Genomic DNA, 52,398 nt, shown 5'->3' with positions numbered 1-52,398 from the left:
CGCCGCCGGCGGCGCTTGCGGCGGCCGCCGTCGTCTTCACCCCCCGGGGCATTTTCGCCGGCTTCGTCTTCGGTCTCGCCGGCCTCGGCCGCGTCCAAATCCTCTTCGTCTTCGGGGGCTTCAACCGCCGGAGCAGGCGTAGGCTGCGGCAATTCAGGCACCCCGACCGCCGGCTCGCCGCGTTCCATCGCATGATAGGCGGTGCCGGTCAGCGAATCGTCGGCCGCGATCGTGATGGCGACGCCGAAACGCCGCTCGAGATCGCGCAGATTGGCGCGCTTCTGGTTGAGGATATAAAGCGCGACCTCGGTCCGCGTCCGCACCGTAATGTTGTGTGAAGCGCTCTTGATGAGCGCATCTTCGAGCAAGCGCAGGACATGCAGCGCGATCGACGAGGTCGAGCGCACCGTGCCGACGCCGGCGCAATGCGGGCAGATGATGGTCGAGCCTTCGAGCACGCCGGTTCTGATCCGCTGGCGCGACATTTCGAGCAGACCGAAATGCGAGATCCGGCCGATTTGGATGCGGGCGCGGTCGTTCTTCAGCGCTTCCTTCATCCGGCGCTCGACAGCGCGATTGTTGCGGCTCTCCTCCATGTCGATGAAATCGACAACGATGAGGCCGGCGAGGTCGCGCAAACGCAGCTGCCGGGCGATTTCGTCGGCGGCTTCGAGATTGGTGCGCAGCGCCGTGTCCTCGATGTCGTGCTCGCGCGTCGCGCGGCCGGAGTTCACATCGATGGCGACAAGCGCCTCCGTCTGATTGATGACGAGATAGCCGCCCGACTTCAGCGTGACGTGATTGGTGAACATCGCATCAAGCTGCGCCTCGACGCCCGACTTGGCGAAGACCGGCTGCGCGTCGCGATACGGCTGGACGTTCTTGGCATGGCTCGGCATGAGCATGCGCATGAATTCCTTGGCCTCGCGATAGCCGTTGTCGCCGGCGACGATGACCTCGTCGATATCCTTGTTGTAGAGGTCGCGGATAGCGCGCTTGATGAGCGAGCCTTCCTCATAGACGAGGGTCGGCGCGGTCGATTTCAGCGTCATCTCGCGCACCTGTTCCCACATGCGCAGCAGATATTCGAAATCGCGCTTCACTTCCGCCTTGGTGCGTGAGGCGCCGGCGGTGCGCAGGATCACGCCCATGCCTTCCGGCACTTCGAGGTCCTGGGCGATTGATTTCAGCCGCTGCCGGTCACCGGCATCGGTGATCTTGCGGGAAATGCCGCCGCCGCGCGCGGTGTTGGGCATCAGTACCGAATAGCGGCCGGCAAGCGAGAGATAGGTCGTCAGCGCCGCGCCCTTGTTGCCGCGTTCCTCCTTGACGACTTGGACGAGGAGGACCTGGCGACGTTTGATGACTTCTTGAATTTTGTACTGACGGCGCGGCCGGTGCATCCGCACCGGGACTTCTTCCATCGCATCGCCGCCGAGTTGCTCGACCTGCTCTTCTTCGTCGTCTTCGTCTTCGTCCTCGTCTTCACGCTCTTCGGGTGCGGAACGCTTGCGCTCGCGCGCCTCGATCTCATCCGCGACAGTTTTCTCTGCCACGGGCGCCGCGTCGTCGACGATGGCAAAGCCGGCGGGATCGGCGGCGAGCACATGCGGTTCGGCATCTTCGGCCGACGGATGTTCGTCGGCCGAAGCCGTTTCCTCGCCGGAAACCGGCGCCGTTTCAGCGAACGGCGCAGCTTCAGGAGCCGGCGCCGCCTCCGCTTCAAAATCCTCGGCGCTGGTTTCGATGACGATTTGCTCGGCGAAGCCCTCGGTCGCGGTCTCACCCGCAGCCGATTCGATTTCGCTCGCCCGAGATTCTTCGGCGGCATGCGCCTCGAGCTCGGCCGGTGCCTTGTCGGCTAGCCGCTCGTCCTCGCTGCGGCGCTTCTCGGCGCGCTGATGCCGTCGGCTGCGGCGCGGCCGGTGATTTTCCTCTTCCTCGCGATGGGCATGGGCGTCTTCCTCGAGAAGCTCCTGCCGGTCGGAGACGGGGATCTGATAATAGTCCGGGTGAATTTCCGAAAAAGCCAGAAAGCCGTGCCGGTTGCCGCCGTAATCAACGAAGGCGGCCTGCAGCGAGGGCTCTACGCGGGTGACCTTGGCGAGGTAGATATTGCCGCGAAGCTGCCTTTTATCGGCGGATTCGAAATCAAACTCTTCGACACGATTGCCGCGTGTGACGACAACCCGGGTCTCCTCGGGATGCGAGGCATCGATAAGCATTTTGTTGGGCATGTGGAACTCGTAAGGGCGTGACGCGCAAGGCGCCGCTGCCGCGAGGCTTCGCAAGCAAAGCCTGAGCGTGGCAGGGCGGCGCAAAGGGCGCCGGACGCCAAAGGTGAGAGAGACGATACGCGGCTCGATCCGTGAGCCAGAGCTTGTCGACGCGCCGGGCGTGGGCCTTCGGCCGATCCTGGCGCGGTGCCGGAACGCGAACATCAGCGTGCGTCCGAATGCCGGGGCACACGCTGCCAATTGTCAGTTTGGTGGTCCGAATTGCTCCCTCAGAAGGGCAGACCATGTTCTTCGCTACCTGCGCATTGGCCACGCTGACGCGGGCCATCGAAAACATTTTGTTCGCGCTGCGGGAGACATTGAAAATCGGCGCCATCCGGCGCGCTTACTTTCGGCGCCGCGCCCGAAGGGCGGCTGCCGAACCCGCAGTGTCCGATTCAGATGCACCGGACACGAACGCCTTCTTGTATCGGGTCGTATCGGCCTTTGGCAAGTTTTCTAAATTCTGTTGCCTGTGCGCAACTGTAGCCAAGCCGCAGTTCTGGCATGGTCAGGCAACGTTAACCGCGGCGTTTCATTCTGAGTCTCACAAGGGGAGCGGCGGGGGCGCCGTCCGGGGTTAACTTCTGCCATGAGAGCGACTTTAGCCGGATTGTTGGGGCGCAGGCCGGGATCGGCGGCCAGGCTGCTGCTTGCCGCTGCGGTATCGCTCGCCCCTATCCAAACAGCTCTAGCACAGCAGCACGGCCTCGTCGGCCTGCGCGAGGCTGATTCAGCGGCCCAGGCAGCCCCAGGCGCGCGTCCCTTTGGGCCCATCTATGCCCGACCGCCGCAGCTCGATAACGGCTCAGAGCGGGCGGAATTGAGTTTTGCGCTCTCGGCCCCGGTCAAGGCCACGTCTTTCGTCTTGGCGGCGCCGGACCGGATTGTTGTCGAATTGCCACAGGTTGAGTTTGCGGCCGAATCGGCCGACGCCGGTCAGGCCAAACGCCGTCACGCCGCGGCGGCCTCCGGCGGCCTCGTCGCCTCCTACCGTTTCGGTCTTTTCGCCCCGGGCAAATCGCGCATCGTGATCGATTTGACAGCGCCGGCCCGGGTTTTGCGCGCCGCTTCCGTCGCGGATCGAAGCGGGACCCATCTTATTGTTGCCCTCGCCAAGAGCGACCGCGCCGCATTTCTTGCCGCTGCCCGGCGCGATCAGCAGGTGGCCGAGGCGGATAGACCGGCCTCAGCACCGCTCCAAGCCGCCGCGGCGAACGGTCTGCCGATCGTCGTCGTCGATCCGGGCCATGGCGGCATCGACAGCGGCGCCATGGTGCATGGCTTGGTGGAAAAGAACATCGTCTTCGCCTTCGCCAGAGAACTGGCCGACAAGCTGCGCGCCAGCGGCCATTATAAAGTGATCATGACGCGCGACAGCGATGTTTTCGTCGCCCTCGGCGAACGGGTGAAGATCGCCCGCGATGCCGGCGCCTCGCTCTTCGTCTCGATCCATGCCGACACGATCTCCGACGCCGCGAGCGTTTCCGGCGCCACCGTCTATACCTGTTCCGAACATGCCTCCGACGCCGAGGCGGCGCGGACGGCGGAAAAAGAGAACCAGGCCGATGCCGCCGCCGGCGTCGAGAGCAAGGACGACGACAGCGGCGTCTCGGACATTCTGTTCGACCTGACGCGCCAGGAGACGCGCACCTATAGCCATGTCTTTGCCCGTACCCTGGTCAATTATTGGCAGGTGGCGGCGCGGCTGAACAAGAATCCGGAGCGTTCCGCTGGATTCAGGGTCCTGAAAGCGCCCGATGTCCCCTCGGTGCTGATCGAACTCGGCTATTTGTCGAACGCGAGCGACGGCGCCGCGCTCACCTCGAGCAAATGGCGCGGTGCCACGACGGACAAGGTCGCCCGGGCGATCGATGCTTTTTTTACCGCTAAGGGCGTGCTGCCGGAGAAGGCGGCGGCCGCCGCGCCGCCGGCCGGCCCGCTCGATCCGACGCCCACGGCGGCGATAAAATAACGGACTGCGGCCGGTCGCCGCCCGTCTCCGCCAGGATCAGCCTCTTGGCGCAGCGGCCGCGCCCAACTATCAACACAAAAGCACCGCACCACATCCCGGACTGATGCTCCGGCCCGCATCCGCCGGTCGGCTGACCCTGTCGCAGGAATTTCGTCCCGACAGGGCAAGAGCAGGCCGCCGCCGCGGATCGAGAGGGCTGAACCCTATATGCGCTATATCGCCCGACTTCTCGGTTTCATCTTCACGAGCTTGACGATCGTCTTCATCGTCGGGGCGAGCGCGGCCGGCATCGTGATCTGGAAATTCGAGCAGGATTTGCCGGATTACACCCAGCTCAAGAACTACGAGCCGCCGGTGATGACCCGCATTCACGCGGGCGATGGCTCCGTGCTCGCCGAGTTCGCCAAACAGCGGCGCCTCTATCTGCCGAGTTCGGCCATCCCGCCGCTCGTCAAAGAGGCTTTCATCTCCGCCGAAGACAAGAACTTCTACCATCATGGCGGCGTCGATTTCGAAGGCATGGCGCGCGCCGCGCTCGTGTTCGCGCAGGGCACCCGCCACATGCAGGGCGCCTCGACGATCACCCAGCAAGTCGCCAAGAACTTCTTTCTGTCGCCCAAGCGCGACATCACCCGCAAGATCCGCGAGGCGCTGCTGTCGTTCCGGATCGAGGCGGCTTATTCGAAGGAAAAGATCCTCGAACTCTATTTGAACGAAATTTATCTCGGCCTCGGCAATTACGGCGTCGCCGCCGCCGCGCTGAACTATTTCAATAAATCGGTCAACGAACTGACAGTGGCGGAAGTCGCCTATCTCGCGGCGCTGCCCAAGGGTCCCAACAATTACAATCCCTATACCGAGCGCGAGCGCGCGATCGAGCGTCGCAATTGGGTCATCGACCGCATGGTCGAGAACGGCTATGTCGCGCCCGCCGACGGGGCCAAGGCCAAAGCCGAGCCGCTCGGCGTGACGCAGCGCGTGCTGTCACCCAACACGTATGCCGCCGGCTTCTTTGCCGAGGAAGTGCGCCGCGAGCTGCTCGAGCGCTATGGCGAGAAGAAGCTCTACGAGGGCGGCCTGTCGGTGCGCGCGACGCTCGATCCGCAGACGCAGATGATCGCCCGCCATGCGCTCGCCGATGGCCTCGTGCGCTATGACGAGGCGCGCGGCTTCCGCGGCCCGCTGAAACATATTGAGATCGGCCAGGATTGGGGCCCACCGCTCGCCGCGATTCCGGCGTTCGGCGACGTCGCGCCCTGGCGGCTTGCCGTCGTCCTCGACGGCGACGACAAAGCCTTGCGGATCGGCCTGCAGCCGAAAAAACTCCCTGCGGGCCAAATCGAGGCGAAGCGCGACACGGGCCTGCTTTTGCCTGTGGGGTTGAAGTGGGCACATCGGCGCGGCCGTTCGCTTCTTTCGACCGGCGACGTCGTCTATGTCGAGCCGATCCCAGACCAGCCGGGCCAATATCGGTTGCGTCAGATCCCGGAAGTCGAAGGCGCCATCGTCGTGATGGATCCGGTCACCGGCCGCGTGCTCGCTATGGTCGGCGGATTTTCCTTCGACCAGTCGGAATTCAATCGCGCGACGCAGGCGCTGCGCCAGCCCGGTTCGTCGTTCAAGCCGTTCGTCTATGCGGCGGCGATCGACAATGGCTACACGCCCTCGTCGATCGAGCTCGACGAACCGATTTCGATCGATCAAGGCCCCGGTCTCGGCGTCTGGACGCCGGAGAATTTCGAGGGCAAGTCGAGCGGCCCGCATACCTTGCGCTATGCCATCGAACATTCGATCAACCAGATGACGGTGCGGCTCGCCCGCGACATCGGCATGCCCTTGATCGCCGATTATGCGCGCCGCTTCGGCATCTATGACAACCTGCCGCTTTATCTCTCGATGTCACTCGGCTCCGGCGAGACGACGCTGATGCGGATGACCACCGGCTATGCGATGCTCTGCAACGGCGGCAAAAGGATCAAGGCGACGTTGATCGACCGTATCCAGGATCGCTGGGGCCATACGATCTATCGCCACGACCAGCGCATCTGCCAGAATTGCAATGCCGCCGAATGGCACAATCAGGACGAGCCGACGATCATCGATAAGCGCGAGCAGGTGATCGATCCGATGACCGCCTATCAGATCACCTCGATCATGGAAGGCGTGATCGAGCGCGGCACCGGCCAGGCGATTCGCGCCGTCGGCAAGCATCTCGCCGGCAAGACCGGCACGACCAACGATGCGAAGGACTTGTGGTTCGTCGGCTATTCGCCGGACCTCACCGTCGGCGTCTTCATGGGTTACGACCATCCGCGCTCGCTCGGCGATTCCGCCCAGGCAGCGCTCTATACCGCGCCGATCTTCCGCGACTTCATGAAGGTCGCGCTGAAGGACAAGCCGGACGTGCCGTTCCGCGTTCCGCCCGGCATCAAACTCATCTCGGTCGATGTGAAGACCGGCCTGCGCTCGACCGGACCTGGCACGATCCTCGAAGCCTTCAAGCCCGGCACGGCGCCGCCGACCACTTTCAGCTACGGCTCGCAGGCACCGACCGTGATGACGGTCGATCCGAATGCGGATCAGAATCTCGGGCAGGGGACGGGCGGTCTCTATTAATTTGTCGCGGCCGCGCCCATTTACATCATAAGGCCGCGCCCGTATTTTCCGCCGCCTTGCTCCCCCGGAGATTTCCCGCCTCATGCGTGCCGAAGCCGAAACGCTCACTCAATCGATCAAGCAATCCATGGGATTGCTGAGGAGGCATCTTTGACGTCGATGCCGCGACGCGCCGGCTTGCGGAACTGAACGCAAAGGCCGAACATCCCGATTTCTGGAACGATGCCGAAGCCGCGCAGAAGATCATGCGCGAGCGGACCGAACTCGAGGATCGGCTCGGCGCCATGGCGCGCTTCGAGTCCGAACTTGAAGATGGGGTGACGCTGATCGAATTGGCGGAGGCCGAGAACGATGCCGCCGCCGAGAACGAGGGCCTTGCTCAGCTCAAGAGCCTTAAGCAAGAGGTCGAGCGCAAGCAGATCGAGGCTTTGCTGTCCGGCGAAGTCGACCAGAATGATACTTACATCGAAATTCACTCGGGCGCCGGCGGAACCGAAAGCTGCGATTGGGCGCGGATGCTGTTTCGCATGTATGCGCGCTGGGCGGAGCGCAACAAGTTCAAGGTCGAGATCATCGAGGAAACGGCCGGCGACGAGGCCGGCATCAAATCCGGCACCTTGCTGATCAAGGGCCATAATGCCCACGGCTGGGCCAAGACGGAATCGGGCGTCCACCGGCTGGTGCGCATCTCGCCCTTCGATTCCAACGCCCGCCGGCATACGAGCTTTGCCTCGGTCTGGGTCTATCCCGTCATCGACGACCGTATCGAGATCGATGTGAAGGAATCCGATTGCCGGATCGACACCTATCGCTCGTCCGGCGCCGGCGGACAGCACGTCAACACGACCGATTCCGCCGTGCGCATCACCCATATGCCGACCGGCATCGTTGTCGCCTGCCAGAGCGAGCGTTCGCAGCACAAGAACCGCGCCACCGCCTGGAACATGCTGCGCGCCCGGCTCTACGAACGCGAGATGGAGAAGCGCGAGGCAGCCGCCAATGCCACCGAAGCCGCCAAGACCGATATCGGCTGGGGCCATCAGATCCGCTCTTACGTCCTGCAGCCCTATCAGCTCGTGAAGGATCTGCGCACCGGCGTCACCTCGGGCACGCCGTCGGATGTGCTCGACGGCGATCTCGAGCCGTTTATGGAGGCAGCGCTGGCGCAAAAGGTTTATGGCGGCGCCCCGGACGAAGTCGAGGACGTGGAATAGCCGGCGAGTCGGCGGGCGGAGCGAGGCTCCCCGGCAACGGCGGAAGGAACCCAAGTGCAGCCAGACCGCCAGAGAATTTTCAACGTCCCTTTCGTGCTCGTCGCGCTGATCGGGCTGATGCTCGGCATTCACCTACTGCGCCAGCTTCTGCCGCTCGACCAGGATATCTGGGCGCTCATCCATTTCGGCTTCGTCCCGGGACGCTTTACTTATTTGGTCGATCCGGGCCGCATCGCGAAGGTCATCGCCGCGGCGCAACAGGCCGATCCGACGCAGGCCGAAATCGATCGTGCTTTCCTCAACAATGGCGGACCGCTGTGGTGGACGCCCGTGACCTATGCGCTTCTGCATGCGAACTGGGCGCATGTCGGGTTCAATGCGCTTTGGCTTGTGGCCTTCGGCGCGCCGGTCGCGCGGCGCTTCGGCAATCAGCGCTTTATCGCCTTCTGCATCGGCGGCGCCGTCGCCGGCGCGCTGGCGCATCTCGTCACCCATCTGAACGATTTGCAGCCGGTGATCGGCGCCTCGGCAGTCGATTCAGCGACCATGGCCGCGGCGGTGCGTTTCATTTTTCAGCCGGGCGCCGCGCTTGGCGCATCGCTCGGCTGGAGCGATCCGCGCCAGCAGAAGCCGCCGCATGCGCAGCCGGCGCTTTCGCTCGGCGCCGTTTTCACCAACAGCCAGGCGATGACCTTTCTTGTCTTCTGGTTCTTGACGAATTTTTTGTTCGCGATGGTTTCCGGCCCGGCGAGCTTGGGCGGCGGCGTCGTCGCCTGGCAAGCGCATGTCGGCGGTTTCTTGTTCGGCCTGATCGCCTTTGCTTTATTCGATCCGCCGCACAACGCGCCGCACAATGATGTTGCTGCGCCTGCAAAGGATTAGAGCCGTTTGCGCGGCGTCGCAGCAGCATGCGATAAGCCAATGAAAAAGAGCGGCTTCCGACGCGGACGGCGAAGGTCGTCTTGATTGTTGCGTCCTTCGCCGAAGGCGTGCATCCTTATCCAACCAATCGCCAGCAAGAGCGATGGCTCGAGCATAGTCCAATCGATGACGCTCGAACAAAGGGTGGGAAGGCCAGAGGAGGAGGTCGATATGACAATCGCGCGAATCCTGGCGACGAAAGGTCGTGACGTCGTGACCGCGCAGCCGCACAGAACCCTGCTCGAAATTTGCGAGATCCTTGCCGCGCGGCGCATTGGCGCCGTGGTCATTGCCGACGCACACGGTCAATTGCTCGGCATTTTGTCCGAGCGGGATATTGTGCGGGCGATCGGGCAGGCCGGGGCGAGTGCGCTCGATGATCCGGCTTCGTCGCATATGACGACGGAAGTCGTCACCATCAGCGAGAACGAGACCCTGCTGGCGACGGTCGAGAAAATGAACAATGGCCGTTTCCGCCATATGCCGATCATGAAGAACGGTCGGCTCGACGGCCTTATCTCGATCGGCGATGTGGTGAAATTCCGCCTTGCCGAAATGGAGCGGGAACAGTCGGCGCTGCGCGAATATATCGCGACGGTCTAGAGCGCGTTGCGCAATAGACCCGATTTTGCGATCAGAACGCGCTCGAACTTTTGAATCTCAGCCGCGCCTAAGCCCCGGGCGCCTCGAAGCCGAGCTTCGTCGCCCCAGGGCCAAGCCTCACCGTGCGGTAAAAGCAGGAGCGGCGCCCTGTATGGCAGGCGCCGCCGTCGCCGCCCGGCACGACTTTCATCAATAGAACGTCTTGGTCGCAATCGGTGCGGATCTCGACGATTTTTTGCTGCTGACCGGATGTGTCGCCTTTACGCCAGAGCTTTTGGCGGGAGCGCGACCAATAATGCGCGATCCCCGTATCGAGCGTCAGCCGCAGCGCTTCGGCATTCATATGCGCGAACATCAGAACCGTGCCGTCTTTGGCATCGAGCGTGATGCAGCCGATGAGACCGTCGGCATCGAAGCGCGGCGTAAACACGTCGCCCTCTTCAAGTTCGGCCTCGCCGCCGGCGGGCGGGAAGGGGCTCATCGCTTATTTGCTTCGCACAAGCGTCAGAAACCGCGCCTGCTCGGCCGGATCGTCACGGAAGACACCGGTGAACTGGTTGGTTATGGTCGAGGCGCCCTGTTTCATCACGCCGCGCATGGACATGCAGAGATGCTCGGCTTCGAGCATGACCGCCGCGCCGCGCGGGCGCAGGTGCTTGTCGATGGCATTGATGATCTGCGCCGTGAGCGCCTCCTGCGTCTGCAGGCGGCGGGCATAGATATCGACAAGCCGAGCAAGCTTCGAGAGGCCGACGACCCCCTCGTCGCCGACGTAATAGGCGATATGCGCCTTGCCGACGAAAGGCACCATATGGTGCTCGCAATGCGAATAGAACGGGATATCGCGGACGAGGATCAGATCGTCATAGCCCTGGACTTCCTCGAAGACGCGCGCCAGGACGTCCTGCCCGTCGCTCTTGTAGCCGGAGAAAAGCTCTTCATAGGCTTTCACGACCCGCGCGGGCGTATCGCGCAGGCCCTCCCGGGTCGGGTCGTCGCCCGTCCAAGCCAAGAGGGTCCGCACCGCGGCCTCGGCTTCTTCGCGGCTGGGTCGGACGATAGGGGTGGCTGGGGTTTTGGGGAGCTGGCGTTCGAGCAAGGACTTAACCACGTCATCCATGTGGTGCCTCCAATGGCAGAACCTCTGACTTAGGGACAAACCTCAGGTAAACAAGGTGGCTTTCGGCATTCCTGAGGCAGTGTGACCGGAAGGTGCCAAATCTCGTCGCTGAGCTCTGATTTCCTATATAGAAGCTTGGCTTCTTCTGACCCCTATATAGGGTTTGGAAGGGCCCGTCATCTGGCCGGGACCGCGAAAGATCCATGTTGAACGACGTCTATAACGCAAAGATTTTGGAGCTGGCGGCCAATATTCCGCGCCAGGGCCGGCTCGCTGCGCCCGATGCGACCGCCCGCGCCCATTCGAAGCTTTGCGGTTCCACGGTTATCGTCGATCTCAAAATGGCGGATGGCCGGGTCACGGATTTCGCCCATGATGTCAAAGCCTGCGCACTCGGCCAGGCGTCCTCTTCGATCATGGCGCGGCATGTCATCGGCGCGACGACGCCGGAGCTGCGCCAATTGCGCGATGCCGTCCGCGCCATGCTTAAAGAGAACGGGCCGCCGCCGGACGGCAAATGGGCGGAGCTCGCGATTCTGGAGCCGGTGCGCGACTACAAGGCGCGGCACGCCTCGACGCTCTTGACCTTCGAAGCGACGGTCAATGCGGCCGAACAGATCGAAGCGCGGCAAAAGGCCTCGCCCGATGCCGCTTAAATCGCGCCTCGACATCTTACGCCTGGCGCCGCGCCGCGCCGCCCATCTCCTCATTCGCGCCTATCAGCTCAGCCTTTCGGCCTTTATCGGCCGACATTGCCGGCATGAGCCGAGCTGCTCGGCCTATACGGACGAGGCGATCCAGCGCCATGGCCTTTGGGCGGGCGGCTGGCTCGGCGCGGCACGGCTCTGCCGCTGCCACCCTTGGGGGACTTTTGGCTATGATCCGGTGCCGGACAAGATCGTGCCGTTGCGGCAGAAGCTTGTCGGCGTTTTGACGCGCCGGCACACGCCGCTGCGCTGCGAGCCAGGCGCGCCGCGCTCCGACCCGAGCTGAGCGGACGCCAACGATGCAAATCGCTGTCGCCGGTGCGGCAAATCCTCTAAAAGGCGGCCGTGTTTAAGGCGGTGCCATGCCGAACGAGCTGGAATGAACGAGGAAGACGTGAACGAAACCAATCCGCGCGTTGCCGATTATCCGATCGATCCGCAGTTTACCGGCCGCTGGTCGCCGCGCGCCTTCACCGGCGAAACGATTCCCGAGTCGGAATTGCGCAGCCTGTTCGAAGCGGCGCGCTGGGCGCCGTCCTCATTCAATCTGCAACCGTGGCGGTTCTTTTATGCACTGCGCGGCACGCCGGCGTTCGACACGTTTTTGGGGCTGCTCAGCGAGTTCAATCGGATTTGGGCAAAGAATGCCGGCGCACTCGTGATCATCGCCTCGAAGACCAAGTCGGTTCTGCCCGGCGGCGAAAAGCCGGTGCCGACGCGTACGCATTCTTTCGACACCGGTGCGGCCTGGGCTTTGTTTGCGCTCGAAGCGCATCGGCGCGGCTGGGCGACGCATGCCATGGGCGGTTTCGATGTCGAGGGTAGCGTACCGGCGCTGAACATGCCGGAGGATTATCGTCCCGAGGCGGCGATTGCGGTCGGCCGCAAGGGAGACCCGAGTCTTCTGCCGGAGAGCATGCGGGCGCGCGAGATGCCGAACGGACGCAATCCGCAGAGCGAATTTACCTTTCAGGGCGGCTTCCCCGCCTAGGGATGAGGAGATTGCCATGACGACCAAGCTGAACCGGCCGCGCGAGATCATCGAGTTCTGCCTCGCCCCTTTGGGGATTTCGGAGCAGAGCGAGGCTTACAAGGAGACGTTCCGCCGGCTTGAACACGTCATCAAGACGTTCCAGCTTGCCGCCGCGCGGGAGAAGCAGCCGGTTTCCGTCGATTTCTCGCATATCAATACGATCACGATCGACGAGCGCGCGCACGGCGACGAATGATTCGGGCGCAGCGGCGTTGCCATGCGGCGCCTGCGCCTGCGGCAACGCTTGAGCGCGCCGAAACATCTTTAACTTATAAAGTTTTAGGCGGCATCGAATAAGGTGTGAACCTTTTGCCCGGCACGTCGAAGCCGGGTCGAAGTCATGGTATCGTCATCCGCGGGAGGCAGCGTCGCCGGGCGAAGCGAAGGAGAGTACCGTGCAGTCCAATGGCGATGAACTGAAAGCTGCCGAAACCGAAGCTCCTGTGGAGGTTCCGCCGCCCGTCGATCCGGCGCTGGCGGGCGAATCTTCCCCCGCCGCCTCAATTCCGATTATGGATGATCTCGCCAGAGTCACCGGCTCGCATCCCGAACTCGTCAATTCGCCGGAACGGTTCATCAACCGCGAACTCTCCTGGCTCGAGTTCAACCGCCGCGTCTTGCAGGAGGCGTCGAATCGCAATCATCCGCTGCTCGAGCAGCTCCGCTTCCTGTCGATCTCGGCCAACAATCTCGACGAATTTTTCATGGTCCGCGTCGCCGGCCTGCGCGGCCAAGTGCGCGCCGGCGTCTCGACGCCGTCGGAAGACGGCCTGACCCCCGCCGAGCAATTGGTGAAAATCCGCGAGCGCGTCGGCCTGCTGGCGGCCGAGCAGCAGCGCCGCTGGGGCGAATTGCGCCGGGAATTGAAGGCCAATGCCGTGATGCTCCTCGATGCGCAGGAACTCGATCCGGCGGATATCGTCTGGCTCGAGCAATATTTCCTGCAGCATGTGTTTCCGCTGCTGACGCCGCTCGCCGTCGATCCGGCGCATCCGTTTCCGTTCATCCCCAATCTCGGCTTCACCATCGCGCTCGAACTCGTCGAGCCGCGCGAGAGCCGGCACCTGAAAGCGCTCATCCGCCTGCCGGGAAAGACCGACCGCTTCGTTCAACTGCCGCCCGCCGGCTCGAACCAGCGTTTCATTGCGATCGAGACGCTCGTCGGCATGTTCACGCAATCGCTGTTCCCCGGCTATCTGGTGCGCGGCTCGGGCGTGTTCCGCGTCATCCGCGACAGCGACATCGAGGTCGAGGAAGAGGCCGAAGATCTGGTGCTTCTCTTCCAGACGGCGTTGAAGCGCCGCCGCCGCGGCTCGGTCATCCGGCTCGAAGTCGATTCGCATATGCCGGAGCAATTGCGCAATTTCGTCGCCGAAGAGCTCGATGTCGCGATCGACGAGATTTTCGTCCTCGACGGCATGCTGGCGCAGAACGATCTTTCGGTGCTGATCAACGTCGATCGGCCCGATCTGAAGTTCAAGCCTTACAATCCGCGATTTCCGGAACGGGTCAGAGAGAACGGCGGCGATTGCTTCCAGGCGATCAAACAGAAGGACCTCGTCGTCCATCACCCTTATGAGTCCTTCGACGTCGTCGTGCAGTTTCTGAAACAGGCGGCGGCGGATCCTTCGGTCGTCGCGATCAAGCAGACGCTTTACCGCACCTCGGCCGACAGCCCCATCGTGCGTGCGCTCATCGAGGCGGCCGAGGCGGGCAAGTCCGTCACCGCGCTCGTCGAATTGAAGGCGCGTTTCGACGAAGAAGCAAATATCCGCTGGGCACTCGACCTTGAACGCGCCGGCGCGCAAGTGGTCTTCGGTTTCATCGCGCTCAAGACGCACGCCAAGCTCTCCATGGTCGTGCGGCGCGAGGGCGCATCGCTCGTCACTTACTGCCACCTCGGCACCGGCAATTATCATCCGGTGACGGCGAAGATTTATACCGACATTTCCTTTTTCACCGCGGATCCGGCGATCGCCAGCGACGTGTCGCGCATCTTCAATTACATCACCGGCTATGCCGAGCCGGCGCAATTGGAACGCATGTCGATCTCGCCGATCAATCTGAAGAAGCGGCTGCTCGATCATATCGCCAAAGAGGCGGAACTGGCTCGCGCCGGTAAGCCGGCGGCGATCTGGGCCAAGTGCAATGCGCTCGTCGATCCCGAAGTGATTGACGCGCTCTATGCCGCGAGCAAGGCCGGCGTGCAGATCGATCTCGTGGTGCGCGGCATTTGCTGTCTCCGGCCGGGCGTGCCCGGCCTATCCGAGAATATTCGCGTGAAGTCGATCATCGGCCGCTTTCTTGAACATGCGCGCGTCTATGCGTTCGGCAGCGGCCATGGCCTCCCGCATGCCAAGGCCGCGGTCTATATTTCTTCGGCCGATCTCATGCCGCGCAATCTCGATCGCCGCGTCGAGGCGCTGGTGCCGATCACCAATCCCACCTGTCACAGCCAGGTTCTCGATCAGATCATGATCGCCAATCTCATCGATAATCAACAAAGCTACCGAGTGCTGCCGGACGGATCGAGTACGCGAATTAATGCCGGCAAGGAGGAGCCGTTCAACGCCCATTCCTATTTCATGACCAATCCGAGCCTTTCGGGGCGCGGCAAGTCTCTGGAGGAATCGGCGCCGAAGACGCTGCTGAAACGGTTGGAGGGCCGGTGAATCTCTTGATGCCTAAATTGTTCACGGCGACTCCAATGCGCCCAGAGGTCAAGGGTCCCGTCGCGGTCGTCGACATCGGTTCGAATTCGGTGCGCCTCGTCGGCTACGATGGGCTGACGCGGGCGCCGACGCCGATCTTCAACGAAAAGGCGCTGTGTGCCCTGGGCCACGGCGTCGCCAAGACCGGCGAACTGGCGGAGGCGAGCGTCGCGAAGGCGCTGGCCGCGCTCAGGCGCTATCGGGCGCTGATCAAGATCATGAACGTGCAGCAGGTCTATGCGTTCGCGACCGCTGCCGCGCGTGACGCGAGCAACGGCCCCGCCTTCGTTGCCGAGGCGAGCGCAGCGATCGGGGCGCCGGTGAGCCTGCTTTCCGGCCGGCGCGAGGCGGAACTCTCGGCGCTCGGTGTCATCGCCGGCTTCCATGAGCCGGACGGGGTCGTCGCCGATCTCGGCGGCGGTTCTCTCGAACTCATCGATATCAAGGGCGCGAAAGTCGGCAAGGGCATCACGCTGCCGCTCGGCGGCCTGTCGCTGATGGATGCATCCAATCAATCGCTGCGCAATGCGATGCGCATCGCGCAGGAATCGCTTGAAGATGCCAAGCTTCTCGCCAAATTGCGCGGCCGCACGCTTTATGCCGTCGGCGGCACCTGGCGCGCGCTCGCCAAGCTGCACATGCGCCAGCGCAATTATCTGCTCAGCATCATGCACGGCTACAATATTCCGGCGCGCGAAGCCTCGGATTTCGCCGGTCTCGTCGAACGCGTCAACGCCGAAGCGCTGATCTCGGTTGAAGCCGTGACGCCGGCGCGGCGTCCGCTGCTCGCCTATGGCGCGATCGTGCTCGACGAGATCATCCGCAAGGCGCAGCCGAAACAGGTGACGATTTCGGCGACCGGGGTCCGCGAGGGTCTCCTTTACGAGCAATTGTCGAGCGCCGAGCAGCGGCTCGATCCGTTGATCTTCGGCGCGCAAGTGTTCAACGACGCTTATTCGCGTTCGCCGCGCCATGCCGAGGATCTGCGGCAATGGACCGACCGCTTCATGGATTCGCTGCGGCTCGAGGAGAGTCTCGAAGATAAAAGGCTTCGCCATGCGGCCTGTCTGCTCGCCGATGTCAATTGGCGGGCCCATCCCGATTATCGCAGCGAGCAGAGCCTGAATATCGTGGTGAACGGCGCTTTCACCGGCATCGATCATCCCGGCCGTTGCTTCCTCGCGCTTACCATGTCCTACCGCTATCTCGGTCTCGATGCCGACGTGAACCCGCAGATCCGCGTGCATGTCTCGCCGCGGCTGCTCGATCGGGCGCGGCTGCTCGCCGGGGCGATGCGGGTGGGCTATGTCGTTTCCGCCGGCATGGCCGACGTCCTGCCGCGCGCGCCGCTCGCCGCGGCGGCCAAGGGCCGGTTGGTGCTGACCTTGCCGCCTGATCTTGCCGATCTTGGCAGCGAGCGGTTGAGCAATCGGTTGAAGCAGCTTGCCAAATTGATCGGCCGGGAACCGGCGATCCAGATCGGCCTTGCGGTCAAGGCGGGCAACGGCGCCGTCGAGACGGCTTAATGCGTTTTCTGGCGTGGAGGATCCGATGCCGCTCTTTATCGCGATGAACCGTTTCAAGGTTCTGAAGGATCAGGCGCAGGCTTTCGAACAGGTCTGGTTGACGCGGACGTCGCGGCTCGACGAAGTGCCAGGCTTCATCGAATTTCACCTGCTGAAGGGGCCGGAGCACGAGGATTACATCCTCTATGCGTCGCACACGGTCTGGGCGAGCCAAGCCAATTTCATAGCCTGGACGAAATCCGACCAATTCCGCGCCGCCCATGCCCAGGCCGGCAACGAAAAGCCGAAGACGCTCGGCCATCCGGAATTCGAAGGCTTCGAGGCGATTCAAACGGTCGTCAATCCAAAGCCCCCGGCGGCAGAATAAATAGGCTAGGTGAGAGACGGCGCCGTTGTTTCGGGCGGCGTTTCGGCCTCCGGCGCGTCCTGCCATTCGAGGGTGACCACTTTTCCCTTTTCGAGCGTCAGGGCCAGACGGCCGTCGATGAGTTCCAGCGCCTTTTCGCCGAAGATTGCGCGCCGCCAGCCGCTCAGTGCCGGAATCTTGGCGCGCGGGTTTGCGGCGAGGGTCTCCAAATCCTCGACCGTCGCGATCATTTTTGCCGCGACGTCATGCGCCTCGCTCACCTGGCGCAGCAGCACCTTGAGAAGCTCGACGGTGGCGCCATTGCCGTTGCGGCGCTCGCGCTCGATTTTCGGCAGCGCTTTGGGATCGCGGGCGAGCCCGCGCTGGATTGCGGCGAGAATGTCCGATCCGGCGCGCGAACGCTCCATGCCCCTTGGAAAGGCGCGCAAATTGCCCAGCTCGTCGGCGGTTTTGGGTGCGGCGGTGGCGATCTCGATCAGCACGTCGTCCTTGAGCACCCGGCCGCGCGGCACGTCGCGGCTTTGCGCCTCCGCCTCGCGCCAGGCAGCGAGCTCCATCAGCACGGCAAGATCGCGCGGCCGCCGCGCCCGGCCGCGAAACCGCTCCCAGGCCCGTTCGGGATGTTGTTCATAGACGTCCGCAGACGTGAGCTGGGCCATTTCGTCGTCCAGCCAGGAAAGTCGGCCGCTCGATTCGAGCCTTTTGCGCAGATGGAGATAGATGTCGCGCAGATAGGTGACGTCGGCGATGGCATAATTGACCTGCGCCTCTGAGAGCGGCCGCCGCGACCAGTCGGTGAAGCGGGAAGATTTGTCGAGCGCGACCTTGCAGACCGCCTGGACCAGCTCGCCATATGCGATCTGCTCGCCGAAGCCGCAGACCATGGCGGCGACTTGGGTGTCGAACAGGGGCGCCGGGATGAGCTTGGCCAGATTCCAAATGATTTCGATGTCCTGCCGGGCGGCATGGAAGACCTTGATCACCTCCGGATTGGCCATCAAGGCAAAAACGGGTGAAAGATCAAGGCCTTCGGCCAGTGCGTCGACGGCGATGGCTTCCGTCGGAGAAGCAATCTGGACCACGCAGAGCTGCGGCCAGAAGGTCGTCTCGCGAAGAAATTCGGTATCGACGGTGATAAAGGGGTGGTCCGAAAGCCGGCGGCAGGCCTCCGCCAGGTCACGATTCGAGGTAATCAGGCTCATCAAGGCTTGATACTGGAAAGGCGGCCCGGCTTCCAGCCTTGGGTTAGGCCCGCTTGATCCGCCGCTTTCTCGGCGCCGCTTTCTCGTATATGCAAGGCGCCGCCAAAATGTCGGAGCGCCCGGTCCTCATGTTCACCAAGTCCTTTTTCCCCGCTTTGGTTCTAATCGCCGGTCTCTTGACCCCGGTCCTGGCGCAAGCGGCCAATCCATCGCCCGACGAATCGGCCGCGCCGCACATCACATCGAAGGCCTTCGGGTCCTGGACCTTGCATTGCCAACCCGCCCATGAAGAGGGGGCAGAGCCGCTCTGTGCCGTCGCCGAAACGGTCCAAACCGCGAGCAATAAGGTCATTGCGGTCATCTCGATCGGCCGCAGACATCCAGGCGACCCCGTGAATATCGTCGTCAGCCTGCCGGCCAATGTTTCCTTCCCGAGTTCGGTGCATATCCGTACGGATAAAGACGACAAATGGGGCCTGGAGCTTCAATGGCAGCGCTGCATTCCCGGCGCCTGCATCGCGGGCGGCGAGCTGAACCCGGCCGCCATCGCACATTGGAGCAGCCTGCAGACCGACGGCAACATCGTGTTCCAAGATGCTGCCGGCGACGAGGTGGCTGTGCCGATGAGCTTGCGCGGTTTCGGCGACGCCTATAACGCGTTTAATAAATAAAAAACCGCGCCGACCCGCGCCTTGATGTGACAGGACATGCATCGTTACCGCACCCATACTTGCGGCGATCTGCGCGAAGCGCAGGCCGGCGCCGAAATCCGGCTTTCCGGCTGGTGTCACCGCATCCGCGATCACGGCGGCGTCCTCTTCATCGATCTGCGCGACCATTACGGCATCACCCAATGCGTCGTTGACCCGGATTCGCCGGCTTTTCCGCTGGCCGAGAAGCTGCGTGCGGAATGGGTGGTGCGGATCGACGGCACCGTGCGCAAGCGCCCGGCCGGCACCGAAAACCCGGAAATGCCGACCGGTTTCATCGAAATCTATGTCAATGCCATCGAGGTTCTCGGGCCGGCGGCGGAATTGCCGCTGCCCGTCTTCGGCGATCAGCAATACCCCGAAGAGATGCGCCTCAAATATCGTTTCCTCGATCTGCGCCGCGACAAGCTGCACAAAAATATCATGCTGCGCGGCGCGATCATCGACAGCCTCAGGGCACGGATGAAGGCGCAAGGCTTCTTCGAGTTCCAGACGCCGATCCTTACCGCCTCGAGTCCCGAGGGCGCGCGCGATTTTCTCGTGCCGTCGCGGCTGCATCCCGGCAAGTTCTACGCGCTGCCGCAGGCGCCGCAGCAATTCAAGCAGCTTCTCATGGTCGCCGGCTTCGACCGCTATTTCCAAATCGCCCCCTGTTTCCGCGATGAGGACGCGCGCGCCGACCGCAGCCCCGGCGAATTCTATCAGCTCGATTGCGAGATGAGTTTCGTCACGCAGGAGGATGTCTTCGCCGCGATCGAGCCGGTGCTGCGCGGCATCTTCGAGGAATTCGGCCACGGCAAGCCGGTCACGCCGAAATTTCCGCTGATCCCCTATGCCGAGGCCATGCTGAAATATGGGTCGGACAAGCCGGATTTGCGCAATCCGCTGGTCATCGCCGACGTCACCGCGGAATTTGCGCGCGAGGATGTGACGTTCAACGCCTTCAAGAACGTCATTAAGGCCGGCGGCATCGTGCGGGCCATTCCCGCGCCGGGCGCCGGGGCGCAGCCGCGGTCCTTCTTCGACAAGCTCAACGATTGGGCGCGCGGCGAAGGCGCACCGGGGCTCGGCTATGTGATTTTCGAACGGGCAGAAGGCGGGCTCAGCGGGAAGGGGCCGATCGCCAAATTCCTGCCGGCCGAGGCGCAGCAAGCGATTGCCGCCAAGGCCGGTATCGGGGCGGGCGATGCGGTCTTCTTCGTCTGCGATCAGGAGGCGAAGGCGGCGAAGCTCGCCGGGGCTGCGCGGCTCAAGATCGGCAGCGAACTTGGGCTTTCGAAGACGGATGTCTTCGAATTCTGCTGGATCGTCGATTTCCCGATGTACGAATGGAACGAGGAAGACGGCAAGATCGACTTCTCGCACAATCCTTTCTCGATGCCGAATTTTCCGCACGACCATTTCATCGCGCTCGACCCGGCGGATCGCGACACGATCCTGGGGATCAAGGCTTTTCAATACGACATCGTCTGCAACGGGATCGAGCTCTCCTCCGGCGCTATCCGTAATCATCGCCCGGACGTCATGCGCAAGGCCTTCGCACTCGCCGGCTATGGCGAGGATGTGCTGGAGCAGAAGTTCGGCGGCATGTATCGGGCGTTCCAATATGGCGCCCCGCCGCACGGCGGCATCGCACCGGGGGTCGATCGGATCGTCATGCTGCTCGCGGGCGAGGAGAATCTACGCGAAGTGGTCGTCTTCCCGATGAACCAGAAGGCCGAAGACCTGCTTATGAGCGCGCCATCGCCGGTTACGCCGAAACAATTGCGCGAATTGCATATCCGGCTCAATCTGCCGGAGGCGAAGGGGTGAACGCGCCGGCTCCGCAGATCCGCGGCGCCCACGCTCCCTCTCCGGCCGGCTGATTTGCATATTCGGAGTGTCGGGTGGCGGCACGCGTCGCAAAAATTCTCGTTCCGCTTTTCATTCTGGCGATGGGGCTGGTTGTTTTTTTCGCCCCCTACAGCAATTGGGGCGGCGTCGAATATCTCGGTCTGGCTGCGGCGCTCGCAGCCTTTCTTGTCGGCGCGACGCGCGGCTGGCTCCGCAGTCTCGCCCTTGTAGCGGCGTCGCTTCTCGTCGGTCTGGCGGCGGTCGAGGCCAGCGCCGTTCTCGTCCTCGCCCGGCCGAACGAGACGAGGGCGAGCGGCTATTCCGGAAATCGGCCGATCCTTGGCTGGGGCGCCCAGCATCCCGGCATCTTCCGAAATAGAAAATTTTTCGCGAGGTCGAACCGCGTCATTTATGACGCGCATTATACGATCGACGATGCTCTCAACCGCAAAGTCATATCCGCACCGGACGGACCGCTCGTCGCATTCTTCGGTGATTCCTTCGTTTTTGGCACCGGCCTCGATGACAACGCGACGTTGCCGCAGATTTTTTCCGATCTTTATCGCCGAAAGCTCGGGGTCACGAATTTCGGATTTCCGGGCTACGGGCCGCAACAGTTCTTGCGTGCGCTCGAAACCAAGCTCTACGACAAACAGCTCCGCGGCCGCGTCAAGCTCTTCGTCTACGAGACCGCGGCTTTCCACGTCACGCGGGCGGCCTGTATCGATGGCTTCATGCTGCGTGCCCCGCGTTATGTCCTCGAGAGCGGCCGGCCGGTCTTTCGCGGCACCTGCGCGGCGCAAGGCACGGTTTTGGCCGAACTATTCCGCAATACTGCGATGTATCAGGCGTTCATCGAACCGGTCTTCGGCGGTCCGCGCGACGAAGACATCGATCTCTACGTCGCAATCCTCGCCCAGGCGGCGGCGTTGGCGCGCGTCCAATATGGCGCTCCGACAATCATCCTCTATATCCGCGACGACAGCGACAATGCGAAATGGCTGCGTCATGCGCATTACAACGATGAGGACATTATCGCGAAAATGCGCGGCGCGGGTCTCGATGTACTCGATGTCACGCTCGACCTGCGCGCTTATCCGGGGAAGGCTTTGATCATCGTCGGTGACGGCCACCCTTCGGGCTTTGCCAATGGCCTGCGCGCGGCCATGCTGAAAGCCTACCTCGATCATACGCGCCCCAGCCTGTTGACCGCAGCGCAATAGCGCTTGGCGCGACGCAACGGGAACTCACAGTTCACTTCGCCGTTAGCCTCGCCTGAGCATCACGCAAAGCTCAGGTGGAGGAGCCTCATGCTTTCGACGATTTTGATCATTATCCTGATATTGCTTTTGATCGGCGGTCTGCCGAGCTGGCCGTATTCGTCTGGCTGGGGCTATTACCCGTCCGGCGGCATCGGACTCATCCTGCTCATCGTCATCATCCTCGTTCTCCTGGGCCGAATATAGCGGCGCGGAAACGCCGCGCTCGCGTCATTGCAGCAAGCGCAGTGTTTTCGCGGAACCGGATTTGGCCATGGCCGTTGCCGGCAGGACCGCTCCCGCGGTCCTCAACGAGGGAGAGGAAAATGCAAACAATGGGTAAGCTCGCGCTTGCAGCAGGCGCGATCTTTTGGCTTTCCGCGCCGGTCGTGCAGGCCGACGAAGTGACAACGACGCATACCGAGCATTACGACTCGCATCCGCATGGCGGCGCCTATGTCGGTGTTCCGGGCGTCGTCGGTGTACACGTCGGGCGGGACGGCCCGGGAACCGGCTGCGAAACGCATACGAAGACAGTGCACGATGAGGACACGGGCGAGTCGCGCACGCGCTCGGTTTCGAACTGTTGAGGTCATAAAAATGGGACGCCTGCGGGCGTCCCGATTTGTTTGGCGCAGACTCGTTCTACGCAGAAACGGCCGCACGTGCCTAAGCGAGGCCGAGCTTTTGGGCGAGGCCGATGCGCTGCAATTTGCCTGTCGCGCCCTTCGGAATTTCAGCGAGAAAGATAATCTTTCGCGGTGTCTTGAACGCCGCGAGCCGCGCCGACAAGAAATCGCGCAGCTCCGATTCCGTCGCCGCTTGCCCCTCGCGCAGAACGACGGCGGCGGCGACTTCCTCGCCGAGCTTGTCGTGGGGCAGGGCGAACGTGACGACCTGTTCGACGGCCGGGTGATCGAGCAGCGCTTCATCGACTTCGCGCGGCGAGATCTTTTCGCCGCCGCGGATGATGATTTCCTTGATGCGGCCGGTCAGGCTCAAGTGGCCTTCGGCGTCGATCATGCCTTGGTCGCCGGTCCGGAACCAGCCGTTGGTGAAGGCGCTGGCGTTGGCTTTGGGATTGTTCTCATAGCCTTGGGTGACGTTGGCGCCGCGAATGACGACTTCGCCGATCTCGCCGGTGCCAAGCAGGTTGCCGTCCTCGTCCATGATGGCGATCTCGGGACCGGCCGGCAGCCCGACGGCGCCGGGCTTGCGCTTGCCGCGCAGGGGATTGGAGGCCATCTGATGCGAGGCTTCGGTCATGCCATAAGCTTCGATCAGCGGCGCGTTGAAGGTCGCCTCAAGCTCGCTGATCAATTGCGGCGGCATCGACGCTGATGAAGAGCGAAGGAAGCGCAGCGGATAGCGTGCGATGGTCGCTTTGTTATGTCCGGCCCGCGCCAGGATCGCCTGATGCATGGTCGGCACCGCCGTGTACCAGGTCGGCTTGCACTCTTCCATCCAGGCGAAGAATTTGAGGGCATTGAATCCCGGCGTGCAGAAAATCTGGCCGCCACGTGAAAGCGGCGCCAGCAGGCCCGCGATCAGCCCATGGATGTGAAACAGCGGCATGATGTTGAGGCCGCGATCGGCATCGGAGAATTCGAGGCTGGTCGCGATGTTCTGCGCCGAGGCGGTGACATTGGCCTGCGTCAGCGGCACGATCTTCGGCCGCGATGTCGTACCCGATGTATGCAGGATGAGCGCGACGTCGTCGCTTGCGCCGGCGCCGGGGTTGGCTGCGGCCTTCGGCACGCCGCCCGAGAGTGTGAAGGTACCGGCGATGCCGCCCGCATCGGGTGTCAGCGTCAAGACTGTGATGCCGAGCTTGCGCGCGACCTCGATGGCCGGCGACTTGCTGCCGGCCTCGACGATCAGGGCCTTGGCGCCGAGGTCGCTCATATAGAATTCAAACTCGTCCGCCTTGTAGGCGGGATTGAGCGGCGCGGCCGTTGCTCCGGTGGCAACAGCCACGAACGTCGTCGCCATGTCCGGCCCGTTGGGCAGGACGATGGCAATGCGATCGTTGCGGCCGATGCCAAAACCGTTGAGCGTCGCGATCGTCCCCGCGACAAGCTTGCGGAAGGCGTCGTAGGTGAGGTCCCGCGCGCCGGGCGCCGTGACGGCGGCGGCATCGCCGCGCCCGACAGCGAGCAGGTCTTGCAAGGTCCGGATCGAACTCATGTCTATTCCCCAATAAAGCGCCGGCTAAGCCGGCTCGACGACGAGGCGGCCCTTTTCCCGGGCCAGCGTTTCACCAAGAAGCTTGACGAGCGCATAGAGCGAATCGAGATGCGGCGAAGGCACGTTGACGATGCGCCCAAGCTCGATGACCGAGCCGAGCAGCGCATCGGCTTCGAGCGCGCGACCAGTCTCGACATCCTGCAGCATCGAGGTCTTATGCGGACCGACGGCTTCGGCACCGGCGATCCGCTTTTCGAGCGGGATGCGGAAGCGGATGCCGAGCGCTTCCCCGATCGCCTTGACTTCGCGCATGACGTCCTCGGCGAGCCTGCGCGTCAGCGCAAAGCGGCAGATGTCCTCCAGCGTCGCATGCGTCAGCGCGCTGATCGGGTTGAAGGTCGCATTGCCCCAAAGCTTGGTCCAGAGTTCGGCGCGGATATCGGTGACGATCGGCGCCTTGAAGCCGGCGCGGGTGAAGGCCGCGGCGATCCGCTCGAGCCTTTCGGTCGGTTTGCCGTCAAGCTCGGCGAGGGAGAAGCGATAGCCCTCGATATGGCGGATGACGCCGGGGCGCTCGATCTCTGCGGCCGGATAGACGACGCTGGCGAGAACGCGATCGATCGGCAGAGCGTCGGCAATGATGCCGCCGGGATCGACGCTCTCGAGCCGCGCGCCCTCATGCGGGCCGCCGTGCTTGAAGAAATACCACCAAGGGATGCCGTTCTGCGCCGTCAGCACCGCGGTCTGCGGAGCGTAGATCGCCGCCAGGTCGTGCACGACGGCGGCGACCTGATGCGCCTTCATGCCAAGGATCACGAGATCTTGTTCGCCGACATCGCCGATGCGGTTCGAGGCTTGGACTTTGGCGACGATCTCTTGTCCGCCTTCGATCAGCCGCAGGCCGTCGGCACGGATCGCGGCGAGATGCGGACCGCGGGCGATGACGCTGACCTCCTCGCCCGCGTGCGCGAGCCGCGCCGCGAGCAAGCCGCCAATCGCGCCAGCGCCGATTACGCATATTCTCATCAATCCAAACCCTTCAGCCCAAATTGTCGTGGAAGTCGGCGGCCGCGCCTGGCGATGTCCGGTGTGTCCAATGCCGCAATTTCACCGGTCTTGTCCACCCTTCACGATCACTGATCGCAATAGCCAAGTTGAACGCGCGCGGAGCGCGATCGTTTCGCAGGAGCAGCATGAAGGCGCATGGCATGCTGCGCTGCAATACTTTGCAGATCATCATGTTTTTTGCGCCAGGCCGCGGAAAAAATTCTTGCCGCCCTGCGTTTCTCTCGCCAAATTCGCCCGCCACAAAAAGGGACGTGTGAAATGAGCGTTGCTGCGGGGGAAGACGTCGTTATTTCGCAAAGCCGCAGCACCTATCGTTGGGCCCAACTCTTCCTTGGCATCGTCTGCATGACGATGATCGCCAATCTGCAATATGGCTGGACCCTCTTCGTCGGGCCGTTGCATACGGCGTTCGGCTGGAAACCGGCGGCGATCCAGGTCGCCTTCACCATCTTCGTCGTCTGCGAAACCTGGCTCGTCCCCTTCGAAGGCTATTTCGAGGACCTTTTTGGTCCGCGGCCGCTGATTGCCTTCGGCGGCTTGCTCGTCGCCGTCGCCTGGGTGTTGAACTCGCAGGTCACCAGCCTGTCCGGTCTCTATATCGCGCAGGCGATTGGCGGTATCGGCGCCGGCGCGATCTATGGGACTTGCGTCGGCAATGCGATGAAATGGTTTCCCGATCACCGCGGCCTCGCTGCCGGCTTGACGGCAGCGGGTTTCGGCATCGGCTCGGCGCTGACCATCGTGCCGATTTCTAATGTCATCGCGACGCACGGCTACCAGAGCGCTTTCCTTTATTTCGGGCTGGGGCAGGGGATCGCCGTTTGTCTCTGCGCGCTGCTGCTGCGCTCGCCCGGCAAGGCCGACGCAACGGAGGCGCCGGCCCATGCGGCAGAAGAGACGCGCCGCCAATATGCGCCGCGCGAAATTCTGCGCACGCCGCTGTTCTGGCTGCTCTATGCGATGTTCGTGATGATGGCGGCGGGCGGCCTGATGGCGACCGCGCAGCTCGCACCGATCGCCAAGGATTTCGGCGTCGCCAAAGTGCCGGTGAGTGTCCTGAGTTTCACGCTGCCGGCGCTGACCTTCGCGCTCGCGCTCGACCGCACGCTCAACGGTCTCACGCGCCCGTTTTTCGGCTGGGTCTCGGACCGCATCGGCCGCGAGCACACAATGTTCCTGGCCTTCGGCGTCGAAGGTCTCGCCATTCTCGCCTTGAGCAAATATGGCCATACACCCGGCCTGTTCGTGCTGTTGAGCGGCCTTGTGTTCTTCGGCTGGGGCGAAATCTATTCGCTGTTTCCGGCGACCTGCACCGACGCATTCGGCGCGAAGTTTGCCACGACCAATGCCGGCCTGCTTTATACGGCGAAGGGCACGGCCGCGCTGCTCGTGCCGCTTTCGAGCAAGCTCACGGAATGGACGGGGAGCTGGCACCTCGTCTTCTGGATCGCTGCCGGGCTCAATATTGCGACGGCGCTTCTGGCGATCTTCGTGTTGCGTCCGCTGCGGCGCCAATATGCAACTAGACCACGATGATTTCGGATCGAATTGGCCCGAAATCATGAACGTGATCGATTCTCATCGTTTAGAGCGGGATTTTTCGCGAAAAAACCGCTGACACTTTTTCGCGTCCCGCTCTAAGGCCGCTCAATCGCGGGCGTAAAAGTCGATATGCACGTGATGCGGGCCGACGCCGTTCTCGTCGATCGTGTCGATGAAGGTTGATGGCTCGATCTCGAGTTCGACGTAAGTCGGGTCATAATATTTATATTCGACGATCGTCACCGGCAGCAGATTATAGACCGTATCGGCCCAGGCGCGTACGCGCCACAGCCCGTAATTGGGCGGCAGCGTGCAGGCGACATGAAAAGTATGCGAAATATCGAGGTCGGAATATTCCGAACTGCGCAGCGCCACGCTGACATTGCGCGCGGCGAGAACGCGCACGTTATTGCTGTCGACCATGAGGTCGAGGCTCGCGAGCGGCGGATGGTACGGCTGATAATGCGTCGCGCCGATCGCCGGCTGATGCGCATGGAGGACGAGAGCCAAGAACGCCGCCGTTTGCATTGCCTTCTCCAAAATTGCGCCGCATCGGATTCCGGAGCGGATTTGTGCCCCCGGGCGCGACAAAAGTCTATCGGCGCCAGATCACGACATCGCGGGGCCGTGGCGCGCCTCTTGGAGCAGCGGATCGGCGTTGCCGATCCGGCGTTGTCAACGCGCGGTTGGTCTAGAGATTGCGCGGTAGAAAATAAGCAAGGATGCCGATCAGCGGCAGGAATGCTGTCAGCTGATAGACGAAAGTGATGCTGGTTGCATCGGCCAGCACGCCAAGAAGCGCCGCACCAAGCCCTGCTATACCGAAAGCCAGGCCGAAGAAGAGCCCGGCCACCGCGCCGACCCGTTCGGGCAACAATTCTTGCGCATAGACGACGATCGCTGCGAAGGCCGACGACAACACGAAGCCGATGATGAAGCTGAGCGCGATGGTCGTCGGCAGGTTGGCGTAGGGCAATGCGAGCGTGAAGGGCAGGACGCCGAGGATCGACCCCCAAATTACATAACGCCGGCCGATCCGGTCGCCGATCGGGCCGCCGAAGAAGGTGCCGAGCGCCGACGCGCCGAGGAAAACGAAGAGACAGATCTGCGCCGTCTGCACGGGCAGATGAAACTTCTGGATCAGATAGAACGTGTAATAGCTGTTGAAGCTCGCGAGATAGACGAATTTCGAGAACATCAGCGCGAGCAGGATCGCGACCGAGGCCGCGATATGCCGGCGGGTCAGGCCGTGGCCGGCGCCGACCGGTCTGGCGCGCTTCGGCGCGGCGGCGATGCGCGCCGCATACCAGCGACTGATGTTGGCGAGCAGGAAAATGCCCATCAGCGGCAGCAGCGCAAGCCAAGCGATCGCTCTCTGGCCGAAAGGCACGATGACGAGCGCCGCCAGCAGCGGGCCGATCGCGGCGCCGGTGTTGCCGCCGACCTGGAACAGCGATTGCGCCAGGCCATGTTGGCCTCCCGATGCCAGCCGCGCGACGCGCGAGGATTCCGGATGGAACACCGAGGAGCCGACGCCGATCAGCGCCGCCGCAATAAGCACGGTGTAGAAATGCCCGGCGAACGCCAGCAAAACGAGGCCGCAGAGCGTCACCCCCATGCCAAACGGCAGCGAGTAGGGCTTCGGGTTCCTGTCCGTATAAAGCCCGATCATGGGCTGCAGCAGCGAACCGGTGAGCTGGAAGGCGAGGGTGATCAGACCGACTTGGCTGAAGCTCAGCCGGAAGGAGGTCTTGAGAATCGGATAGACCGCCGGCAGCAGCGATTGGACGGTATCGTTCAGAAGATGGGAGACGCTGAGCGTCACGAGCACGGCGAAAAGGGTCGCTTCGCCTGTCGCCGCCCCGAAGGGCTGCGGCGCTCCGACTTTCGAATTGAAGGACATTGGCCGATCGTTTGATGGTACCGCCACCCCGGTTCGAACGGGGGACCTCTAGATCCACAATCTAGCGCTCTAACCAGCTGAGCTATGGCGGCGTGACGTTTTCGCGGCGCAAACTATTAAGATCGCCCCGGCATTGCAAGGCTGCGCAGTGCAGGTCTGCTCCGTTCCGGTGGAAGGTCACCCGGGCGCATCTTTCCCATTCCGCCGCGCATTAAGCAAGAATCGATCAACTTGGGCAGAAATGCTAGGGACTTATGGACCACCGCACGGCGAACCTTTAGGACTTCGTTAAGGCTATCCGTGGCGGCGGAGGGGGCCGATGACGAGACCGGAAGAGAGCCTCTGCCGCGATGATGGCCTATATCAGCGAGCCCGGGATTAGCCCCCAGGCGATTGAGACTGCGCTGCGGGCTTTGTCCCTGCGCGATGAGGCGATCCCCTTCCTTGTCGCGGCGCCGGCCGATTCGGGGCACCGAATCATCGCTGCCAGCCAAACTCTGCTGACGCTGTTTCAGGCTCCTGATCTCGCCGCACTGACGGCGCGCCTCTTCGCCGGCACGGACGATGGCGCCAAGCGCCTCGCCGCGCAGGCCGAGACGCTGGCTCTCGACGGCGCACCGCGGCTTGAGCGGTTGGCCTTCACGCTGACGCCCGGCTGCGAGACGATCACCTTCCTCAGCCGTCGCATTGCCGATGCCACGCACGGGGCTCTTTTCGTCGCCGCAACTCTCGGCGTCGGCGCATTGCTCGCGCGGCTACAGGCCGCCCCGATCGCCGCAGCCCCTGTAGAGGAAACGCCGTTGCCGGTTCTCACCCTTGACGACGTGCGCAAACTGCTCGCCTCGCGGATCGGCACGCGGACCAACGTGCGCTTTCTCTGGCGCACCGATGCCGGCGACAAGGTCACCGAAATCACCCCGCCGCTGGCCGAAGTGGTCGGCAAGGATGCCGCCAACATCCTCGGCCGCGACTTCGGCGATGTGGCCAAATATCTCGATCGCGAGCCGGACGGGCCGCTGGCGCGTGCCTTTGCACGGCACGAGACCTTCAGCGGCGTCGAAGTGCTCTGGCCGATCGCCGGCGCCGCTGCGGCGGTCCCGGTCGGGCTCGGCGGCCTGCCGGCCTTCGATCGCGAGCGGGCCTTCGACGGCTATCGCGGCTTTGGCGTCATCTATGTCGACCGGCTGACCGACAGTGCGGTGCGGCCGTTCCTGCAAGAGGCGGGCGCCGCATTGCCCCAACCCATACCCGAGACCCCGGCCGCGGATTTGCCGCCGCCGGCTGCTGCCGAAGACACCGGCCTGTCATCCGCCGAGACGGCAGCGGTCCCCGACGAAGCCGCCCCCGCGATCGAGGCGGAGACGTCTGCGCCATCCGACAATGTCGTGCCGCTGCATCCGGTTGTGCCGGTCGTGTTGCCCGTCGAGGCGCAGGCTGGCATCTCCGAGCCGCCTGTCTCCGAGCCGCCCGTCCCCACGGATGAGGAAGGCTTGCTGTCGCAGGACGAGGCGACCGCTTTTCGTGCGATCGGCGACGTGCTGGCCGAAGAGACGCCGCCGCTCGAAGCCGAACCGGAATTGCCGCTGGGGGCTGCTTCCATCGTCGGCGCCAATGCCACCGCGATCCTCGACCGGCTGCCGCTCGGCATCCTGGTCAGCCGCGACAATGTCGCGATCTATGCCAACCGCACCTTGCTGGATCTTTTGGGCTTTGCTGACGAGGACGCTTTTCACGCGGCGGGCGGCATGGCGCGGATGTTCAATCTGGCACCGACCGGCAGCGACATGATCGGCGTGCATACGGCCTCCGGCGATACGTTTTCGGCGCGGGCGCGGCTGCAGGCGATCGAATGGGACCATTTGCCAGCGACTTTGCTGACCTTGCGCCGCGACGACAAGGCCGAGCAGACGGCGCAACTCGAAGCGGACCTGCGCATTCAGAAGGGCGAGGCGCGCGAACTCTCCGCCATTCTCGATACGGCGACGGACGGCCTCGCCATCCTCGATCCGAACGGTCACATCGTTTCGCTCAACCGCTCGGGCGAGGCGCTCTTCGGCTACGATCAGAGTGAGGTCGCGGGTCAACCGCTGACCGTGCTCATTGCCGCCGACAGCCAGTCCAAGGTCAGCGATTATTTCGAGGGCGTGAAGGCGAACGGCGTTGCCAGCCTCTTAAACGACGGCCGCGAAATCGACGGCCGCGCCAAGCAGGGCGGCCTCATTCCGATCTTCATGACGCTCAGCCGCGTCGGGCCTGCCCAGAGCGATCCCGCGCAGCAGAAATTCTGCGCGCTTTTCAGGGACATGACGCATTGGAAGAAAGTCGAGGAAGAACTTCAGCAGGCGCGCCAGGAGGCCGAGCGAGCGAGTGCGCTGAAATCCGATTTCCTCGCCAAGGTCAGCCACGAAATCCGCACGCCGCTCAATGCGATCATCGGCTTTGCTGAAGTCATTCTTGAGGAGCGGTTCGGCCCTGTCGGCAACGAGCGCTATCGCGATTATCTGCGCGACATCCATACCTCCGGCACGCATGTGATGAGCCTCGTCAACGACCTCCTCGATCTTTCGAAGATCGAGGCGGGCAAGATGGATCTTCAGTTCGTCTCGGTCGATATCAACCGGGCGATCACCGAGGCGGTGGGCATCATGCAGCCGCAAGCCAATCAGGCGCGGGTCATCATGCGGCTGTCGCTTTCGCCGCATCTGCCGAAGATCGTCGCCGACGAGCGTTCGCTGCGCCAGATCCTGCTCAATCTGCTTTCGAACGGCGTCAAATTCAACGAGCCGGGCGGCCAGGTCATCATCTCCTCGGCGCTGACCGATACCGGCAATGCGGTGATCCGCATCCGCGACACTGGCATCGGCATGTCGGACAAGGAGATCGAAACCGCGCTCGAACCGTTCCGCCAGATCGCGACCTCGCGGCAGACGAACGGTACCGGCCTTGGCCTGCCGCTGACCAAGGCGCTGGTCGAGGCCAACCGCGCCTATTTCACCATCAAGAGCAAGAGGGACGAAGGCACGTTCGTCGAAGTCGCCTTTCCGCCCGCGCGGGTCTTGGCGGAATAGGACGGCGTTTCGGGCCGAGCCTCATTCGCGCCGACCTCTCAAACCGCAACCGTCCCGACGATGAGAATATGCAGCGCCCGCGGGCCGTGGGCGCCGAGCAGCAAGGTCTGCTCGATATCGGCCGAGCGCGACGGGCCGGTGATGAAATTCACCGTGCGCGGCATGGCGCCCGCTCCATAGGCGGCCCGCAAGTCCTGCCAGAAGGTCTCGTAATCACCGAGAATTTTTTGCGCTTCGACGACGACGATATGCGTCTCCGGCAGAAAGTTGAGCGTCGTCGGATTGTCGGGGCCGGAGACGAGCGCCAGCGTGCCGGTCTCTGCGATGCCGGCAAAGGCATGGCTCAGACCGACACGGTCGCCGCCGTCGGCGCGGCCTTCGTCGAGCGTCAGCGCCGTCGCCGCCCAGGGCAGGGCGGCAAGATAAGGGTCAGCGCCCATGCGCAGGCGCGGCGGCAGATTTTTGGCGCGCAAAAAATCGGCGATGCGCGCCGGTATATCCGCAGCCGCAGCGAGGACTTCGACCGTCGCGAAAACGCGCTCCGCCTCGGCACGAAAGAGAGCGACGCGATCGGCGGTTTGGCCCCGCGCCGGGATGACGCTTTCAGGCGGATCGGCAAGCCGCGCGTCGACCGCACGCCGGCGCGCCGCTTCCGCGCCGGTGACCCCCAGCGCGCGGCGGATGGCGGCGAAGATTTTCGCCCGGTCGCTCATGGCTTTTTCCGCGCCGCGAATTGCGCCTGAAAGGTCTCGCCTTGCGGCGCCGGGAAATCGCGCTGAGCCGTCCAGCCATTGGCGAACGGCAGGCTGCGGAACCGACCCCGTCCGCCGAGAAGCGCCAGCGCCCGCACCCCCATCTGTGTCGCCAAGCCGTAGAGCTGCGGCCGCTTGGCGAAAAAGCCCCAGAATGCGAGGCCAAGCCTTTGCGTCTCGGGGCCCAAATGCCGCGCGAAGCCGCGTTCGCGCCAGTGCCGCAGCAATTTCGGCAGCGGTATGCGCACCGGGCAGACACTTTCGCAGGCGCCGCAGAGTGTCGAGGCTTGCGGCAGATCGGCCGCATGATCGAGGCCGTAGAGCCCTGGCGTCAGCACCGATCCCATCGGTCCGGGATAGATCGAGCCATAGGCGTGACCGCCGATCGACTGATAGACCGGGCAATGGTTCAGGCAGGCGCCGCAGCGGATGCAGCGGAGCATCTCGGCGAAATCGCTGCCGAGCATTTTCGTGCGGCCATTGTCGAGCAGGATGACGTGATATTCGTCCGGCCCGTCGGGGTCGCCCGGCCGGCGCGGGCCGGTCGAGAGCGTCGTATAGACCGACATGTCCTGTCCGGTCGCCGAGCGCGCCAGCACGCGCAGCAGCGTGCCGGCATCTTCGAGCGTCGGCACGAGCTTCTCGATCGAAGCGAGGATGATATGGACCTTCGGCAGGCTCTGCGAGAGGTCGCCGTTGCCCTCGTTGGTGACGATGATCGAGGCGCCGGTTTCGGCGATCAGGAAATTCGCGCCGGTGATGCCGATATCGGCGGCGAGGAATTTTTCGCGCAGGATTTTGCGTGCTTCCGTCAAGAGCGCGGCGGGTTCGGTCAGGTCGCGCTCCTGCGGCAAATCTTTGTGGGCGCGCCGGAAGTCCGCCGCGATCTGGTCCTTGGTGAGATGCACCGCCGGCGCGATGATATGCGAGGGCATTTCATGGCGGAGCTGGATGACATATTCGCCGAGATCGGTCTCGACCGGTGCGATGCCGGCCGCTTCGAGCGCGGCATTGAGGCCGATTTCCTCGCCGATCATCGACTTGCCTTTGGCGACGCTTCTCGCGCCGCGCTTGCGGCAGATGTCGAGCACGACGGCATTGGCGGCTTCCGGCGTGCGGGCATAATGCACCGTGCCGCCTGAGGCCAAAACCTTCGCTTCATAGGCTTCGAGATAAAGGTCGAGATGCGCGAGCGTATGCTCCTTGATGTCGCGCGCAGCGTCGCGCAGCGCCTCGAATTCCGGCAGCCGCGCGATGGCCTTGGCGCGCTTGGCGATGAAGCCATCGCGCGAGACAGTGAGCGCCTGCTGCAAATGCGCGTCGCCCAAGGCACGATGCGCGTTGGCGGTGAAATCCGCCGTGCTCAGAGCGGGATGCGAAAAAGTGGATGCCGGTTTTTCGCGTGAATCCCGCTCTGAGTTTTTAGAATCGATCACGTTTATGGTTTTGGATCGATTCGCTCCAAAACCATCGTGATCTGACGGCGCGCTCATCGCTTCCCCGGCGCGCCGATCGCCGGCACATCGGCCATGCCGGCGAGCACTTCGGCGAAATGGCGGACCTCGATCGCGCTGCCCTTGCGCGCCAACCGTCCGGCGATATTCATCAGGCAGCCCAAATCGCCGGCGAGCAGAACCGGCGCGCCGCTCGCCTCGGCGGCTGCGGCCTTTTCCTCGACAATCGCGGCGGAGATCTCGCCATATTTCACCGCGAACGTGCCGCCGAAGCCGCAGCAGCGCTCATGATCTTCCATTTCGACGAGATCGAGCCCGCGCACCGTGCCGAGCAGTTTGCGCGGCTGATCGGCGATGCCGAGCTCGCGCAGGCCGGAGCACGCGTCATGATAGGTCACGCGACGGGGAAATTCGGCGTCGACCGCGCCGACCTTCAAGACGGTGACAAGAAAGTCTGAAAGCTCGTAAATCTTGGCGGCGAAAGCCTCGGCCCTGGCGGCGAATTCGTCGTCGGCGAACAGCGCCGGATAATGTTTCGCCAGCATGCCGGCACAGGAGCCGGAGGGAACGACGATATAATCGTAAGACGCGAAGGCTTCGATCACCGGCCGCGCCAAGTCTTTGGCGAGCCGCCGGTCGCCGGAATTATAGGCCGGCTGGCCGCAGCAGGTCTGCGCCGGCACCGCGACATGGCAGCCAGCGTCTTCGAGCAGCTTGACCGCCGCCCAGCCGATGGACGGGCGGAAGAGATCGACGAGACAGGTGACGAAAAGGCCGATACGCGGCCGATGTGGGACGTCCATAGGGGCCAACTATCGGGCCGGCACCGGCCGCGTCAACATTGCGAGGGAAAGATGGGTCAGGAGATCGAACACAAATTTTTGGTCGATAAGGCGCGCTGGCGCCCGAGCGGGCCGGGCGTCTTGATCCGCCAGGGCTATCTTTCGACGGACAAGGAGAGGGTCGTGCGCATCCGCAGCGCCGGTCCCGATGCCTACATCACGATCAAGGGGCCGGGGCATATCAGCCGCGCCGAATTCGAATATGCCATTCCGCTCGACGATGCCAATGTGATGCTCGACCAACTCTGCCTGCCGAGCATCATCGACAAGACGCGCTACGAGGAGAACGTCGGCGGCCATAAATGGCAGATCGACGTCTTCCAAGGCGACAACGACGGGCTCGTGATGGCCGAGATCGAGCTTAGGCGCGAAGGCAAGGCGTTCGAAAAACCGGATTGGGCCTTGCAGGAGGTGTCCGAGGATCCGCGCTATTTCAACGCAAGCCTATCCAAAGCGCCGTTCAAGACGTGGGACTGATCGCCGGTGCCGTACCGGCCACGGCAAGGCTCTTGCGGTCGCGTGCCGCCCGGCGCATGGTCGGGCCATGACCGGCATTCAATTTCCCACGCCTGATCCCACAATCCTCGCCCGGCGCGAGACGATCATCGCGGGCCTTGCAGCGCTGCTTCCGCCGGAAGCGCTCATCACCACCGAGGACGAGCGGCGCGCCTTCGAGACCGATGCGCTGACGGCTTACCGGCGCATGCCGCTTGCCGTCGTGCTGCCGCGCTCGACGGAAGAGCTTGCGTCCGTCATGGCCTATCTGCATCAAGAGGGCGTGAACGTCGTCGCGCGCGGCGCCGGCACGTCGCTCGCCGGGGGCGCCATCCCGCAAGAGGATGCGGTGGTCGTCGGCGTCGCCAAAATGGCGCGCATCCTCGACATCGACTACGCCAACCGCACGATCCGGGTGCAGGCCGGCGTCACCAACCTTTCGATTTCGAATGCAGTCGCGGCGGAGCGCTTTTTTTATGCGCCGGACCCGTCGTCGCAGCTTGCCTGCACGATCGCCGGCAATATCGGCATGAATTCCGGCGGCGCGCATTGCCTCAAATATGGTGTGACGACCAACAATGTGCTGGGCGTCAAAATGGTGCTCGCCGACGGCACAATCGTCGAGATCGGCGGCGGCTATCTCGACAGTCCGGGCCTCGATCTCATCGGCCTCGTCGTCGGCTCCGAAGGCCAGCTCGGCATCGTGACGGAAGCGACTTTGCGCATCCTGCCGATGCCGGAAGATGCCCGGCCGGTGCTCTTCGGCTTTCCAACAAGCGAGGCGGCGGGCGGCTGCGTCGCCGCGATCATCGGCGCCGGCATCATCCCCGTCGCGATCGAATTCATGGACAAGCTCGCCGTCGAAATTTGCGAGGACTTCGCCCATGCCGGCTATCCGCTCGATGCCGGCGCGCTGCTCATCATCGAGTCGGAGGGCTCTCCCGCCGAGATCGATGCCGAACTCGCCAAGATTGTCGCCATCGCCAAGGAATACGGCGTCAGCGTCGTCAAGGAATCGAAATCGGCGATGGAGACGGCCGCGATCTGGAAGGGCCGCAAATCCGCCTTCGGCGCGACCGGCCGCGTCGCTGATTACATCTGCATGGACGGCACGATCCCGACCGGGCGCCTGCCGCAGGTGCTGCACCGGCTGAACGAGATCGTGGCCGAGCTTGGCCTGCGCGTCGCCAATGTGTTCCATGCCGGCGACGGCAATCTGCATCCGCTCGTGCTCTACAATATCAACGATCCGGCCGAGCAGGCGAAAGCCGAAAAGGCGGGCGAGGAAATCCTGAAACTTTGTGTCGAGGTCGGCGGCTGTCTCACCGGCGAGCATGGTGTCGGCATCGAGAAGCGCGATCTGATGCCGTTCCAGTTCAGCCCCGTCGATCTGGCGCAGCAGATGCGCGTCCGCGCCGCCTTCGATCCCGCCTGGCGGCTCAACCCGGCCAAGGTCTTTCCGCTCGAGGGGCGGGCGGCGGCTTAACGGCGACAGGCCGCGGCTTCCGTGCTAGCTCACCGCCCATGAATGCGATTAGCCCCAAAACCGAGGCCGAGGCCGCCGAAGCCATTGCCGCGGCGCGTGGAAGCCGCCGCCGCATGGCGATCGAAGGCGGCGGCACGCGCGCCGGTCTCGGCCGGCCGGTCGAGACCGATACGAAATTTTCGACGCGTGGCCTCACCGGCATCACGCTTTACGAGCCGTCGGAACTGGTCATCTCCGCGCGCGCCGGCACGCCGCTCGAAGAGATCGAGGCGGCGCTGGGCGAAAAGAACCAGGCTTTGCCATTTGAGCCGATGGACCATCGCGCACTCTATGGCACGCAAGGCGCGCCGACGATCGGCGGCGTGGCCGCTTGCAACAGCTCCGGTCCGCGCCGCATTTCCGCCGGCGCGGCGCGGGATTTCCTGATCGGCCTGCGCTTCGTCAATGGCCGCGGCGAAATCATCAAGACCGGCGGCCGGGTGATGAAGAACGTTACCGGCCTCGATCTGGTGAAGCTCGTCTGCGGCAGTCATGGCACGCTCGGCGTGATCACCGAGGCGACCTTCAAGGTGCTTCCGCAGCCGCCGATCTCGGGCGCTTTGGCGCTTTACGGCCTTGCCGACGGCAAGGCGATCGCCGCACTTTGTGCGGCGCTCGGCACACCGCTTTCGATCAGCGGCGCGGCGCATCTGCCGGCGGGGCTTGCAACGCCGGAGCCGCTCACTTTGTTGCGGCTCGAAGGCCCGCAGGCCTCGGTCGACGAGCGTCTCTCGGCTCTGCGCCGTGCGCTCTCGCCCTTCGGCGAGGGCGAAGCTTTGGCGCCCGATTATGCCGGGGCGCTTTGGCGCGCGATCCGCAATGTCGTCCCGCTTGTGTCGCCGCCGGAGGCTGCGGTCTGGCGCGTCTCCGTGCAGCCGACGCGGGCACCGAAGATCGTCGATCTCGTCTTGCGGCAGCTCACGGCGCGCTATTATTACGACTGGGGCGGCGGTCTCATCTGGCTCTCGGTGGCGGCGGCTGGCGACGCCGGCGCGGCAGCCATTCGCGCTGCACTGAAAGAAGCGGGTAACGGCCAGACGATCGGCCACGCGACCTTGGTGCGCGCGCCAGATGAGGTGCGCCGCACGGTCGATGTCTTCGAGCCGCTGGCGCCGCCCTTGCTGAAGCTGACGCGGGACATCAAATCAAGCTTCGATCCGGACGGCATCCTTAATCCCGGCCGCATGTATGCGGGTATCTGATCATGCAAACTGTTTTCACGGAGACGCAGCTCGCCGACAGTCATATGGCGGTGTCGGAAAAAATTCTGCGCTCCTGTGTCCATTGCGGCTTCTGTACGGCAACCTGTCCGACCTATGTGCTCGAAGGTGACGAACTCGACAGTCCGCGTGGCCGCATCTACCTGATCAAGGAAATGTTCGAGCAGGGCAGGGCGGCGCCGGCCGACATCGTCACCCACGTCGATCGTTGCCTCTCTTGTCTTTCCTGCATGACGACCTGTCCGTCGGGCGTGCATTACATGCATCTCGTCGATCATGCCCGCGCGCATATCGAAGAGACGTATCGGCGCCCCTTAGGCGACCGGGCGATGCGCAGCCTGCTCGCAATGATCCTGCCTTACCGGCGCCGCTTCGCGCTGGCGCTGCGTGGCGCGCACCTGTTGCGGCCGCTCGGCCGTTTGCTGCTGCGCAGCGTCGGCGCGCCGCGCAAAACGCCGCGCTTGGTCGATCGTGTGATCGCCATGCTGGCGCTCGCGCCGCGCAATCTGCCGCGACCGGCGCATGCACCGGCGGTTTCATCAGCGCAGGGCGCCAAGCGCGGCCGCGTCGCGCTGATGAAGGGCTGTGCGCAAGAAGCATTGAACCCGCGCATCAACGAAGCGGCGATCCGTCTGCTCACCCGCAATGGCATCGAGGTGATCCAGGCCGAAGACGAAGGCTGCTGCGGCGCGCTCGTCCATCATATGGGTAAGACGCCGCAGGCGCTCGATTTCGCCCGTGCCAATATCGACGCTTGGCTGAAGCTCAAAGCAGAAGGCGGTCTCGACGCCATTCTCATCACCGCCTCGGGCTGCGGGACGACGCTGAAGGACTACGGCTTCATGCTGCGCGACGATCCCGCCTATGCCGAAAAGGCGGCGGAGGTTTCACGTCTCGCAAAAGACATTTGCGAATATGTTGCCGGCCTTGGCCTTAGACTCGTGCCGAAGCAGCAACACGACAAGGTCGTTGCCTATCATTCGGCCTGTTCGCTGCAGCACGGGCAGAAGATCACCGATCAGCCGAAACGCCTGTTGAAAGCCGCAGGGTTTCGTCTGCGCGAGATTCCGGAAGGCCATATCTGCTGCGGCTCGGCGGGGACCTACAATATCATGCAGCCTTATTTCGCCGAGCGGCTGCGCGAGCGGAAAATCGCCAATATCGAGTCGGTGCGGCCCGACATCATCGCGCTCGGCAATATCGGCTGCCTGATGCAGATCGCGAGCGGGACGACGATTCCGGTTGTCCACACCGTCGAATTGCTGGATTGGGCGAACGGCGGCCCGATGCCCTTGCAAATCGAACGTGCCGGCGCATGATGGCGGCCTCGGCCGGGGACGGGGATGTCGGAGGATAAACCGAAGCGCGGATTGAAAGCGCCCGCGTCGCGCGCGGGACAGAAAAAGCGCGCCGCGGCGAAGAAAATAGTCTCGAAGAAAGCCGCTTCGAAGAAGGCTGTCGCCAAAAAGGCCGTCCCGACCGCGGCAAAATCCGCCGCAGCGAAAAAAATCGCGGCGCGCAAATCCGTCCCGATCAAGACCGCGCGGGTCAGCAAGCGCGCTCTGCTGCCGCCTCTGCCGCCGCCGACGCTGCCGCTCAAGACATCGCGCAGCAGCGCACGAACGGCATCGCGCGCGACCGTGCTCGGCCGCGGCAAGGGCGCTGCAAAGATCAAGACGGTCTGCGAAATCCCCGCCTGCACAGAGACGGTCTTACGGCAGAAGTTGCGGCTCGCTGCGCCTTATCTCGAACTTTGGCTGGAACGGCCGGCGCGGGCGGAGGACGCCGATGGCACAACGCCGGAGGCCGCCTTCGTTCGGGTCTGGCAATGGCTCATGCTCGCCGCAACGCTCGAAGGCAGCCACGTGGTGATCACGCCGGACCTCGTCGAAAAGCTTTTCGCCGAGGAAATGCGCCGCGAGCCGCTGGGTTAGGCGCGTCGCGCCTTCAAGCGGCCCCTATCCAGCCGCCTCGATCATGCCAACGCGTCGAGCCGCGCGATAAAACCCCGAAATGAGCTTTTTTCGTCGGCACTTCGGCCCGATTCCGCCGTTTCAACGGGGTGTTAACCCTAACAATTTCTAATGCGGTTGAATCTTGCGTGGGCCTCGCGCGCCCATGGCATGGCGCCACAACCCAGATTGACCCCATCCAGATCCCATGTTATCCCAAGCTATCCCATGGTTGAGGCTCGCTGCGCCGCTTGGCGTTTGGGCGGCCAGAGGCGGCGAGCCGGCCTGGGATTGTTTTGCGGCGTGGCGTTTGGGGTGGCGGAGGCGGGGGCTTGGACCGGTTCGTCTCGTGTTTCACCAATCGGCTGGATGCGAAGGGTCGCGTGTCGATCCCGGCGCCATTCAGGGCGGTTCTGGCACGCGACGGATTCGACGGGCTCTTCGTGCATCCGGCCTTGGAAGGCGAGGCTGTCGATTGCGGCGGCAACGCCCTGTTGCGGGAAATCGATCAGCTTTTGGCGCGGCACGCGCCCTATTCGGAAGAACGGGATCATCTCTCGACGGCACTTTTTGGCGCCAGCGAGATTTTGAAAGTGGATGCGGAGGGCCGCGTCGTTCTCTCGGAGACGATCAAGGCTATTACGCAGATTACGCAGGAAGTGACCTTCCTCGGAAAGGGAGACAGGTTTCAGATCTGGGAGCCGAGCCGTTTTCAGGCGCATTTCGAGGAGGCCAAAGCTCGATCGCGCGTTTTACGGAAACAGCTTGGATCCCAATCCGCGGCGCCGGACGGGCCGCCGCCGCCACATGGAGCACGGGAATGAATTCGGGCCGCGGCGATCTTCAGCACGTCGCCGCTGGCGGACTGGCCCGCCACATTCCCGTGCTTCGTGCGGAGGTTCTGGAAGCCCTGGCTCCGCATCCGGGCGGCGTCTATCTCGACGCGACCTTTGGCGCCGGCGGCTATTCCGCGGCGATCCTTGCCATTCCCGACACGACGGTTCTGGCGCTCGACCGCGATCCGCGCGCCATTGCCGGTGGCTTCGATCTCGTCGAGGCCGCGGGCGGCCGGCTGACGCTTGTCGAAGCGCGCTTCTCCGAACTCGACATTGTCGCCGAAGCACAGGGCATCGGCGCGTTCGACGGCATCGTCTTCGACATTGGCGTCTCATCGATGCAGCTCGACGAGGCCGGGCGCGGCTTTTCGTTCCGCAACGACGGTCCGCTCGATATGCGGATGAGCGGGCGTGGCGAGAGCGCCGCCGATCTCGTCAACAAAGCCGACGAGGCGCTACTCGCCGACATCTTCTATCATTTCGGCGAAGAGCGTGCGGCGCGGCGCATCGCCAAGGCCATTGTCGCGGCGCGCACCGAAGCGCCGATCACCACCACCGCGCAGCTTGCCTCGCTGATCGCACGCGTGGCTCCGGCGCGGCCGGGGGCGATCCATCCGGCGACGCGCAGCTTCCAGGCGTTGCGCATTGCGGTCAATGACGAACTCGGCGAACTCGTCGCGGCCCTTTCGGCGGCCGAACACCGGCTAAAGCCGGGTGGCCGGCTTGCCGTCGTGACCTTCCATTCGCTCGAAGACCGCATCGTCAAGCAATTCTTCGCCGCGCGGTCAGGCCGCGGCGAGGCCAAATCGCGGCCTTTGCCCGGCGAGCCGCAAAAGCCCGCGCCGAGCTTTACGCTCATCGGCAAGCAGCCGGTCGAGGCCTGCGCCGCCGAAACGAGCGAAAACCCCCGCGCGCGTTCGGCCAAGTTGCGTTTCGCCGCGCGCACGGACGCGCCGCCGCATTCCCTCGATGCCGCGCTCGTCGCGCTCGCGCATCTGCCCCAGCAAAGCAGGAGAAAGGGCTGATGATCCGGCTCCTCAACGTGCTCGCCATCGTCGCCTTGGTCGGCACTGCGATTTTCGCCTATTCGGTAAAATACGAGACGATTTTCCGGGCCGAGAAAATCGTCCAATTGCGCGAAAAGCTCCAGCAGGAGGACGATCAGATCGGCATGCTGCGGGCGGAGTGGGAACATGTCTCGCGGCCCGAGCGCATCGCGGCTTTGGCCGACCAGTTCCTGAAGTTGCAGATGCCGGCGGTGACGCAGATCGTGCCGGCGAGCGGCTTGCCGGACAAAGGGCCGCCGCATGACGACATCGGCCAGGAGCTCGATGCTCTCGGCCTGCAGAACCCTGCGCCCGTCGACCCGACGCCGACCGGGCAGATCAAGCCGGGCGCCACCAAGCCATGACCGAGACCAACGAACCTTACCCGGATGATCCCGGCCCGGCGCCGCGCCGGCCGACGAAGCCGCGCCGCGGCTTGCTCGCCGCTCTGCTCACCACGAAGCTCGACAAGAGCACGCGGCGCATTCGCCTGATCGCGTGCGGCTTTGTGCTCGTCTATTGCGTCATCGGCGGCAAGCTCGTCTATTTCGCGATGCATCCGGAATTGCGCCAGACGCACGAAGCTGCGTCCGACACGGTCGCGGCAGCGCGGCCGGATATTCTCGACCGCAATGGCGCCGTGCTCGCGACCGACATCAAAGTCACATCGGTCTTCGCCGAGCCGCGGCGCATCATCGACCGCGATGAGGCGGTCGACCAATTGACGTCTATCTTTCCCGATCTCAATGCGCGCGAACTGACCGAGAAACTCAGCTCGCACAAGGGTTTTGTGTGGGTCAAACGCGCCGTGACGCCGGCCGAGCAGCAGGCGGTCTATCATCTCGGCCTGCCGGGCATCGGCTTCCAGCAAGAGAACAAGCGCGTCTATCCCAACGGCCCCATTGCCGCGCATGTGCTGGGCTATGCCAACATCGATGGCGTCGGCATTTCCGGCCTCGAAAAATATATCGACGGGCAGGGCCTGTCGGCGTTGCAGAGCGCCGGCTTCAATCTGACGACGACAAATTTGAAGCCGATCGTCACCTCGCTCGACCTCAATGCGACCTACGCCGTGCGCGACGAACTGGCCAAGGGTATCGAGAAGTTCAAGGCCAAGGCCGGCGCCGCCGCTATCCTCGATGTCAACACCGGCGAAGTCATCGCTCTGGCCTCGCTGCCGGATTTCGACCCCAACAATCCTGTCGATGCGCTCGATCCGCATCGCATCAACAGGCTCACGGTCGGCGTCTATGAGATGGGCTCGACCTTCAAGGCGCTCTCGATCGCCATGGCGCTCGATGCCGGCAAGGTGACGCTGAACAGCAAGATCGATGCGCGCGAGTCGCTGCGCTACGGCCGCTTCACCATTCACGACTTCGAGCCGCAGCACCGCTTCCTGTCGGTGCCGGAAGTCTTCACCTATTCCTCAAACATCGGCACCGCGCGCATGGCGATGATGGTCGGCGTCGATGGCCACAAGGCTTTCTTGCGCAAAATGGGGCAATTGACGCGTCTGCGCACGGAATTGCCTGAGTCCGCGCCGCCCCTCGTGCCGAAGAATTGGGGCGAACTCAACACGATGACGATCGCTTTCGGGCAAGGCCTCAACGTCGCACCTCTACAGGCGCTGATGGCCGTCGGCGCGCTCGTCAACGGCGGCCTGATGATCAATCCCACCTTTTTGAAGCGCAGCGAGGCCGAGGCGAAACTTGACGCGCCGCGCGTCGTCAAGCCTGAGACCTCCGAGAGTCTGCGCTATCTGATGCGCCTCAATGCCCAGATCGGCACCGCCAAGAACGCCAATATCGACGGCTATTTCGTCGGCGGCAAAACCGGCACCGCCGACAAGATCGAGCACGGCCATTATTCGCATGACAAGGTCCTGACCACGTTCATGGCGATTGTCCCGGCCGACAAGCCCAAGTATCTTTTCTTCGTGATGCTCGACGAACCGCAGGCAATCCCCGGAACCTATGGCTTCCACACCGCCGCGTGGAACTCGGGCGCCGTGGCCGGCAAGATCGTCGCGCGCGTCGGGCCGCTGCTCGGCATCGAGCCGCGTTTCACCCCGCCGAGCGAACCTTTCCCGCTGCTGGCGCAGCTTGGCTATGCCGCCGCCAATTCTGCGGTCGTGACCGGAAGCCATTGATGCGGCTTGTTCGGCGACTTGGCGATCTCCTGCCCGAGGCGGCGCTGGCCGCGCCTTTGTCGGCGCGCGAGATCGCCGGGATCAGCGCCGATAGCCGCAGCGTCGGCGAGAATTTTGCCTTCTTCGCTTTGCCCGGCAGCAGGGCGGACGGCGCGGCCTATGCCGCTGAGGCCGTCGCGCGCGGGGCGATCATCGTCATTGGCCAGCGCGCCATCGATGTCGGGCAGGCGGCGTTTATCGAAGTGCCGGATGCGCGCCGGGCCTTGGCGCTCGCCGCAGCGCGCTTCTATCCGCGCCAGCCCGAGACCATCGTTGCGATCACCGGCACCAGCGGCAAAAGCTCGGTTGCCGCCTTCACCCGGCAGATCTGGCTTGCGCTCGGCCGCCGCGCCGCATCGCTCGGCACGATCGGACTTGTCGCGCCGTCCGGCGAGGTCTACGGCTCGCTGACGACCCCCGACCCGATCTCGCTGCACAGGACGCTCGACGAATTGGCTCAGGACGGCGTGACGCATCTCGCCTTTGAAGCGTCGTCGCATGGGCTCGATCAACGCCGGCTCGATGGCGTGCGGGTCGCCGCCGGCGCCTTCACCAATCTGTCGCGCGACCATCTCGATTATCATCCCGATATGGATTCCTATCTCGCGGCCAAGCTGCGCCTGTTCGATACGCTGCTGACATCGGGGCAGGCGGCGGTTGTCAATGCGGATAGCGACGTGGCGGAGAAAGTCATCGCGGCGTGCCGGGCGCGGAGCTTGCGTCTTTTCACGGTCGGGCTGGCCGGTGAAGCGATCCGGCTTTTGCGCATCCAGCCGGAAGACTTTGCGACCGCGCTTTCGTTGCAGCATGCGGGCCGCACGTATTCGGTACGCTTGCCGCTCGCCGGCAATTTCCAGGTGCAGAATGCGCTGGTCGCGGCGGGTCTTGCGCTCGCAACGGGTGAAGCGCCCGAGCCGGTTTTCGCGGCGCTCGAAACGTTGCAGGGCGCTGCCGGCCGGCTCGAACTTGTCGGGCGCCGCCACCATGCGCCGATCTTCGTCGATTACGCGCATAAGCCCGATGCGCTCGATAAAGTCCTGCGGACCTTGCGGCCCTTGGCTCGCGGCAAGCTGGTGGTCGTCTTCGGCTGCGGCGGCGACCGCGACAAGGGCAAGCGCCCGATCATGGGCGAACTCGCCGCGCGGCTCGCCGATGATGTCATCGTCACCGACGACAATCCGCGCTCGGAAGATCCGGCGGAAATCCGCGCCGAGATCCTGGCCGGCGCGCGCAACGTGCCGGGCGCCAGGATCGACGAGATCGGCGATCGGGCGCAGGCGATCGCGGCCGGTGTTGCGGCACTTGAAGAGGGGGACGTGCTGCTCGTCGCCGGCAAGGGCCATGAAACCGGCCAGATCGTCGGCGACAAAATCCTGCCGTTTTCGGATCAGCAATGCATCCGCGCCGTCTTGGGAGTTTCTGCGGCATGAGTTTTGACATGTCGCAGGAGAGCGCGTTGGCGCCGGAAGCCTACATCGAGCCTTTGTGGACGCCGCTCGGCCTGTTCGCGCCGCTGCGCGCCCGGCTCAGCGGCGCCATGCCGCAGCCGATCTTCGGCATTTCGATCGATACGCGGACGCTCATGCCCGGCGATCTCTTTTTCGCGATCAGGGGCGAGCGTAACGACGGGCACGATCATGTCGCCGATGCCTTCGCCAAAGGCGCAGCGGCCGCCGTCGTCGATGAAGATCATGCCGATCGATTGAAAGAGACCGGCCCGCTTTACGTCGTGCGCGACGTGTTGCGCGCGCTCGAAGGGCTCGCTGTCGCCGCGCGGGCGCGCACGGCAGCGCGGATCGTTGCTGTCACCGGGTCGGTGGGCAAGACGACGACGAAAGAGGCCTTGCGCCATGTTTTGTCGCACGAAGGTGCGACGCATGCTTCGGCGGCATCCTACAATAATCATTGGGGCGTGCCGCTGACGCTCGCGCGGATGCCGCGCGACACGCGTTTCGGCGTCATCGAGATCGGCATGAATCACGCCGGTGAAATTCTGCCGCTGACCGGCATGGCGCGGCCTCATGTTGCGATCATCACCACCGTCGCGCCGGTGCATCTCGAATTCTTCGATTCGGTCGAAGCCATCGCCGATGCCAAGGCGGAAATCTTTACCGGCCTCGTGCCCGGCGGCGTTGCGATCCTCAACGCCGACAATCCGCATTACGAGCGGCTCGATGCAGCGGCGCGCGCGGCCGGGGCGGGGCACATCGCGACCTTTGGCGCGGATCGGCACGCCGACGCGCGGCTTATCGATCTCACGATGGGCGAGGCGGATGCCAGGGTGACGGCGCGCATCGGCGGCCGCGAGCTCACCTATCGCCTCGGTGCGCCTGGGCGCCACGTTGCGCTCGATTCTCTGGCGGTGCTGTTGAGCGCGCAGGCCTTCGGCCTCGATCTTGATGCGGCAGCTGCCTCGCTTGCCACCTTCGAGGTGCCGGCCGGCCGCGGCCGGCGTTTCGTTCTGCAAGCGGCCGATGGCCCCTTCAGCTTGATCGACGAAAGCTATAATGCCAATCCGGCTTCGGTTGCCGCGGCCCTCGCCCTGGTCGGCAGCCTGAGGGCGGAGCGGCGGATCGCCATTTTGGGCGATATGCTCGAACTCGGTACGCTCGGCCCTGCGCTTCACGCCGCGCTGGCCGAGGATATTCTCGCCAATCGGATCGATCTCGTTTTCACCGCGGGGCCATTGATGAAAAGTCTTTTTGCGGCATTGCCGCCGGAGACGCGGGGCATCTGGCGTGAGAACGCGGCGGAGCTTGAAGATAGTGTCGCCGCGGCCGTGCGTGCCGGCGATCTCGTCATCGTCAAGGGCTCTAACGCGAGCCGCATGAGCGCCATCGTCGCGGCACTCAAAACCCGTTATTCCGGCGAGACCGCCAGCGCATAGGATTGCAGGAAATGTTATTTTGGCTCGCCAGTTTCACGCATGTTTTCTCGCCGCTCAACCTCTTCCGCTATATCACGTTTCGCACCGCGGGCGCGACGGCGACGGCACTCTTTTTCGTTTTCTTCTTCGGGCCGACCATCATTGCGGCGCTGCGGCTCAAACAGGGCAAAGGCCAGCCGATCCGCGAGGACGGGCCGCAATCGCATCTTCTGACCAAGAAGGGCACGCCGACCATGGGCGGCCTGATGATCCTGTCGGGCCTCATCGTCTCGACGCTGGTCTGGGCCAATCTTGCCAGCCGTTATGTCTGGATCGTCTTACTGGTGACGGTGGGCTTTGGCCTGATCGGTTTCTATGACGATTATCTCAAGGTTACCAAACAAACCCACAAAGGCTTTTCCGGCCGGCTGCGACTTGTGCTCGAAGGGCTCATCGCGCTTGTCGCCTGTTTCGCGATGATGAAGGTAGGCAGCGGCCACACCACCGAACTCGCGCTGCCGGCAGTCAAGGGCTATGTGGTCGATCTCGGTTATGCTTTCCTGATTTTCGCGCCGCTGATCATTGTCGGCGCCGGCAATGCGGTCAATCTGACCGACGGGCTCGACGGCCTTGCCATCGTGCCGGTGATGATCGCCGCCGCGGCCTTCGGCATCATCGCCTATCTCGTCGGCAATGCGATTTATTCGGAATATCTGCGCATCAATTATGTCCCCGGTACCGGCGAGCTTGCGGTGGTCTGCGGCGCGCTGATCGGCGCCGGGCTCGGCTTTCTCTGGTTCAATGCGCCGCCGGCGCAGATTTTCATGGGCGATACCGGCTCGCTGGCGCTCGGCGGTCTGCTTGGCACGATCGCCGTGGCGATCAAACACGAGATCGTGCTCGCCATCGTCGGCGGCCTTTTTGTGGTTGAGGCTTTGTCGGTTATCGTCCAGGTCATATCGTTCAAATTGACCGGCAAGCGCGTGTTTAAAATGGCGCCGATCCACCATCATTTCGAGCAGCTCGGCTGGTCCGAGCCGCAAGTCGTGGTGCGGTTCTGGATCATCGCCTTCGTGCTCGCGCTGGTCGGCCTCTCGACATTGAAGTTGCGCTGATGACGCCCATCACTTCCTTTGCCGGCAAACGCGTCGCCGTCTTCGGCCTCGGCTCCTCGGGCCTTATAAGCGCGCAGGCGCTTGCCGCCGGGGGTGCCGACGTCGCCGTCTGGGACGATCATCGTCCAGGCCGCGAGAAAGCCGAGGCCGCAGGCCTCAGGCTCGAAGATTTCGTTACCGCAGACCTCACCGGCTACGATTCGCTCGTGCTGGCGCCGGGCGTGCCGCTGACCCATCCCTATCCGCATTGGATCGTCGTCAAGGCGAAGGCGGCTGGCGTCGAGATCATCGGCGACATCGAGCTCTTCGTGCGCGAACGCGCGCATATTGCGCCCAAGGCAACGCTCGTCGCCATCACCGGCACCAATGGCAAATCGACGACCACGGCGCTCGTCGCGCACCTCTATCGTGCCTTCGGCTACGAGGTCGAAGTCGGCGGCAATATTGGCGTCCCGGTCCTTGCGCTCAATCCGCCGTCGGCGCAGCGCGTCCATGTGATTGAATGCTCGTCCTTCCAGATCGATCTCGCGCCATCGCTCAATCCCTCTTTCGGCATCCTGCTCAACGTCACCGTCGACCATCTCGACCGGCACGGGACGATGGAACATTACGCCGAGATCAAGGAGCGGCTCGTCGCCAAGGCCGATGTCGCCATCGTCGGCGTCGATGACGAGATCAGCGCCGGCATTGCGCAAAAGCTGCGGGCTCGGGGCCGCAGCGTCGTGCCGATCTCGATCGATCATCCGGACATCCCGGACGGGATCGTGCTCGAGGGAACCTGGCTGATCGGCAAGAAAGGCGGCGTCGCCGCGCCGATCGCGGATCTCGCCGGCATTGCCTCGCTGCGCGGCACGCATAACGGCCAGAATGCCGCGGCGGCGGTGGCGGCGCTGGGTCCGCACGGCTTCGAACTGGAGCTTGTCCAGAAGGGCCTGAGGACCTTTCCTGGCCTCGCGCATCGGCTGGAGGAGATCGGCCGGCGCGGGAAGGTTCTCTATATCAACGATTCCAAGGCGACCAATGCGGATGCCGCGGAGAAGGCGCTGCAAAGCCTCGACGACATCTATTGGATCCTCGGCGGGCGCGCCAAGGAGGGCGGCATTGGCCCGCTCAAGCCCTTGTTTCCCAAAGTGGCCAAGGCTTATCTGATCGGCGAGGCCGCGGAGCCGTTCGCCAAAGTCATCGGTGAAGCGATTCCTTATGAATTTTGCGGCACGATCGAGCGCGCGGTCGATAGCGCGACGCGCGATGCCGAATCGAGCACGACGCCTTCGCCCATCGTGCTGCTGTCGCCCGCCTGCGCCTCGTTCGATCAGTTCCCGAATTTCGAGAAGCGCGGCGACAAATTTCGGGAGGTTGTTCTGGCCAAGCTTGCGGAGCCGCCGAGAAGCTAGAGCGGGATGCGAAAAAGCGGACACCGGTTTTTCGCGAGAATCCCACTCTAAACTATTAGAATCGATCACGTTTATGATTTTGGATTATTCAAGTCAGGCAGGTCCGGCTTGAGCGTCCAAGATCCAACATCGTGATCCAACGGGGGAAGATCATGGTCTCGCGCGTCGAACGCTCGGCCCTGGCAAAGTGGTGGTGGACGATCGACCGTTGGCTGATCGCCGCGCTCGGCACGCTGGTCATTTTCGGTCTCGTCCTGACCATGGCGGCAAGCCCCGCGGTTGCCGAACGGCTCGGCCTGCCGACCTTCCACTTCGTCAACAAACAGGTGATGTTCCTCGTCCCCGCGCTCGCCGTATTCTTCGCCGCCTCGCTGCTGTCGCCGCGGCACGTGCGGCGCGCCGCGCTGATCGTATTTCTCGTCTCGATGGCGCTGATTTTCGCCGCGCTTCTGTTCGGCGAGGAGGTGAAAGGCGCCAGGCGCTGGATTTTCGGTATTCAGCCGTCGGAATTCATGAAGCCCGGCTTTGTCGTCCTCGCCGCCTGGGCCTTTTCCGAGGGCGGCCGCGACCGTCTCCCCGGCAATCTGGTTGCGCTGCTGCTGCTGCCGGCGACGATCATCCCGCTCATCCTGCAGCCGGACTTCGGTCAGACCATGCTCGTCTCGCTCGTTTGGGTCGGCCTGTTCTTCGTCGCCGGGCTGCGCTGGATCTGGGTCTTCGGCGTCGGCGGCGTCGGCATGGGCGGCGTGCTGCTCGCCTTCAAATTCGTGCCGCATGTGCGGGCGCGCATTCTGAAATTCATCGATCCGGGCGCGACGGGCGGTGTCGCCGATACGTTCCAGGTCGATACCGCCTTGCAAAGTTTCTTCGCCGGCGGCTGGACCGGCAAGGGGCCGGGCGAGGGCACGCTGAAACGCATTCTCCCCGATGCCCATACGGACTTCATCTTCGCCGTGACGGCGGAGGAATTCGGCATCATCGCCTGTCTCGCGATCGTCGCCGTGTTCATGTTCATCGTCGTGCGCGGCCTGACCATCGCCGCGCGCAACGAGGATCAATTCTGCCGGCTCGCCGGCGCGGGCCTGATCATGCTGTTCGGCATTCAGAGCGCCATCAATATGGCGGTCAATCTGCATCTCATGCCGGCGAAAGGCATGACCCTGCCGTTTATCTCTTACGGCGGTTCGTCGGTGATCTCGCTCGCGCTGGGCATGGGCTTCATGATCGCTGTGATGCGCAAACGCCCGCGTGCCGAAATCGTCTTTCGCGAGGTCGAGCCGGAGATCGAGGCGGAGCCGGCATGACGTCCGGCCTCGTTCTCGTCGCGGCGGGAGGCACCGGCGGCCATCTTTTTCCCGCCGAGGCGCTGGCGCGGGAATTGGCGGCGCGCGGCATTGGCGTCGAGCTCGTCACGGACGCGCGCGGCAAACGCTACGACGGGGATTTTTCGGCGCGCGCCGTGCATCAGATTGCCTCCGCGACGCCAAGCGGCGGCGGCCTCCTCGCCCGCGCCAAAGCCGTTCTGACGCTGCTTGCCGGAACCGCCGCCGCGCTCCGCCTCATCGGCCGCAAAAGGCCGGCAGCGGTCGTCGGCTTCGGCGGCTATCCGAGCGTGCCGCCGGTTTTCGCCGCGACCTTGTTGCGGGTGCCGGCAATCCTGCATGAGCAAAATGCGGTGATGGGCCGTGCCAATCGTTTTCTTGCGGCCCGTGTCGATGCCGTCGCGCATGGCTTTCCGACGCTCAAAGGACTCGGCGCCGGCATCAAGGCGCAAAGCTACCACACCGGCAATCCGGTGCGTCCCAGCGTCCTCGCTGCCGCGGCCGTGCCCTATCGCGTCCCCGACGATGGCTCATTCGATCTGCTCGTCACCGGCGGCTCGCAAGGCGCGCGCGTGATGGCCGATATCGTGCCGCCGGCCATCGCGCTTCTGGCGCCGGCCGAGCGGGCCGGTCTCAAGATCACCCAGCAGGCGCGCGGCGAGGATCTGGAGCGCGTGGCGCAAGCCTACCGCGATCTCGGCGTCGAAGCCGACGTCCTGCCATTCTTTTCCGACCTTCCGGCGCGCGTCGCGGCGGCCTCGCTCGTCATCGCCCGGGCGGGCGCCTCGACCGTCTCGGAATTGGCGGTCATCGGCCGCCCCTCGATCCTGGTGCCGTTCCCGCACGCGCTCGATCAGGATCAGGCAGCGAATGCGGCCGAACTTGCCGCGACAGGGGCGGCGCAGGTCGTGCGCGAGGCGGATTTTACGTCGCAATGGCTGGCCGATGCGCTGCGCACGGCGCGGCAAAATCCCGGGGCCCTTGCATCGCGCGCCGCGGCGGCCCAGAAAGCAGGGATCCATGATGCTGCCGAAAGGCTCGCCGATCTCGTGATGAACATTGCCGTTGGGACTGAAAAAGCATGAAGCTGCCGCGCGAACTGGGCCCTATCCATTTCGTCGGCATCGGCGGCATCGGCATGTCCGGCATTGCCGAAGTGCTGATCAACCTCGGCTATAAGGTGCAGGGCTCGGATGCGAGCGAAAACGCCAATGTCCTGCGCCTGCGCGAGAAGGGCGCGACGGTCCATATCGGGCACAATGCCGCGAATCTCGGCAAGGCCGAAGTCGTCGTCGTCTCGACTGCAATCAAGCGCGACAATCCCGAGCTTGTCGCGGCGCGCGAGAAGCGTCTGCCGGTGGTACGCCGCGCCGAGATGCTCGCCGAACTGATGCGCTTGAAGCAATGCGTGGCGATCGCCGGCACGCATGGCAAGACCACGACCACCTCGCTCGTCGCAACCTTGCTCGACGCCGGCAAGTTCGATCCGACGGTCATCAACGGCGGCATCATCAATGCCTATGGCACCAACGCGCGACTCGGCGCCGGCG

At 63.8% G+C, this 52,398-nt stretch carries 46 protein-coding genes, 1 tRNA gene and 1 pseudogene; 36 read left to right on the top strand and 12 right to left on the bottom strand.

All coding sequences use genetic code 11. The features are described 5' to 3' along the window. The coding region (locus Q0025_RS08030; RefSeq protein ID WP_297297769.1) for a ribonuclease E/G at positions 1 to 2,237 on the bottom strand (2,237 nt) is incomplete at its 3' end. Positions 2,238 to 2,521: 284 nt separating this feature from the next. Between Q0025_RS08030 and Q0025_RS08025 the strand changes: the two genes are divergently transcribed. The 6 genes from Q0025_RS08025 (at position 2,522) to Q0025_RS08000 (ending at position 9,605) form a co-directional block, all read left to right on the top strand. Further along, the gene (locus Q0025_RS08025) at positions 2,522 to 2,860 is read left to right on the top strand and encodes a hypothetical protein (protein WP_297297767.1); all 339 of its coding nucleotides are present in this window, start codon (positions 2,522 to 2,524) and stop codon (positions 2,858 to 2,860) included. 239 nt (positions 2,861 to 3,099) lie between these two features. Continuing rightward, complete coding sequence (locus Q0025_RS08020) at positions 3,100 to 4,251, top strand: N-acetylmuramoyl-L-alanine amidase (protein WP_297297765.1); 1,152 nt, start codon at positions 3,100 to 3,102, stop codon at positions 4,249 to 4,251. A gap of 207 nt (positions 4,252 to 4,458) precedes the next feature. Next, positions 4,459 to 6,867 carry a penicillin-binding protein 1A gene (locus tag Q0025_RS08015; RefSeq protein ID WP_297297763.1) on the top strand — a complete coding sequence of 803 codons (2,409 nt, stop codon included), beginning with the start codon at positions 4,459 to 4,461 and terminating at the stop codon, positions 6,865 to 6,867. Positions 6,868 to 6,949: 82 nt separating this feature from the next. Beyond that, positions 6,950 to 8,081 (top strand): peptide chain release factor 2 gene (gene prfB / locus Q0025_RS08010; protein WP_297297761.1). Its coding sequence is split into 2 segments (ribosomal slippage): positions 6,950 to 7,018 and positions 7,020 to 8,081, totalling 1,131 coding nucleotides; the frame shifts between segments, so codons are not numbered across the junction. Between the two features lie 54 nt (positions 8,082 to 8,135). Further along, a complete protein-coding gene (locus tag Q0025_RS08005) occupies positions 8,136 to 8,963 on the top strand; it encodes a rhomboid family intramembrane serine protease (RefSeq protein WP_297297759.1) in 828 nt (275 codons plus the stop codon). 210 nt (positions 8,964 to 9,173) lie between these two features. Then, a complete protein-coding gene (locus Q0025_RS08000; RefSeq protein ID WP_297297756.1) occupies positions 9,174 to 9,605 on the top strand; it encodes a CBS domain-containing protein in 432 nt (143 codons plus the stop codon). 67 nt (positions 9,606 to 9,672) lie between these two features. Here Q0025_RS08000 and hisI read toward each other — a convergent pair whose 3' ends face one another. Both hisI and folE read right to left on the bottom strand, forming a co-directional pair. Continuing rightward, positions 9,673 to 10,086, bottom strand: coding sequence for a phosphoribosyl-AMP cyclohydrolase (gene hisI, locus Q0025_RS07995; RefSeq protein WP_297297754.1), 414 nt, complete (start codon positions 10,084 to 10,086; stop codon positions 9,673 to 9,675). A 3-nt stretch (positions 10,087 to 10,089) separates the two neighbouring features. Continuing rightward, a complete protein-coding gene (gene folE / locus Q0025_RS07990) occupies positions 10,090 to 10,725 on the bottom strand; it encodes a GTP cyclohydrolase I FolE (RefSeq protein WP_297297752.1) in 636 nt (211 codons plus the stop codon). Positions 10,726 to 10,928: 203 nt separating this feature from the next. Here folE and Q0025_RS07985 point away from each other — a divergent pair, with 203 nt between their 5' ends. The 7 genes and pseudogenes from Q0025_RS07985 to Q0025_RS07955 all read left to right on the top strand — a co-directional run bounded on the left by Q0025_RS07985 (position 10,929) and on the right by Q0025_RS07955 (position 17,069). Further along, positions 10,929 to 11,381, top strand: coding sequence for an iron-sulfur cluster assembly scaffold protein (locus tag Q0025_RS07985; RefSeq protein ID WP_297297750.1), 453 nt, complete (start codon positions 10,929 to 10,931; stop codon positions 11,379 to 11,381). Continuing rightward, positions 11,371 to 11,613, top strand: a pseudogene (yidD, locus tag Q0025_RS07980) (membrane protein insertion efficiency factor YidD); the annotation flags it as partial. The gene Q0025_RS07985 and the pseudogene yidD, both read left to right, overlap by 11 nt. Before the next feature lie 198 nt (positions 11,614 to 11,811). Beyond that, positions 11,812 to 12,423 carry a nitroreductase family protein gene (locus Q0025_RS07975; protein WP_297297748.1) on the top strand — a complete coding sequence of 204 codons (612 nt, stop codon included), beginning with the start codon at positions 11,812 to 11,814 and terminating at the stop codon, positions 12,421 to 12,423. A gap of 16 nt (positions 12,424 to 12,439) precedes the next feature. Beyond that, positions 12,440 to 12,661 (top strand): hypothetical protein, encoded by a 222-nt coding sequence (locus Q0025_RS07970; RefSeq protein ID WP_297297746.1) that lies wholly within the window; start codon positions 12,440 to 12,442, stop codon positions 12,659 to 12,661. Positions 12,662 to 12,977: 316 nt separating this feature from the next. Then, positions 12,978 to 15,137, top strand: a complete 2,160-nt coding sequence (locus Q0025_RS07965) for an RNA degradosome polyphosphate kinase (RefSeq protein ID WP_297297773.1) — start codon at positions 12,978 to 12,980, stop codon at positions 15,135 to 15,137. Positions 15,138 to 15,172: 35 nt separating this feature from the next. Further along, positions 15,173 to 16,702, top strand: a complete 1,530-nt coding sequence (ppx, locus tag Q0025_RS07960) for an exopolyphosphatase (RefSeq protein WP_297297744.1) — start codon at positions 15,173 to 15,175, stop codon at positions 16,700 to 16,702. A gap of 25 nt (positions 16,703 to 16,727) precedes the next feature. Then, a complete protein-coding gene (locus tag Q0025_RS07955; RefSeq protein WP_297297742.1) occupies positions 16,728 to 17,069 on the top strand; it encodes an antibiotic biosynthesis monooxygenase in 342 nt (113 codons plus the stop codon). Positions 17,070 to 17,074: 5 nt separating this feature from the next. On the opposite strand, the gene rnd is transcribed toward Q0025_RS07955, so the two are convergent. Then, positions 17,075 to 18,271 (bottom strand): ribonuclease D, encoded by a 1,197-nt coding sequence (gene rnd / locus Q0025_RS07950; RefSeq protein ID WP_297297740.1) that lies wholly within the window; start codon positions 18,269 to 18,271, stop codon positions 17,075 to 17,077. A gap of 107 nt (positions 18,272 to 18,378) precedes the next feature. Between rnd and Q0025_RS07945 the strand changes: the two genes are divergently transcribed. From Q0025_RS07945 to Q0025_RS07925, 5 genes are all read left to right on the top strand, one after another. Continuing rightward, positions 18,379 to 18,942, top strand: coding sequence for an invasion associated locus B family protein (locus Q0025_RS07945; RefSeq protein ID WP_297297738.1), 564 nt, complete (start codon positions 18,379 to 18,381; stop codon positions 18,940 to 18,942). Between the two features lie 36 nt (positions 18,943 to 18,978). After that, entirely contained in the window at positions 18,979 to 20,793 is a 1,815-nt protein-coding gene (gene aspS, locus Q0025_RS07940; protein WP_297297736.1) for an aspartate--tRNA ligase, read from the top strand. A gap of 74 nt (positions 20,794 to 20,867) precedes the next feature. Further along, on the top strand, positions 20,868 to 22,037 hold the full coding sequence (locus Q0025_RS07935; RefSeq protein ID WP_297297734.1) for an SGNH/GDSL hydrolase family protein: 1,170 nt from the start codon (positions 20,868 to 20,870) through the stop codon (positions 22,035 to 22,037). A gap of 87 nt (positions 22,038 to 22,124) precedes the next feature. Then, complete coding sequence (locus tag Q0025_RS07930; protein WP_297297732.1) at positions 22,125 to 22,280, top strand: DUF3309 family protein; 156 nt, start codon at positions 22,125 to 22,127, stop codon at positions 22,278 to 22,280. 119 nt (positions 22,281 to 22,399) lie between these two features. Continuing rightward, positions 22,400 to 22,663 carry a hypothetical protein gene (locus Q0025_RS07925; RefSeq protein ID WP_297297730.1) on the top strand — a complete coding sequence of 88 codons (264 nt, stop codon included), beginning with the start codon at positions 22,400 to 22,402 and terminating at the stop codon, positions 22,661 to 22,663. Positions 22,664 to 22,742: 79 nt separating this feature from the next. Here Q0025_RS07925 and Q0025_RS07920 read toward each other — a convergent pair whose 3' ends face one another. Next, positions 22,743 to 24,260 carry an acyl--CoA ligase gene (locus Q0025_RS07920; RefSeq protein WP_297297728.1) on the bottom strand — a complete coding sequence of 506 codons (1,518 nt, stop codon included), beginning with the start codon at positions 24,258 to 24,260 and terminating at the stop codon, positions 22,743 to 22,745. 24 nt (positions 24,261 to 24,284) lie between these two features. Further along, complete coding sequence (locus tag Q0025_RS07915; RefSeq protein WP_297297726.1) at positions 24,285 to 25,286, bottom strand: 2-dehydropantoate 2-reductase; 1,002 nt, start codon at positions 25,284 to 25,286, stop codon at positions 24,285 to 24,287. Between the two features lie 300 nt (positions 25,287 to 25,586). On the opposite strand from Q0025_RS07915, the gene oxlT reads away from it, so the two are divergent. After that, positions 25,587 to 26,864 carry an oxalate/formate MFS antiporter gene (oxlT, locus tag Q0025_RS07910; RefSeq protein ID WP_297297724.1) on the top strand — a complete coding sequence of 426 codons (1,278 nt, stop codon included), beginning with the start codon at positions 25,587 to 25,589 and terminating at the stop codon, positions 26,862 to 26,864. A 111-nt stretch (positions 26,865 to 26,975) separates the two neighbouring features. Here the strand turns inward: oxlT and Q0025_RS07905 are convergent, their stop codons facing one another. The 3 genes from Q0025_RS07905 to Q0025_RS07895 all read right to left on the bottom strand — a co-directional run bounded on the left by Q0025_RS07905 (position 26,976) and on the right by Q0025_RS07895 (position 28,865). Next, on the bottom strand, positions 26,976 to 27,398 hold the full coding sequence (locus Q0025_RS07905; protein ID WP_297297722.1) for a hypothetical protein: 423 nt from the start codon (positions 27,396 to 27,398) through the stop codon (positions 26,976 to 26,978). 163 nt (positions 27,399 to 27,561) lie between these two features. Further along, positions 27,562 to 28,773 (bottom strand): MFS transporter, encoded by a 1,212-nt coding sequence (locus Q0025_RS07900; RefSeq protein WP_297297720.1) that lies wholly within the window; start codon positions 28,771 to 28,773, stop codon positions 27,562 to 27,564. Between the two features lie 15 nt (positions 28,774 to 28,788). Beyond that, a tRNA-His gene (locus Q0025_RS07895) sits at positions 28,789 to 28,865 on the bottom strand. Positions 28,866 to 29,123: 258 nt separating this feature from the next. Between Q0025_RS07895 and Q0025_RS07890 the strand changes: the two genes are divergently transcribed. Next, positions 29,124 to 31,841: a PAS domain-containing sensor histidine kinase gene (locus tag Q0025_RS07890; protein WP_297297718.1), complete on the top strand. Its 2,718-nt coding sequence runs from the start codon at positions 29,124 to 29,126 to the stop codon at positions 31,839 to 31,841. Positions 31,842 to 31,879: 38 nt separating this feature from the next. Here the strand turns inward: Q0025_RS07890 and Q0025_RS07885 are convergent, their stop codons facing one another. From Q0025_RS07885 to Q0025_RS07875, 3 genes are all read right to left on the bottom strand, one after another. Further along, positions 31,880 to 32,554, bottom strand: a complete 675-nt coding sequence (locus Q0025_RS07885; RefSeq protein WP_297297717.1) for a lactate utilization protein — start codon at positions 32,552 to 32,554, stop codon at positions 31,880 to 31,882. Continuing rightward, a complete protein-coding gene (locus Q0025_RS07880; protein ID WP_297297715.1) occupies positions 32,551 to 33,921 on the bottom strand; it encodes a LutB/LldF family L-lactate oxidation iron-sulfur protein in 1,371 nt (456 codons plus the stop codon). The genes Q0025_RS07885 and Q0025_RS07880 overlap by 4 nt, the downstream gene beginning before the upstream one ends. A 161-nt stretch (positions 33,922 to 34,082) precedes the next feature. Beyond that, entirely contained in the window at positions 34,083 to 34,850 is a 768-nt protein-coding gene (locus tag Q0025_RS07875) for a (Fe-S)-binding protein (protein ID WP_297297713.1), read from the bottom strand. Between the two features lie 51 nt (positions 34,851 to 34,901). Here Q0025_RS07875 and Q0025_RS07870 point away from each other — a divergent pair, with 51 nt between their 5' ends. From Q0025_RS07870 to Q0025_RS07795, 16 genes are all read left to right on the top strand, one after another. Next, a complete protein-coding gene (locus tag Q0025_RS07870; RefSeq protein ID WP_297297711.1) occupies positions 34,902 to 35,366 on the top strand; it encodes a CYTH domain-containing protein in 465 nt (154 codons plus the stop codon). A 67-nt stretch (positions 35,367 to 35,433) separates the two neighbouring features. Continuing rightward, complete coding sequence (locus Q0025_RS07865; RefSeq protein WP_297297709.1) at positions 35,434 to 36,870, top strand: FAD-linked oxidase C-terminal domain-containing protein; 1,437 nt, start codon at positions 35,434 to 35,436, stop codon at positions 36,868 to 36,870. A 38-nt stretch (positions 36,871 to 36,908) separates the two neighbouring features. Next, entirely contained in the window at positions 36,909 to 38,111 is a 1,203-nt protein-coding gene (gene glcE, locus Q0025_RS07860; RefSeq protein ID WP_297297707.1) for a glycolate oxidase subunit GlcE, read from the top strand. 2 nt (positions 38,112 to 38,113) lie between these two features. Beyond that, entirely contained in the window at positions 38,114 to 39,448 is a 1,335-nt protein-coding gene (gene glcF / locus Q0025_RS07855) for a glycolate oxidase subunit GlcF (protein ID WP_297297705.1), read from the top strand. A gap of 24 nt (positions 39,449 to 39,472) precedes the next feature. Continuing rightward, positions 39,473 to 40,063: a hypothetical protein gene (locus Q0025_RS07850; protein ID WP_297297703.1), complete on the top strand. Its 591-nt coding sequence runs from the start codon at positions 39,473 to 39,475 to the stop codon at positions 40,061 to 40,063. 350 nt (positions 40,064 to 40,413) lie between these two features. After that, positions 40,414 to 40,905, top strand: coding sequence for a division/cell wall cluster transcriptional repressor MraZ (locus Q0025_RS07845; RefSeq protein WP_297297701.1), 492 nt, complete (start codon positions 40,414 to 40,416; stop codon positions 40,903 to 40,905). Further along, positions 40,902 to 41,942 carry a 16S rRNA (cytosine(1402)-N(4))-methyltransferase RsmH gene (rsmH, locus tag Q0025_RS07840; protein ID WP_297297700.1) on the top strand — a complete coding sequence of 347 codons (1,041 nt, stop codon included), beginning with the start codon at positions 40,902 to 40,904 and terminating at the stop codon, positions 41,940 to 41,942. The genes Q0025_RS07845 and rsmH overlap by 4 nt, the downstream gene beginning before the upstream one ends. After that, positions 41,942 to 42,328 (top strand): hypothetical protein, encoded by a 387-nt coding sequence (locus tag Q0025_RS07835; protein ID WP_297297699.1) that lies wholly within the window; start codon positions 41,942 to 41,944, stop codon positions 42,326 to 42,328. Before rsmH ends, Q0025_RS07835 begins: the two co-directional genes overlap by 1 nt. Next, positions 42,325 to 44,112, top strand: a complete 1,788-nt coding sequence (locus Q0025_RS07830; RefSeq protein ID WP_297297698.1) for a penicillin-binding protein 2 — start codon at positions 42,325 to 42,327, stop codon at positions 44,110 to 44,112. The genes Q0025_RS07835 and Q0025_RS07830 overlap by 4 nt, the downstream gene beginning before the upstream one ends. Further along, positions 44,112 to 45,581 carry a UDP-N-acetylmuramoyl-L-alanyl-D-glutamate--2,6-diaminopimelate ligase gene (locus Q0025_RS07825; RefSeq protein WP_297297697.1) on the top strand — a complete coding sequence of 490 codons (1,470 nt, stop codon included), beginning with the start codon at positions 44,112 to 44,114 and terminating at the stop codon, positions 45,579 to 45,581. The genes Q0025_RS07830 and Q0025_RS07825 overlap by 1 nt, the downstream gene beginning before the upstream one ends. An 8-nt stretch (positions 45,582 to 45,589) precedes the next feature. Beyond that, a complete protein-coding gene (locus Q0025_RS07820; RefSeq protein WP_297297696.1) occupies positions 45,590 to 47,038 on the top strand; it encodes a UDP-N-acetylmuramoylalanyl-D-glutamyl-2,6-diaminopimelate--D-alanyl-D-alanine ligase in 1,449 nt (482 codons plus the stop codon). Positions 47,039 to 47,049: 11 nt separating this feature from the next. After that, on the top strand, positions 47,050 to 48,132 hold the full coding sequence (mraY, locus tag Q0025_RS07815) for a phospho-N-acetylmuramoyl-pentapeptide-transferase (RefSeq protein ID WP_297297695.1): 1,083 nt from the start codon (positions 47,050 to 47,052) through the stop codon (positions 48,130 to 48,132). Beyond that, positions 48,132 to 49,526: a UDP-N-acetylmuramoyl-L-alanine--D-glutamate ligase gene (gene murD, locus Q0025_RS07810; RefSeq protein ID WP_297297694.1), complete on the top strand. Its 1,395-nt coding sequence runs from the start codon at positions 48,132 to 48,134 to the stop codon at positions 49,524 to 49,526. Before mraY ends, murD begins: the two co-directional genes overlap by 1 nt. A gap of 152 nt (positions 49,527 to 49,678) precedes the next feature. Then, positions 49,679 to 50,830: a putative peptidoglycan glycosyltransferase FtsW gene (locus Q0025_RS07805; protein WP_297297771.1), complete on the top strand. Its 1,152-nt coding sequence runs from the start codon at positions 49,679 to 49,681 to the stop codon at positions 50,828 to 50,830. Next, complete coding sequence (murG, locus tag Q0025_RS07800) at positions 50,827 to 51,933, top strand: undecaprenyldiphospho-muramoylpentapeptide beta-N-acetylglucosaminyltransferase (RefSeq protein WP_297297693.1); 1,107 nt, start codon at positions 50,827 to 50,829, stop codon at positions 51,931 to 51,933. The genes Q0025_RS07805 and murG overlap by 4 nt, the downstream gene beginning before the upstream one ends. Beyond that, a partial coding sequence (locus Q0025_RS07795; protein WP_297297692.1) for a Mur ligase domain-containing protein occupies positions 51,930 to 52,398 on the top strand: 469 nt, incomplete at its 3' end. The genes murG and Q0025_RS07795, both read left to right, overlap by 4 nt.

It is taken from the genome of uncultured Methylovirgula sp. (assembly GCF_947646745.1).
Taxonomy (GTDB): Bacteria; Pseudomonadota; Alphaproteobacteria; order Rhizobiales; family Beijerinckiaceae; genus Methylovirgula.
This window is presented reverse-complemented; position numbering and strand designations above follow the sequence as displayed.

Coding starts and splice junctions, on each gene's coding strand:
- Q0025_RS08025 (WP_297297767.1), top strand. CDS start 2,522: ATGTTCTTCGCTACCTGCGCATTGGCCACGCTGACGCGGGCCATCGAA.
- Q0025_RS08015 (WP_297297763.1), top strand. CDS start 4,459: ATGCGCTATATCGCCCGACTTCTCGGTTTCATCTTCACGAGCTTGACG.
- Q0025_RS08000 (WP_297297756.1), top strand. CDS start 9,174: ATGACAATCGCGCGAATCCTGGCGACGAAAGGTCGTGACGTCGTGACC.
- hisI (WP_297297754.1), bottom strand. CDS start 10,086: ATGAGCCCCTTCCCGCCCGCCGGCGGCGAGGCCGAACTTGAAGAGGGC.
- folE (WP_297297752.1), bottom strand. CDS start 10,725: ATGGATGACGTGGTTAAGTCCTTGCTCGAACGCCAGCTCCCCAAAACC.
- Q0025_RS07985 (WP_297297750.1), top strand. CDS start 10,929: ATGTTGAACGACGTCTATAACGCAAAGATTTTGGAGCTGGCGGCCAAT.
- Q0025_RS07975 (WP_297297748.1), top strand. CDS start 11,812: ATGAACGAGGAAGACGTGAACGAAACCAATCCGCGCGTTGCCGATTAT.
- Q0025_RS07970 (WP_297297746.1), top strand. CDS start 12,440: ATGACGACCAAGCTGAACCGGCCGCGCGAGATCATCGAGTTCTGCCTC.
- Q0025_RS07965 (WP_297297773.1), top strand. CDS start 12,978: ATGGATGATCTCGCCAGAGTCACCGGCTCGCATCCCGAACTCGTCAAT.
- ppx (WP_297297744.1), top strand. CDS start 15,173: ATGCGCCCAGAGGTCAAGGGTCCCGTCGCGGTCGTCGACATCGGTTCG.
- Q0025_RS07955 (WP_297297742.1), top strand. CDS start 16,728: ATGCCGCTCTTTATCGCGATGAACCGTTTCAAGGTTCTGAAGGATCAG.
- rnd (WP_297297740.1), bottom strand. CDS start 18,271: ATGAGCCTGATTACCTCGAATCGTGACCTGGCGGAGGCCTGCCGCCGG.
- Q0025_RS07945 (WP_297297738.1), top strand. CDS start 18,379: ATGTCGGAGCGCCCGGTCCTCATGTTCACCAAGTCCTTTTTCCCCGCT.
- aspS (WP_297297736.1), top strand. CDS start 18,979: ATGCATCGTTACCGCACCCATACTTGCGGCGATCTGCGCGAAGCGCAG.
- Q0025_RS07930 (WP_297297732.1), top strand. CDS start 22,125: ATGCTTTCGACGATTTTGATCATTATCCTGATATTGCTTTTGATCGGC.
- Q0025_RS07925 (WP_297297730.1), top strand. CDS start 22,400: ATGCAAACAATGGGTAAGCTCGCGCTTGCAGCAGGCGCGATCTTTTGG.
- Q0025_RS07920 (WP_297297728.1), bottom strand. CDS start 24,260: ATGAGTTCGATCCGGACCTTGCAAGACCTGCTCGCTGTCGGGCGCGGC.
- Q0025_RS07915 (WP_297297726.1), bottom strand. CDS start 25,286: ATGAGAATATGCGTAATCGGCGCTGGCGCGATTGGCGGCTTGCTCGCG.
- oxlT (WP_297297724.1), top strand. CDS start 25,587: ATGAGCGTTGCTGCGGGGGAAGACGTCGTTATTTCGCAAAGCCGCAGC.
- Q0025_RS07905 (WP_297297722.1), bottom strand. CDS start 27,398: ATGCAAACGGCGGCGTTCTTGGCTCTCGTCCTCCATGCGCATCAGCCG.
- Q0025_RS07900 (WP_297297720.1), bottom strand. CDS start 28,773: ATGTCCTTCAATTCGAAAGTCGGAGCGCCGCAGCCCTTCGGGGCGGCG.
- Q0025_RS07890 (WP_297297718.1), top strand. CDS start 29,124: ATGATGGCCTATATCAGCGAGCCCGGGATTAGCCCCCAGGCGATTGAG.
- Q0025_RS07885 (WP_297297717.1), bottom strand. CDS start 32,554: ATGAGCGACCGGGCGAAAATCTTCGCCGCCATCCGCCGCGCGCTGGGG.
- Q0025_RS07875 (WP_297297713.1), bottom strand. CDS start 34,850: ATGGACGTCCCACATCGGCCGCGTATCGGCCTTTTCGTCACCTGTCTC.
- Q0025_RS07870 (WP_297297711.1), top strand. CDS start 34,902: ATGGGTCAGGAGATCGAACACAAATTTTTGGTCGATAAGGCGCGCTGG.
- Q0025_RS07865 (WP_297297709.1), top strand. CDS start 35,434: ATGACCGGCATTCAATTTCCCACGCCTGATCCCACAATCCTCGCCCGG.
- glcE (WP_297297707.1), top strand. CDS start 36,909: ATGAATGCGATTAGCCCCAAAACCGAGGCCGAGGCCGCCGAAGCCATT.
- glcF (WP_297297705.1), top strand. CDS start 38,114: ATGCAAACTGTTTTCACGGAGACGCAGCTCGCCGACAGTCATATGGCG.
- Q0025_RS07850 (WP_297297703.1), top strand. CDS start 39,473: ATGTCGGAGGATAAACCGAAGCGCGGATTGAAAGCGCCCGCGTCGCGC.
- rsmH (WP_297297700.1), top strand. CDS start 40,902: ATGAATTCGGGCCGCGGCGATCTTCAGCACGTCGCCGCTGGCGGACTG.
- Q0025_RS07835 (WP_297297699.1), top strand. CDS start 41,942: ATGATCCGGCTCCTCAACGTGCTCGCCATCGTCGCCTTGGTCGGCACT.
- Q0025_RS07830 (WP_297297698.1), top strand. CDS start 42,325: ATGACCGAGACCAACGAACCTTACCCGGATGATCCCGGCCCGGCGCCG.
- Q0025_RS07825 (WP_297297697.1), top strand. CDS start 44,112: ATGCGGCTTGTTCGGCGACTTGGCGATCTCCTGCCCGAGGCGGCGCTG.
- Q0025_RS07820 (WP_297297696.1), top strand. CDS start 45,590: ATGTCGCAGGAGAGCGCGTTGGCGCCGGAAGCCTACATCGAGCCTTTG.
- mraY (WP_297297695.1), top strand. CDS start 47,050: ATGTTATTTTGGCTCGCCAGTTTCACGCATGTTTTCTCGCCGCTCAAC.
- murD (WP_297297694.1), top strand. CDS start 48,132: ATGACGCCCATCACTTCCTTTGCCGGCAAACGCGTCGCCGTCTTCGGC.
- Q0025_RS07805 (WP_297297771.1), top strand. CDS start 49,679: ATGGTCTCGCGCGTCGAACGCTCGGCCCTGGCAAAGTGGTGGTGGACG.
- murG (WP_297297693.1), top strand. CDS start 50,827: ATGACGTCCGGCCTCGTTCTCGTCGCGGCGGGAGGCACCGGCGGCCAT.